The organism is Pseudomonas sp. E141, from assembly GCF_052659885.1.
Genome location: NZ_CP084024.1, coordinates 3089853 through 3147523, shown reverse-complemented (window position 1 = coordinate 3147523; position 57671 = coordinate 3089853). Strand labels below are relative to the sequence as shown.

Below are 57671 nucleotides of genomic sequence, written 5' to 3'. Positions count from 1 at the left end.
CCCTCCAGTTCATAGCGCTCGACCCATTTGTAGCCAGTCTTTCGGCTGATCTGATAGTCCTGGCACAGCTGGCTAAAGCTGTGCTTTTCAGACAGATACTCAGCGATGAACATCACTTTGAGGTCCATAGGTTTCAGCTCTCTCCAGGGCATGGTCAGATCCTCGCGAAATCGACCCTGCCAGTTAAAAACTGTTACCTATGTGCGTGAACTGATTTGTAACCCATGTGGGTGAGTCATACCGGCAAAAGCGTTTTGCTTACTTTTGCGCTTCTCAAAAGTGAGCCGCCGTAAGGGCGGAACCCTAAGTAGCCGTTACCGCAGCAATGGATATGTACTCGTGAACAAGGCCAGCTGTAAGGCCGCTATCGCGAGCAAGCTCGCGATAGCGGTGCTCCGGCCCAGCCTCACTTGGAATCAACTCGCCTGACACGCTTCATCACCACCACGAAAAACACCGGCACGAACACCACCGCCAGCGTGGCGGTGATCATCCCGCCGATCACCCCCGTGCCGATGGCCTGCTGGCTCGCCGAGCTGGCACCGCTGGCAATCGCCAACGGCACTACCCCAAGGATGAAGGCCAGCGAGGTCATGATGATCGGCCGCAGGCGCAGGCGTGCGGCCTCAAGCGTGGCGTCGATCAGGTCGTGGCCGTCGTCGTACAGGCTCTTGGCGAACTCGATGATGAGGATCGCGTTCTTTGCCGAGAGACCGATGATGGTGATCAGCCCGATCTTGAAGAACACATCGTTGGGCATGCCGCGCAACGACACGGCCAGTACCGCACCGAGCACACCCAGCGGCACCACCAGCAGCACCGAGGTCGGGATCGACCAGCTCTCGTACAGCGCCGCCAGGCACAGGAACACCACCAGCAGCGACAGGCCCAACAGGATCGGCGCCTGGCTGCCGGACAAACGTTCCTGCAAGGACAGCCCGGTCCATTCCTGGCCCAGGCCTGTCGGTCCCTGGGCCACCAGCCGTTCGATTTCGGCCATGGCTTGCCCGGTGCTGTAGCCCGGTGCCGGTTCGCCGGAAATGCTCACCGCTGGATAACCGTTATAGCGGGTCAGTTGTGCCGGTCCCTGGGTCCAGCGAGCCTGGACGAATGCGGATAACGGGACCATCTTCCCGCTGTTGTTGCGCACGTGGATCTTCAGCAAATCCTCGACCTGGCTGCGCTGATCACCCTCGGCCTGGACCACCACCCGTTGCATGCGGCCCTGGTTGGGGAAGTCGTTGATGTAGGCCGATCCCACCGCCGTGGACAACACGCTGCCGACATCGGCAAAGGAAATGCCCAGGGCATTGGCTTGCTTGCGGTCGACCTCCAATTGCACTTGCGGCGCTTCGGCCAGGGCGCTTTCGCGCACATTCATCAGCATCGGGCTTTTCTCGGCGGCGGCGAGCAATTCGCTGCGGGCCTGCATCAAGGTGGCATGGCCGAGGCCACCCCGGTCCTGCAAACGGAACTCGAAACCGCTGGAAGTGCCCAGGCCATCCACGGGCGGTGGCAGCACCGAGAAGGCCATGGCGTCCTTGATTTGACCCAGCGCCAGGTTGGCACGGTCGGCAATCGACGCTGCCGAATCCTCGGCACCGCGTTGCGACCAGTCCTTGAGGGTGGTGAAGGCCAGCGCCGCGTTCTGGCCACTGCCGGAGAAGCTGAAACCGAGGATGATCGTGCTGTCGCCGACCCCCGGCTCGCCGGCGTTATGGGCTTCGATCTGCTCCACCACCTGCACCGTACGGTGTTTGCTGGCACCCGGCGGCAGCTGGATGTCGGTGATGGTGTAGCCCTGGTCTTCCACCGGCAGGAACGAGGAGGGCAGGCGACTGAACAGCAGGCCCATGCCCACCAGCAGCACGCCGTAGATCAGCAGATAACGGCCGCTGCGTTTCAGCGCATAGGCCACCCAGCCTTGATAGCGGTCGCCGAATCGCTCGAAGCCACGGTTGAACCAGCCGAAGAAACCGCTTTTGGCGTGGTGATCACCTTTGGCGACTGGTTTGAGCAAGGTCGCGCAAAGCGCCGGGGTCAAGGTCAGGGCGAGAAAGGCCGAGAACAGGATCGACGTCGCCATCGACAGCGAGAACTGCTGGTAAATCACCCCCACCGAGCCCTGCATGAACGCCATCGGAATGAACACCGCCACCAGCACCAGGGTAATGCCGATGATGGCGCCGGTGATTTGCCCCATGGCCTTGCGCGTGGCCTCCTTGGGCGACAAGCCTTCCTGGGCCATGATCCGCTCGACGTTTTCCACCACTACGATGGCGTCGTCCACCAGGATGCCGATGGCCAGCACCATGCCGAACATGGTCAGCACGTTGATCGAGAACCCCAGCGCGAGCATCGTCGCGAAGGTGCCCATCAACGCCACCGGCACCACCAGGGTCGGGATCAGGGTGTAGCGGATGTTCTGCAGGAACAGGAACATCACCGCGAACACCAGCAGCATCGCCTCGCCGAGGGTGTAGATCACCTTGGTGATCGAGACTTTGACGAACGGCGAGGTGTCGTAGGGAATCTTGTATTCCACCCCGGCCGGGAAGTAGCGCGACAGCTCGTCCATCTTGTTGCGCACCAGGGTCGCGGTGTTCAAGGCATTGGCCCCCGGTGACAGTTGTACGGCCACGGCGGTGGACGGCTTGCCGTTCAGGCGCGTGGAGAACTGGTATTCCTGGCTGCCGATTTCCACCCGGGCCACATCGGCGATGCGCACCGTCGAGCCATCGGGGTTGGCCTTGAGCACAATGTCGGCAAACTCCTGGGGCGTGTTGAGCTGGCCTTTGACGACGATAGTCGCGGTGATTTCCTGAGTGCTGCGGCTCGGTAATTCTCCCAGGCTGCCCGCCGACACCTGGGCGTTCTGCGCCACGATGGCGGCATTGACGTCGGCCGGGGTCAGGTTGAAGCCGACGAGTTTCTGCGGATCGATCCAGATCCGCATAGCTCGCTCGGCCCCATACAGCTGGGCCTTGCCGACACCGTCCAGGCGCTTGATCTCGTTCATCACGTTACGCGCCAGGTAATCGCTGAGGGCCACGTCATCGAGCTTGCCGTCGCTGGAGGTGAGGGTGATCAGCAGCAGGAAGCCAGCGGAGACTTTGTCCACTTGCAAGCCCTGCTGCGTGACCGCTTGCGGCAGGCGCGATTCCACTGCCTTGAGGCGGTTCTGCACGTCGACCTGGGCCAGTTCCGGGTTGGTGCCGGGTTGGAAGGTTGCCGTGATAGTGGCGCTGCCCAGGCTGCTTTGGGATTCGAAATACAGCAGGTTGTCGGCGCCGTTGAGTTCTTCCTCGATCAGGCTGACCACGCTTTCATCCACGGTTTGCGCCGAAGCGCCCGGGTAGACGGTGTAGATCTCGATTTGTGGCGGGGCCACGACCGGGTACTGCGCCACCGGCAACTGTGGAATGGCCAGGACGCCGGACAACAGGATGAACAAGGCGACGACCCAGGCGAACACCGGACGGTCGATGAAGAATTGCGGCATGGCTTAGTGTCCTGCCTGTGGCCCGGGAACCTGGGCGAGGGGGAGTGGGGAATCGTCGATCCGGACGTGCTCGCCGGGGTGGGCGTGTTGCAGACCTTCAATGACGATGCGGTCGCCGGGTTTCAAACCCTGCGTGACGACCCAGCGATCGTTTTGCGCGGCGCCCAGTTGCACCGGTTGCAGGCTGACTTTCTGCTCGGCGTCCAGCAGCAACACCTGGGCGACTCCGGCGCTGTCTCGCTGAATGGCCCGTTGCGGCACGGTGATGCCTTGGTTGTTGATCGCCTGTTCGAGGCGCACACGGATGAAACTGCCCGGCAGCAGGTCCAGGTCCGGGTTGGGGAACTCGCTGCGCAGGGTGATCTGGCCGGTGCTCGGGTCGACGCTGAGGTCGGTGAACAGCAACTTGCCGGGCAGCGGATAAGGGCTGCCGTCGTCCTGGATCAAGGTAGCCTTGGCCTGGTCCTGGCCGACCGCTTGCAAAAAACCTGCGCGAAAGGCGCGGCGCAGGTCGTTGAGTTCGCGGGTCGATTGCGTGAGGTCGGCGTGGATCGGGTCCAGTTGCTGGATCAACGCCAACGGCGTGCTTTCGTTTTGCCCGACCAAGGCGCCCTCCGTCACCAGGGCGCGCCCGATGCGCCCGGAAATCGGCGCGGTCACCGTGGCATAGCCCAGGTTCAGTTTCGCCCGTTCCACCGCAGCCTTGCTGGCAGTGACGTCAGCGGCGGTCTGGCGCACGCTGGCCCGGGCGTTGTCGTAGTCCTGGCCACTGATCGCCTTGTCATCGATCAACTGGGCGTAACGCTGGGCTTGCAAGCGGGCCTGGAACGCATTGGCCTCGGCCTTGCGCAACGCCGCCTCGGCACTGTCCAGGTCAGCCTTGAACGGCGCCGGATCGATGCGAAACAGCACATCGCCCTGCTTGACGTCGCGGCCCTCATGAAACACCCGTTGCAAGACCACGCCGGCCACCCGCGCCCGGACTTCGGCAACCCGTGGCGCGACGATCCGGCCGCTCAGCTCGTTACTGATCGACAGGGGCCGTGCCTGGACGGTTTCGACACGCACACTGGGCAGCGGGGCGGCGGCTTGCGGGGTCGAGGCGCTATCACAGCCACTGAGCAGCAGTGCCCCGACCAACAGGCCCAGTGTGACGAAAGGAATCTTGGACATGGTACTTCCCCACTATTGAGCCGCCCATGGTAGGGATCCAGGCTCATGGCAGGGGTGAAGCTTTGTAGGCGCTCTGTGAAATTGTGTAATCACTTAAATACGAAAGTGCCCCACCAACTGCTGTTGATGGTTGGCCATGGCATGCAACGAGTGGCTGGCCTGTGAGGCTTCCTCCATCCGGCTACTCAAGGTCTCGCTGATCCCGCGAATGTCACTGACGCGATGGCTGATGTCTTCCACGACAGTGCTTTGCTCCAGGGCCGCGCTGGCGATCTGTTGGTTCATGTGTTCGATCACTTCCACGGCGTCGGTGATGCGCTGCAGCGCCACATGGGTCTTTTCGACTTGAGTGACGCTGTCCCTGGCCTGTTCTCGGCTCAGTTGGGTGCTGTGCACGACCTCCTGGCTCAATTGTTGTAGCGCTTCGATCACCGTGCGTATCTGCTCGACCGAGTTCTGGGTGTTGCTGGCCAAATGGCGAACTTCGTCGGCCACCACGGCGAAGCCGCGTCCCTGTTCACCCGCCCTGGCCGCTTCGATGGCGGCATTCAAGGCCAGCAGGTTTGTTTGTTGGGCAATGGCGCAGATCACGTCCAGCACTTGGCCGATGTGTTGGCTGTTGCCGGCCAGCGCCTGCACTTGTTCGAGGGTGGTTTCCAGGCGTCGGTCGAGGCTGTCGATGCTGTTGACCGCGTTGGCGAACAATTCCCGTCCCGATCGACTTGCGTTTTCGGCGACGGCGGCGGCATCAGCGGCCTGGTGGGAATGACGGGCTACTTCCTGGGCGCTGGTGCTCATTTCATGCAGGGCGGTCGCTGCCAGTTCGACTTCCCGGTACTGCGTATGCATCCCCGCACTGACTGCCCGGGCCACCTGCGCCGACGTATCGGCGGTGTTGCGGGTGTCCAGGGAGGCTTGCTGGATATCGCGGATAATGGGCTGCAACTTGTCGAGAAAGCGGTTGAAGCCCTGTGCCAGATGGCCCAATTCATCGTGACGGTCGTTGGGCAAGCGCTGGGTAAGGTCACCGTCGCCTTCGACAATCGCATCAAGCATATGCGCCACCCTCAGCAGCGGCCGGGTCACGCCGTAAGCGGTGAGCCAGATGAGCAACAGTCCCAAGCCGGCAGCCAGCAATCCCAGGCTGAGGTTGAACCAGTTGGCCTGGCGATGCTTGTCGTCCAACTGGGCCTGCATGTGCAGGGCTGGCGCTTGTACAAGCGTTTCAGGCACGCGTATCTGCAATTGCCAGGGCGCATTGGCGGGAACGGTTTGCACGGCTTGCCGAACGTCGACCGAGGTGCCGTCAACCGCGCCGCTGTGGCCGGCAATTTGCCCGGATGGGGAAAGAATGCTGATTTCGCTGTGACCGGGGTACAAGTCGTTTGCAAGGCTGGCGGCGAGTTGCTGAAGGGTATCGAGGCTGATGTCCATGCCGACGATACCGATGACTTTGCCCTGGTCCAGCAGCGGTATGGAGATGCTGCTCATCAACGTCTTCTGGCCTTCGACCTCAATTGCGTAGGGCTCTGTCACGCAGGTTCGCCCCTGGGTCTGCGGGCAGACGTACCAGGCGTTGGCCGGCTCGCTGCCCGGTGGTGCGGTGTTGGCGCTGATCTGGGCTTCGCTGAGCACCTCTTGCACCAGGTGGCCGGGTTGGCTTTGCGACCAGTACAGGGCAAAGCGACCTTTTTCATTGCCGGCCAGATCGCGTTGGCTAATGAAACCGGCATCTTCACCGACCAGCGCGTCAGGAAGCAGCACCACGTAGAGGCCGAGGACCTTTTCACGGTTCTGGAGGGCCTGGCGGGTCGTGGCGATCAGGTCCCGGCGCAACTGCGCTGGCGTCAGTCGCCCGTTCCACGCCTGGGCGCGCAGTTGCAGGACCTGTTGGGCGAAACCTTCCCCATAGATCGCTGTTTCGCTGAAAAAGCGCTCCACCCGCTGACCATGGGCCAGAGCCTGTGCCTGCAGGCCTTCCAGGGCCGAGCGCCCTAGTAGTTGACTGCTTTGCTGCTTGAGCAGCGTGGCGCCTTGCTGGTTCTGATACAGGGAGGCACCGGTCAATGCCCCGACGACGGCCAGTAGGCACAGCCCACTCAGGAGCGTGATCCGCCATTGGATAGAGAGACGAGCGAAGAACATGCTGAAGTTTTCCTGCGCGTGGGGGCTTTTATTGTTTTGGGCCCAGCGCTGTCTGAACGGTGGGCGAGGTTATCTTGCGGCAGGAAGCGCTTGCCGGTTATCCCGAATCGGCAGCCGTTTGGGCTAATGCGGATCACTCCAGAAAACGCAGAACCCGTGGCGAGGGAGCTTGCTCCCGCTGGACTGCGCAGCAGGCCCAGAAAACAGGGGCCGCTTCGCAGCCCAGCGGGAGCAAGCTCCCTCGCCACGGGAATGTCCTCGGCCTTAATGGGGCTGACCTGTTTTAGGGCGCGGCTTCGGATGCTGCCGTTTTGGGATAGCGAAGGGTTTTGGCAAGGGCCTAGCATCGAATCCAGCGTGCAACCAAAACAATAAGCATCTGGACAGCGGTGAAGCTGGCCGCGCCCCGATCCTACAGCGACTGCCTCATACAATAAGGTCAAGAGAAATGAGTGTGTCTTTCCCGATCAGCAGCTCGACGGAGCTGAAGCGAGGCGCCCTGGGCGTTGGCTTCATTATTTTCTTTGTGATTTCGGCAGCGAGCCCCTTGAGCGTCATCGCCGGCGGTTTCCCCATTGGCATCATGCTAGGCAATGGCGCCGGCACACCGGCTTTGCTGATCCTGGCGCTACTGGTGTTACTGGCCTTCTCGGTGGGCTACACCGCCATGTCCCGTCACATGACCAACGCCGGTGGATTCTATGCGTTCACCGCTCGCGGTTTGGGTGGCTTGGCCGGTGGTGCGGCGGGGGTGCTGGCGATGTTTGCCTACAACATTCTCCAGGTCGGCCTGTACGGCATGTTCGGCGGCGTGGTCAGCGGCACGATGGCCAGCGTCTTTGGCCTGGATTTGCCGTGGTGGACGTATTCGCTCCTGGCGATGGCGAGCATTGCGATTCTGGGTTATCGCAAGATCGACCTGTCGGCCCGGGTGCTGTCGGTAGTGGTCATTGCCGAGTACCTGGCGATCCTGACCCTGGATTTCGCCATTCTGAAAACCGGTGGTGACAGCGGTATCAATCTCGATTCCTTCGACCGCAGCCATGTGTTCAGCGGCACGCCGTCCATCGGCTTGCTGTTCTGCTTTGCAGCGTTTATCGGCTTCGAGGCCACGACTATCTATGGCGAAGAGGCCAAGAATCCGCACCGTACGATACCCATCGCAACCTACAGCTCGGTGCTGCTGATCGGTGCTTTCTATGCCCTGTCGGTCTGGGCGATGGTGATTGGCGTAGGGGCCGACAAAATCGTGCCGACCTTGCAGGCACTGCAGGATCCGACCACGTTCATCTATGGCATGTCCGATCATTTTGTCGGCCCGCACCTGACCCAGATCATCCGCGTGCTGTTCATGGTCAGCATCTACGCCGGGCTGTTGGCGTTCCACAACGCCGCGGCGCGTTACTTCTATGCCATCGGGCGTGACGGTTTGCTGCACAGCCGGTTGGGCACCACCCATCGCGTGCACCAGAGTCCGCACATGGGCTCAGTCCTGCAAAGCCTGATCGCGGCGGTGGTGGTGCTGATCTTCGCCGCGCTGGATGCCGATCCGATCCTTCAGTTGTTCGCTTGGTTTTCCAATCTGGCGACGCTGTGTGTGATCTTGCTCATGGCCCTTACCTCTGCAGCGGTATTTGTCTATTTCCGCGCGCACCCGGAACTGAAGCTGGGACTCTGGCGCGGTCGGATTCTGCCGGGTTTTTCGTGCCTGGCATTGCTGGCGGTCCTGGTCCTTGCAGTGATTCATTTCGACGTGCTGACCGGCGCCAGCCAGCTCTTGTCCTACGGTCTTTGCGCGATCATTCCCGCCGCACTGATCGTCGGCGTGTTCCTCGCCGCCCGATTGCGCAAGGCCTCGCCCGAGCGGTTCATGGCGCTGGGCAGCCACAAGCTCTAGGGCGTCCGCGACATCGTCAAACCCCACAAAAAACAACTGCGCTGTCGTTCGGGACGGTCCGACAGCGCGTGAAAGGAAGGTGTCATGCACGATTATCAAATGCTCATCAATGGGGCCGGGGTCGACGGCGATAACGGTCACTTCGATGTGGTCAATCCGGCGACCGGTACGGTGTTCGCCCGGTGCTCGGCAGGTTCCCTGGCCCAGCTGGACCTTGCCGTCGAAGCGGCGCAGTCGGCCTTTGTCGAGTGGCGCCACAGCACCCACGAAGACCGCCGCCAGCGCCTGCTGAGCATCGCGGCGCAGATCGAGCAGGACGCCGAGTCGCTGGCCCGACTGATTGTTCTGGAGCAGGGCAAGCCGCTGGAACTGGCGCTCTTTGAAGTGATGGGCGCGGTGGCCTGGACGCGCTACACCGCCGAGCAGCAGATCCCCGTGGAGCTGGTGGAAGAAACCCTGAGCCAGCGCATTGAACTGCACCGCAAGCCGTTGGGTGTCGTCGCGTCGATCACGCCCTGGAACTGGCCGTTCATGATTGCCGTCTGGCACATCATGCCGGCGCTGCGTGCCGGCAACTGCGTGATCAGCAAGCCGTCCAGCCTGACCCCGTTGAGCACCCTGCGCCTGGTGGAGATCATCGCGCGCCATGTGCCTCGGGGCGTGATCAATAGCGTGACCGGTGAGCAAGGGTTCGGCAGTGCGATCACCGCGCACGCCGGTATCCAGAAGATTGTCTTCACCGGCTCGACCGCCACCGGCCAAAGCGTGATGCGCGGCGCCGCCAGCAACCTCAAGCGTCTGACCCTGGAGCTGGGCGGTAACGATGCCGCCATCGTGCTGCCCGGCACGCCGGTCGAGGAGGTCGCCGATGACATTTTCCAGGCGGCCTTCCTGAACATGGGGCAGACCTGCGCCGCCCTCAAGCGTTTGTACATCCACCAATCCCAGTACGAGGCCTTTGCCGAGGCCCTGGCCCTGATCGCTCGGCGTCAGGTGGTAGGGGATGGTTTGGCGCCTGGGGTCACGTTTGGACCGGTGCAGAACCTCGAACAGCTAGCGCTGGTGGAGGAACTGGTGGCGGATGCCCGTGCCCATGGGGCGCGGGTGTTGTGCGGCGGTGCCCGCCTGGACCGACCGGGCTTTTTCTATCCGCCGACCCTGGTCGCTGACGTGACCGACGGACACCGGCTGGTGGACGAAGAACAGTTCGGTCCGGTGCTGCCCCTGATTGCCTACCAGGATGTCGAGGACGTCCTGCGCCGCGCCAATGCCAGCGACATGGGGTTGGGCGGGTCGGTCTGGGGCCCCGATGTCGAGCAGGCACAGGCATTGGCCAGTCGTCTTGAAAGCGGCGTGGCCTGGGTGAATTGCCATGCACAAATTCAGCCCAATACGCCATTTGGCGGCAGCAAGATGTCCGGATTCGGTGTCGAGTTCGGCCTTGAAGGGTTGCTGGAATTTACTGGCCAGCAACTGCTGTACGTACGCAAGCGTGAAACAGAATGAGGACTGCAACCATGTACGAGCAATACAAGACAGCACAGAAGAAGTTCTGGCACCCGATGAGCTCTGCGGCGCCAGCCAATCGCTCCAAAACGTTGATCATCGCCCGTGGCGACGGTAACTACATCACCGATATCGAGGGCCATCGCATGCTCGATGGAGTCGGCGGCCTGTGGAACGTGAACGTGGGCCATAACCGGGCTTCAGTGAAAGCGGCCATCGCTGCGCAACTGGACGAGCTGGCTTATTACCAGACCTTCGACGGCATTGCCCATCCCCGGGTGTTCGATCTGGCCGAGCGACTGACGTCGATGTTCTCCCAGGAGAACATGGCGCGGGTGTTGTTCAGTTCCGGCGGTTCCGATGCGGTCGAGACGGCACTGAAAATGGCCCGCCAATACTGGATTGCCAGCGGCGAGCCAGGGCGCACGCGCTTTCTGTCGTTGCGCAATGGCTACCATGGCGTGCACGTGGGCGGTACATCGGTGGGCGGCAATGGGGTCTATCACTACAACCACGGGCCGCTATTGGCCGGCTGTCATCTGCTCGATACGCCCTGGCTGTACCGCAACCCCTGGGACTGTCGCGATCCGCAAGAGTTGACCGCTCATTGCATTCGCCAGTTGGAAGACCAGATCGCGTTGCTTGGCCCACAGACCATTGCCGCGCTGATTGCCGAACCGGTACAAGGCGCCGGCGGCGTGATCGTGCCGCCTGCACACTACTGGAAGCAGCTGCGCGAAGTCTGCGATCGCCACGGCATCCTGTTGATCGCCGATGAAGTGGTGACCGGCTTCGGCCGCACCGGCTGCATGCTCGGCAGTCGTGGCTGGGGTGTCGCGCCCGACGTACTGTGCCTGGCCAAGGGCATCACTGCCGGCTACATCCCCATGGGCGCCACGGTCTTCAACCAGCGCATGGTCGATGCCATCGAGAATGGCCCGGGCTTCAGCAGTGTGATCATGCACGGCTACACCTACAGCGGTCATCCAACCGCGTGTGCCGCGGCCCTGGCGGTACTGGATATTGTCGAAGCCGAGGACCTGCCGGGCAATGCCGGAAAAGTCGGTGCCCAGTTGCTGGAGCAACTACAACCGCTGACCGAGCGTTATGCGGTGGTGGGCGAAGTGCGGGGCAAGGGCTTGATGATTGCCGTGGACCTGGTGGCGGACAAGGTTACGCGCGAGCCGCTTGACCCGGCCAACGGCCTGGCCTCGCGCATTGCCGAGCAGGCGCGCCGGGCCGGCGTACTGGTGCGCCCGATCGGCAACAAAATCGTGATGTCGCCACCGCTGACCCTCACCAGCGACGAGGCCGCCCTTATGGTCGGCGCGTTGGACAGCGCGCTCGCCGACTGCCGCTAGCCTGTTCGCCGGCGCAGTGTCTTGCGCCGGCTCCTGAATACAAAGACAGCCTTCAAAGGCGCACCACAAGGAGCTCCAGCCATGCGGTCTCTATCGCGTATGGATTTTTTCGGCAGTGGCCTTGCCTGTACGCTGGCGCTTTGTGCCACGAGTCAGGTCCAAGCCTATGAGTTGTATGCCGATGAAGACACTCATCTCAACGCCGACATGCTGGCGGTGTTCGGTCATTTCAACAGTCGCAAGAACTACGACGGCAGGTCCGGTGGTTCAACCTGGCGCGAAGGCTTCATCAAGTATGGCGTCAGCGGCGACCAGGGCCTGGCCGGCCGGGGCATCGCCTACGGTGCGTTCAGCCTGGTCAGTTCCGCTACTTGGGGCGATGGCGACCCTTCCGGGAATACGCTTGGGAGCGAGCGCACGACGAAGATTGAAGACGCTTACCTGGGCTGGCGTTCCGCGGATCTTTTTCCCGTGTTGGGACAGGACGGTGTCGATATCTCTGGCGGACGCCAGGTGGTCAAGGTGGGGCGAGGTTTCCTGATCAACGATGACGGGCCAAACCTGGGCAAGGGGCCTGCCGATGGCCGCTTGAATCGAGGGGGCGCCTATTACCTGGCGGCTCGGCACGCGTTCGATCAAACCGCCGTTCTGCGTCTGGGAGGGCAGGACGGCATGCATGGCAGCGTGGCGTGGCTCAAGTCCGATAACCGCGCCCAGGCCGAAACCGAACTCACCGCCGCTACGCTGGATTACACCGCCAAGGCCGGTACGTTGGGCCTGACGTGGATACACGGCATCGACGTTAATGACCGCTGGGCCAGCGATTTCCAGAAGCAGCGCAAGGGTATGGATGTCTACAGCATTCGCGGTGAAGGCGATGCGGGTATCGAAAATGTCAGCCTGGCATTTGAATACGCCTGGCAAGACAAGGACGCCGGACCTGAGAAGGCCTGGTACGCCGAGGCCGGATATACCTTTGCAAGCGTTGCCTGGGCGCCGAAGCTGACCTATCGCTACACCCGCTATTCGCAGAAGTGGGACTCATTGTTCACCGGGCAAAGTACCGGCTATGGCACCTGGTTCCAGGGCGAAGTCGCGGGTAACTATGCCGGGCCCTTCAACAGCAATACGGGGATCCACCATGTCGGTCTGAAGGTCACACCATTGGAAACCCTGACCCTCGGTGCGTTGTACTTCGACTACAACACAGTGCGTAAAAGCAATGCCCTCAACCTCGACGCCCGTGAGCTGGATGTTTATGCCGAGTGGGTCGTCAATGAGCACTTGATCGTCACCCCGCTGATAGGTCTCTACAAACCGGATCGGGACGCCACGACGGGGGGCAATCAAGTGACAGGCAATGGCACTAACGTGTACAGCCAGGTGAGTGTGGCCGTGCCGTTCTGAAACAGGGGTTGTTCGGTAAACCCTGTGGCGAGGGGATTTATCCCCGCTAGGCTGCGCAGCAGCCCCCCATACAGCCAACTCAATCTATCTGACACACCGAGTTGTTTGGCTTTTAGGACTGCTGCGCAGCCCAGCGGGGATAAATCCCCTCGCCACAGAGGCATCGTTTCCCTTTAGTGAGCCGCGCCTGGCTTTTAGCCGACTGCAGGCGGATGTTGCATCCGCTCGGCAATCCTCCGGGTGGTGTCCATCACCATTTCAACCACGGTTTCCTGGCGCAGTAGCTTGAAACTGTCGGTGCTGCCCACGGCCGAAAGGCTGCCCACCACTTCGTCGAGCTCCGGGTTGAAGATCGGCGCTGCGATACCGGTGAGCCCCAGGTTGAGTTCGTCGTGGGTCATGCAATAGCCGTCTTTGCGGATCTTTTTCGCGGCCTTGGAGAAGCTTGTCCAGTCATGGCCGCTGTCGGGGTCGTGGGCCAGGTGTTCTTCGAACAGGCGTTGCAGGCGCCGACCCTTCTGGAAGGCGATCAACACCTTGGATTGCGCACCGCGAAAAAACGGCAGCGGTTGGCCGCGGCCGAATGAAAACTGATAGGTGTCACTGGGTTCGGCGATGTAGGTGTTGATGATGCGCCCGTCGTAGAAAACGCTGGCGAACACCGCCAGGCCGGTGGCTTCGGACAGCTCGTGCATCATCTCGCGGCCTGCCACCAGGATCGGGTCGTACTGGCGCATCATCCAGTCCAGCTCAATGATGCGTGGCCCCAGGCCGTAGCTGCCGGCATCCACCCGCACCAGCAGGCCGGCATCGCACAAGTCCTTGACGTAGCGGTACACGGTCGCCCGTGACAGGCCCATGCGCTCGGCGATGGTATCGGGGTCGATCTTCAGTGTGGCCGGGCCGAACAGGTCCAGGACACTCAGCATTTTGCTCAGACTGCTCATTTCGCTCCTAAAGGGGGAATGGCGCGTAGGGGGCGTTGGGTGAGCACTATAGGTAGCCGCGGCGGTGATGAAAAGCCCGCGTGCTCGCTCAGGAGCGCCTTGTCACGGTAATCCATTGCTTGAGAAATATGAATGGATTTTCAATATTTTGATCTGATAAAAACTGCATTAATATCAATATATGATTTTAATGCAGAAAAACAGCTTGTTTTGTCGATCTTTATGTGTGATAAATCTCAGCCACTGCAAACGCTCGAGCGAGAGGGCTGGAAATGAATGGTGCGCAACTGATAGTGAAGGCGGCGGTGGCGAGCGGTATCGAATACTGCTTCGCCAATCCCGGAACGACCGAAATCCCCTTGGTGGCCGCCATGGCCAGCGCACCTGCCCTCAAGCCGGTGTTGTCCTTGTTCGAGGGGGTATGCACCGGTGCTGCGGACGGCTACGGCCGGATTGCCGGCAAGCCGGCGATGACCCTGACCCACCTGGGGCCTGGCTTTGCCAATGGTATTGCCAACCTGCACAACGCCCGTCGCGCCAATACCCCGATCGTTAATGTCATCGGCGATCACGCGTCATGGCACGTCAATTACGATCCGCCGCTGGCCAGTGATATCCAGGCGCTGGCCGGGAGTGTTTCCGGGTGGGTGCGCACATCGCGCACCGCGTCAGGTGTGGGGGAAGATTTCCAGGAAGCCGTGCGTGCGGCCTGGCAAGCCAAGGGGCAGATTTCCAGCCTGATCCTGCCGATGGACTTGCAAGCCAACGAGGTGGAGCGCGAGCGCGCCTTCACCGCGTTGCAGGCCCCGGTTCGTCGTTTTGCCGGTGACCGGATCGAAGCCGTGGCCCAGGCACTGCGCAATGGCCAGCGCCTGGTGTTTATCGTGGGTGATCAGGGCTTGTCCGTCGCTGGCCTCGAAGCGGCGGGGCGTTTGGCCCAACTGCCGGGTGTGCGGATGTTCGCCGAAACCTTTCCGCGCCTGAGCTATCGCGGTGGTGGTTTGCCTGATCTGGATCGCTTGCCGTATTTCCCCGAGGTTGCCATTGAGATCCTTGACCAATACGACGCCGTGGTTTGCGCCGGGGTCCCGGATCCGATCAGTTACTTCGGTTACGAAGGCATTCCTTCGCGCCTGGCGGAACGTGATCGCCTGCTTTACCTGGCAGAAGTAGGGGACGACGTTGCGGGTGCGCTCACTGCGCTGGCCGATGCGCTTGAGGCTCCGGCTTATGTGCCCACGTCGCGGGCTATCGAGCTACCAGCGGGCAGTGCCGAGCTGACGCCGCAGTCGATCGGGCAGGTGTTGGCCGCCTCGCTGCCGGACGATTGCATCGTCTCCGTGGAGGGTGGCACCTGCGGTTATCCGTTCTTCACCGCTTCGGCCCATGCCGCACGGCATCGGGTGTTGACCAACACCGGTGGGGCCATCGGCCAAGGCATCCCGGTGGGATTTGGCGCCGCCCTGGCGGAGCGCGGCAATACGGTGTTCTGCCTGCAATCGGACGGCAGTGCCCAGTACACCATCCAGACTTTGTGGAGTATTGCCCGGGAGCAACTGCCGGTGGTGATTCTGATTGCCGCCAACCATCGCTACGCGATCCTGCAGAACGAGTTGCGCCGCTTTGGTATGACCGAGCTGGGCCCTGAGGCCCTGAGCCTGACGGTGCTGGACCGTCCTCGCATCGATTGGAAAGCCCTGGCCAAAGGCTACGGCCTGCCGGCCAGCACCGTACACACCAATGCTGAATTGCAGCGCGCCCTGGCCAACGCCCAGGCCGACGGCGGTCCGTGCCTGATTGAAATGGCGCTGTAAAGGAGGAGCTATGAGTCAGATCCAATTGTTACCTGCCGTCGAACAATTCCTGTCACAACCTGGGCGCCTGTTTATCGGCGGCACCTGGCAGGACGCCGCCAATGGTCGCCGGTTTGCCGTGGAGAACCCGGCCACTGAACACACCCTCGCTGAAGTTGCCGAAGGCGGCGAACGCGATGTGGATGCCGCCGTCGCTGCCGCCCGCGCGGCCTTTACGGGGACTTGGGCGCAGCAGTCGCCGGCCCAGCGCGGCCTGCTGTTGTTTCGTCTGGCTGAACTGCTCGACCAGCACCGCGAGGAGCTGGCGCAACTGATCACCCTGGAAAACGGCAAGCCGATCGCCGCGGCCCGGGGTGAAGCGGCCAGCGCGGCCAACATCATCCGTTACTTCGCTGGCTGGCCGACCAAGATCGAAGGCAGCACGCTCCCGGTATCGCCCTCCAGTGGCGCGCCGATGCTCAATTACACCTTGCGTGAGCCGGTGGGTGTCTGCGCGTTGATCGTGCCGTGGAACTTCCCGTTGACCATGTGCGTGTGGAAGCTCGGTCCGGTGTTGGCGACCGGCTGTGTCGCGGTACTCAAGCCCGCCGAACAGACGCCTCTGGTTGCGATTCGCCTGGTGCAACTGATCGAAGCCGCTGGTTTTCCGGCCGGGGTGGTCAACCTGATCACCGGCCTGGGCGTGCATACCGGCGGACCGCTGGCCCAGCACCCGGACGTGGACAAGATCGCCTTCACCGGCTCGACCCAGGTGGGGCGGCTGATTGCCCAGGCGGCCACCGGCAACATGAAGAAAGTGTCCCTGGAGCTGGGGGGCAAGTCGCCCAACATCATCTTGCCGGACGCCGATATCGTCCGTGCGGCCAAAGGCGCCGCCGATGGCATTTTCTACAACCAGGGCCAGGTCTGCACCGCCGGCTCGCGCCTGTATGTGCACGCCAGTGTTCTTGACCAGGTACTTGAAGAACTCCAGCGACATGCCGCCGCCCATGTGCTGGGGCCAGGGCTGGATCCGGCCAGCAGCATGGGCCCGCTGGTCTCGGCCCGGCAGTTGGGCACGGTGCGTGGCTACCTGCAACGGGGCCAGGAAGAAGGTGCCGAACTGATTTGCGGCGGCGACCGGCCGGCCCATCTGGAGCGCGGCCACTTCATCCGCCCCAGCGTGTTTCTCGACCGCGCCGAGCGCGCCTGTGTCGCCCGGGAAGAAATCTTCGGCCCTGTGCTGACCGTCATGAGCTGGACCGAAATCGATGAACTGGTGCTGCGCGCCAACGACTCGCCCTACGGCCTGGCTGCCGGTCTGTGGACCCGCGACTTGCGTTCAGCCCATCGCGTGGCGGCACAACTGAAGGCCGGATCGGTGTGGATCAATTGCTGGAACGTCGTAGACCCAGCCTCGCCGTTTGGTGGTTACAAACAATCCGGATGGGGCCGGGAAATGGGTAAGAACGTGATCGATGCCTACACCGAAACCAAAAGTGTCTTCGTCGATCTCGCCTGAGCCGAACAATCACAAGAGGAACTGCTATGGATCTGGAATTGCAAGGCCGCGTGGCGATCGTCACGGGCGGTGGTATGGGCATCGGCAAGGAAGTCGCGCGTTTTCTGTCCCAGGAGGGATGCAAGGTGGTGATCTGTGCGCGGCGCATGGAGTATCTCCAGCAGGCCGCCGAAGAAATCAGCGCACAGACCGGCAACGAAGTGCTGCCGCTGTTCTGTGACACCAACCAGATGTCGGCCGTGTCCGACATGGTGGAGGCCGCCCACAAGCACTTTGGCCGCATCGACATCCTGGTCAACGGCGCCGCCGCACCGTCCGGCGTGGTGCGCAATGACATTGAACATGCGGGCGACGATGAACTGCTCTCCGACCTCAACACCAAGGTGATCGGGTATTTCCGGTGTGCCAAGGCGGTGACCCCGCACATGAAGGCCGGGGGCTTTGGTCGCATCATCAACATCGGTGGCTTGACCGGGCGCGGCAGCAAGGTCCTTTCGGGCATGCGCAACCTGGCCATCGCCCACATGACCAAAACGCTCTCCGATCAACTGGGCCCTTCGGGCATCACCGTCAACCTGATTCACCCCGGTGTGGTGGATACCCCGCACATCCAGGAGCTGTACGAGCGCGAAGGCGTCAAGCAGGGCAAGACGCCGGAACAGGTGGAGCAGGGCTACATCGACGCAACGCCGATCCGGCGCACGTTGGCGCCCATCGAAATGGGCTGGCTGATCGGTTTCCTGGCGTCGCCCAAGGCGGGCGCCGTGACGGGAGAGTCCATCGGTATCGATGGCGGCCTGACCCGTGGCATCTTCATTTGAGGAGCAACAGTGATGAGTAACGGAACCCTTTTGGTCGCCACTGTGGGACAAGCGGTGATCCGCAGCGCCGACGATGGTCATACCTGGCATCGCCTGGGTCTGGGACAGGATCTGGAGTTTGATGCAATCACTCGATCCCTGAGCGTTCATCCCGATGCGCCTGAAGTGATCTATGCCGGGACCGACGCCGGCCTGTGTGTCAGTCATGACACCGGAGGCCATTGGCAGCGAGTGGATTCGCCATTCAACGGGCAGACCGTGTGGAAGGTTGCAGTGGATCCACAGGATGCGCAGCGCATCTTCGTCGGTACTGGTGCACCTTCGCGCGCCGTGCTGTGGCGCACCCTCGACGCCGGCCTGAGCTGGGAGCGCGCGCCGGTGGATATTCCGGAGTTCTGCGAAGGTGTCAGTCGGCCGCGCTTGCTGGCTTTCGCTTATGACCCGACTGATCGCAACCAGCTCTGGTTCGGCCTGGAGGAGGGCGGGTTGTTCCACAGCCGTGATGGCGGTGATTCCTGGACCCGTGTCGATGATCGGCTGCTGTGGGACTTCAACTCGGACGTCCACAACATCCTGGTCCTGCCCAACCATGGCCAGAAGGTCATCGTGGTGGTGTGCGTCAACGCCGTTTACCGCAGCCTCGATGAAGGGCAAACCTGGACTGGCATCATTGCCCGGGAAACGTTCGGCCTGTACTACGTGCGCGCCATGAACGCACCGCTGGGCAGTGAAAGCACCCTCTACCTGAGTATTTCCGACGGTACGCCTGGCACGACCAGCAAGGTACTCATCTCTCGGGATGCGGCCCTCAGCTGGGAGGTGCTGCCGCTGTCACAACAACCCAACTCGTGTGTCTGGGCCATTGCCTTCAACCCTGGCAACCCTCGTCAGATCGTTGCCGGGACCAAATACGGACACCTGTTCACCTCCGAGAACGGTGGGGACGGCTGGCAGAAGCAGTGGCGTGAGTTCAGTGAAATTGCTGATGTGCTCTGGACGCCCGCCGTGGCGCAGATCAAGTCCGGGCATCAATCCATCGTTAAACAGAACTGAGGTATCGCACGATGAAAATCGAGGTCGTTCGAACTCACCTGTCGCTGTTTGTCAGCGACCCTGAAACCTCGGCACGTTGGTACGCTGATGTTCTGGGTATGCACGAAAGCGCCCGGGGTGACAGCTGGGTCATGATGGCGTTTGGTGCCAAGCATCACGATATCGCTTTGATCCGCGCAGAGCCGGGGGCCCATCAGGGCGGCCTGGGCTTGCAGCACTACGGGCTGGAAATCGCCGGCGACATGACCACCCTGCGCCAGCTCTACGGCATGTTGCTTGCCAAAGGGGTTGAGGTGGTGAAGATCACCGATCACGAAATCGGTAACGGCGTGTACTTCAACGACCCCGATGGCAATCGCATGGAATTTTTTCTCGAGACCGAACATGACGACGCGCGAGGCAAGGCCCGTTTCAAGGCTGCCGGAGCGCCCAGCCGAAATTTTGATCTCGACCCACTTTGAAAGAGACCTGTCCGATGAAAACCGCAAATTTCGCCAGTTACCACATCCGCAAATGGTATAGCTTCGTCGAGGAAACCCTGGCCAACGAAAGTGGCCAGTTGGCCGATGGTGAACCGTTGTTCAAATACGCCATTGGCGCCGTGATCGCCAATCCCTATGCCGGGCGCTACAGCGAAAGCCTGGCCGAGCTGGTCGAGCCATCACCTTTGTTGGGGCAGGAGTTTGGTCGTCGCATCCAGGCACTGGCTGGCCAGCGTGAGATTGTCAGTTATGGCAAGGCGTGTCTGGTGGGCAGCCAGGGCGAGTACGAACATGGCAATGCACTGCTCACCAATCCAGCAGCGGATCCGATTCGGGTGGCATTGGGCGGTGGCAAATCCTGGGTGCCTTCCACGGGCAAGCGTGGCGGGCCTGGCGTGACCATCGATGTCCCGCTGGCCCATAAGGATGCGCTGTATGTCCGCTCTCACTACGACAGCATTTCGCTTTCGTTCTGTGATGGCCCCTCGGCGGACGAGTTGATCATCATCTGGGCCTTCGCCACTCGCGGGCGTTTGCATGCGCGCCTGGGTGGTCTCCAGGCTGCCGACATCAAGGGCAATGATGGCCTGCATTGAGGTGGGTTGACCGTGGAGACCAAACGAATGTCTGCAAACAGCCACTTCTTCACCAATCGCTCGCAGATGCGCCTGCACTATCTGTCGTGGGGCAACCCGTCGGGCATCGCGGTGGTGTTGTTGCACGGGCTGCGCTCCTATGCCCAGACCTGGGATGGCCTGGCTAATGCGCTGGGGGAGCAGTACTGTTGCTATGCCCTTGACCAGCGCGGTCGCGGTTACAGTGACTGGGCGGATCCCTCCAGTTACCGAACCGAAGCTTATGTCAGTGATCTTGAAGATCTGGTGGCGCACTTGGGACTGCAGCGTTTTGTCCTGGTGGGGCATTCCCTCGGCGGAACCAATGCACTGGAGTATGCGCGACTCAATCCGGGCCGACTGCAAGCCTTGGTGATCGAGGACATCGGTCCGGGCTCGTCGGTCAGTGGTGATGGTGCCGAGCGCATTCGGCGCGAGATGAGCCAGACACCGCTGGTGTTTGCTGACTGGGAGAGTGCCGCGCAATTCTGGCGCCAGGCTCGACCTGGCCTGTCGCTGGAGGGGCTGGCCTCCAGGCTGATGTACTCCATGAAGGAAACACTGGCCGGAATCGAATGGCGTCACGACCAACAGGGCATTGCCCAGGCGCGCCTGAGTATTGCTCCGACTGACCTTTGGCCTGCGGTACGGGCACTGGATTGCCCGACGCTGTTCATTCGAGGAGCGCGTTCCGATTTCCTGCCCTTGGCGACCCTTGAGGCGATCAAACAGACCAGTCCATGGGTGCGGGCAGAGGAAATCGCCGACGCCAGTCATTACGTCCATGATGACCAGAGCGAAATGTTCAACCTTGTCGTCATGGATTATTTGTACGACCAACGCCTACAACCACAACAACAAAGCGGTGAATAGCGATGAAGCAGGAGAAAACCCAGGTTGTCATCGTGGGTGGCGGCCCGAACGGGATCACGGCTGCCCATTACATGGGGCTGTACGGAGTCGACTGCGTCGTCCTTGAATTGGCTGACGGCGTCCTGCCGTATCCGCGCGCGGTGGGCATGGATGACGAGGCGTTACGTGTGTTGCAGGGCATCGGCATCGCCGAGCTGGCCGCGCGCGACATGATCTGCAACGTGCCCTTGCGTTACTACAATGCGCGAGGCGTCTGTTTTGCCGAGGTCAAGCCGAGCACGGCAAACTATGGCTGGCCGATGCGCAATATCTTCATGCAACAGTTGCTTGAAACGACGTTGCGCGAACAATTGGGCAAACACGCCAGTGTCGAGTTGCGCCAGGGCCATGAAATGCTCGACCTGGAGCAGGATGCCGAGGGCGTGACCTTGCAGGTGCGCGATGCCGGGGGCGAGCTCTATCAATTGCAGGCGCAGTACGTGATCGGCGCCGATGGCGGACGTTCCAGCGTGCGCAAGAAGCTCGGTATCGAATTGCTGGGGCTGACTCATCCACGCAAATGGGTGGTGATCGACACGGCCAACGACACCCTGGATGCACCTTATACGGCCCTGCATGCCGACCCTCAGCGGCCCTTTGTCTGCATCTACCTGCCATATCAGCAACGGCGCTGGGAGTTCATGCTCCTGGAGGGCGAAGACGAGACCAGGATGTGCGAGGAGGCAACGATCCGGGACTTGATCCGTGGGCATATCGGCGATGCGGTCGATCAACTGGAAATCATCCGGATCCGCGCCTACACCCATAACTCCCGGGTCGCGGCGCGCTTTGTCCAGGGCCGGGTGGCACTGGTGGGGGATGCGGCGCATATTTCCCCGCCATGGGCCGGGCAGGGGCTCAATTCGGGCTTGCGAGATGTCGCCAACGTCACTTGGAAGCTTGCGGCGATTCTCCAAGGGCGAGCGTCGCCGGCGATTCTTGCCAGTTACGATCAGGAACGCCGTGGGCATGCGACCGATCTCATCGCGTTGGCCGACAACATGGGCGCCGTCCTGGGGCTGACCAACCCGCTGATGGCCGGTGTCCGGGACTGGTTGTTCCAGGCCGTCAACAGCGTCGACAACCTGCGTTCGCACTTGTTGGAGTTCAAGTTCAAACCGAAGGCGACCATCACCAAAGGCCTGGTGTATCACGAGCGCGCCGAGCTGCATGAGGATGATCTGGTCGGGCAGTTGTTCATCCAACCCTCTATCGAAGATGCCCAGGGCCAGCGCCGGCGTCTGGACGAGGTGTTGGGGCATTCCTATGCGGTGCTGGGGTATCGGGTCAATCCGAGCGAACCGCTCAGCGAGCAAACCGCTGCCTATTGGGCGCGCTGGGACACGCGCTTCATCCAGATCAATCGTTCGCGCAGTGGCGTGGGGCGCAACCAACCCTTGTCTGCCAATGGTGCCCTTTGCGTCGAGGACGTTGATAACCGCCTGGGCGAGTGGTTTGCCAAGGTGCGTGACTGCATCGTGGTAGTGCGGCCGGATCGTTTTGTCGCCGCGATCACCACACCCGAGCGGCTCGAAGGCGTGTTGCGCAAACTGGCGGAGCAACTCTCATGAGACGCGAAGATGATCTGCTGGTCCGGCTTCATGATGCCGCACAGGCCGTACACGCCTTGCCTTCGTTGGAGCTTCAGGCCTTCGACCTGTCGGCGGGCTACACTTTGCAGCGCGAGGCATTGCGCCGACGCCAGGTCGCTGGTGAGCAGTTGACCGGATGGAAGGTGGCCTTCGCTGGCCGCGCCGCCCAGGACCGTTTCGGTATTGATGAACCGGTATTGGGCGGGCTGACCGATGCCATGGCGGTGGAGCCCGGCAGTACGGTGCCGCTTGCACGGCTGATCCAGCCCAAGCTGGAAATCGAGTTGGCATTTGTCCTGGGGCGTACCCTGGAGTCAGGTTTCTACAGCGACGAGGACATTCTGGCCGCCGTGTCTGAGGTCGCGCCGGCGTTCGAGATTGCCGATTGTCGCTGGCAGGGCTGGCGTTTCGGTGTCGGGGCGTTTCTTGCCGACAATGCCGCCGCGGGGCTTTATTGCCTTGGCTCGCGGATCAGGTTTCATCCTGAGCTATTGGCCCACGTGACCTATCGCCTGGAATGCGACGGGGCGCCCTGCGGCGAAGGCGATGCCCTGGCGCGCGAGGACACGCCCCAGACAAACCTGTGCTGGCTAATCCGGCGCCTGCTGGCCGACGGGCAATGTGTTGAAGCGGGTCAGGTCGTGCTGTCCGGAGCGTTGTTGCCACCCATGGCTATCCAGGCGGGCGAGTACCGGTTGCATATGCTTGGCACGGAACTGGCTTTGGCTTTCCAGGCATAAACCCCAGCCATCGTCAGGGAGGATCGAGCCACTTAAGACAGGCCGACAATAAGAACAGCGCCTCTGAGGAACGATGACCATGCTCGCCGAAGTCCGTACCTTCAATGATCCCCAGCAACACGCCGGTTCCATCCTGGGCTGGCAACAGGTCTATGACCAGCTTGGTCGTGGATGTCTTTCCAGTGAGCTGCGACAGATTTGCGCCGACCGTTTTCAGATTTTCCAGGAAGTGTTGGATAAACGTGTGGTGCAGCGAGGTTGCGCACCAAAAGGGCGATTGTGCATTGCCATGTCGCTGGGCAGCGCGCCGGTGGTCCAAGGGCATCAGGTGGGCGCCCACAGTGTGGTGCTGCTGCGAGATGGAGAGGACTTTGTCTTGCATGCCCCGGAAGGTACGCACTTCTTTGCGGTCAACGTCGACACTGTTCGTTTCGCCAAACTGGCGGCTCACGAATTGTCGGGCGAACAGCTCAAGCGTTTGAAAAGCGAATCGCAGATCAGCGTGGATGAAGCGGTGTTGCTGAGCGTGCAGCAAAGGATCCATCCGTTATTCCGTCACCTTCTGGAACAAGCGGACGCCATCACTCCAGCCTCGGAAAAAATGTTGGAGGAGGTCCTGCTTAACGCATTCCTCGATCTGTTCAGTCACGCCTCTGACGAGGTTCGTGGCCGTCGCGGCAACGTCGCTGTCAGTGCCTATCTGGTCAAACGTTGCCAGGAACTGGTCGTAGACAGTGGTGACACATCGCTGAGCATTCTTGATCTGTGCGAGCAATTACGGGTGAGTCGCCGGACCCTGCAGAACAGTTTCCAGGCGGTAACCGGGATGCGTCCGGTCGAGTACCTGCGTAACTTGAGGCTCAATGCCGTACGGCGGCGCTTGATCACGACCCGTGCGACCACGCTGAATGTCGGTGAGATCGCCGTTGCCATGGGCTTCTTCCATCTGAGCCACTTCGCCGCTCATTACCGAGCGCTGTTTGGTGAGTCACCTTCGGACACTCCCAGGGCTGGATGATTGAGTGTTACCTGGCTACCACTGTGCACACTAATGGGCGTCGCTTGAGCCATTTGGTAGCACGTCTACCCAATTGACTCCGGGCCCATGCATGCCCCATAGCAAGACCCTTTCCTTCAAATCAATCACTTGCACATCGATCCATTCAGTTGGCACGCATTCTGCTTTTTTGAATTTATGGATAATTGGATACAAAAATTCAAAAGGTGCTGCCATGCAATTCGCTCCGAGTTACGTTGGGCGCCCGCCGATGACGGCCGAGGAGGAGGCTTACAACTTCCTGCTGGACGCCATTTGCGGGGGACGATTGCGCAAGGGTGACCGGCTGATCGCTGAAGACATCGCCAGCGAGATCGGTATGAGCCGGATGCCGGTGCGCGAGGCGTTCCGTCGATTGGACGCCCAGGGCCTGGTGACCCTTAGGCCCAATCGCGGGGCCGTTGTCAGTGGCCTGGATATCGATGAGCTGCACGAAGTCTTCGAGATGCGCAGCGTCCTCGAAGGCCTGGCGATCCGTGTCGCGGTAGCCAGGATAGGCGAGCGTCAATTGGCAGCCTTGGAGCGTCTGCTGGACGAGATGGACGATTACCGCGAGGAAAGCGCCGAGTGGGTCAGCCGGCATCGCGCCTTTCATGAATACCTGTGCAGCCTCAGCGGGCGTCCCCGGTTGCTGAAGCAGATCAGTGCGCTCTATTCCCTGATCGAGGCGCCCATGCGTCTATGGCTTGAGCACGTGGAAAAACCGCTGAGTGCGCGCCAGGAACACGCGGTGATTCTCGAGGCGATTCGTACTGGCGACGCCGATAAGGCCGAGGCAGTGGTGCGCGCGCACATCGAAGGCACCGTTCCTGAGTTGATCCAATTTCTGCAATCGAAAAAATAACCAGAGCGGGCCCCGAGCCTGCCGTTGTTTTGACTTTGAGTACTGCCCGTTACTAACTGAACTGGAGTGTCTGGTCATGCATAAGCCTCGCCTGTTGGTTGCCGCCCTATCCTTGGGATTCTGTGCTCAGTGGGCGGTTGCCGCGCCCGTTGTTCCGGAGCGCTTGCTCAAGGTCGACAAACTCGTCTATTGCTCAGGCATGGATTCGCCGCCCCTGGTGTCCTTCGATGAAGCGCAGAAACCCAGGGGCTTGACCGTTGACCTGGGCCTGGAAATCGCCAAGCGGCTGGGCGACAAGAAAGTCGAGTGGCGGGTGATTCCCTTTTCCGGGCTGCTCCCGGCTTTGCTCGCCAAGCAGTGCGACATGATCGTCGACCAGTTGTTTGACAAGCCCGAGCGCCGTGAGGTGATCGATATCGTCAACTACATGTACTCCAGCCAGGCGGTGGTCGTGCCCAAGGGTAATCCGAAGGCAATCAAGACGCTGTCGGACCTGTCCGGGCATAAAGTTGCGGTGCTCAATGGCTCCACCATCAAGACGCTGCTCGACGCCGAGAATGAAGCGCTGACCAAGGCTGGCAAGCCTGGAATGAAACTGGTGGTCTACAACACCGACACCGATGCATTCCAGGCCTTGCGCATCAGCCAGGTCGATGCCTACGGCACCACGGTGGAAACCGCCGGTTATTACGCCACCATGGCCCCCGATTTGTTTGAGGAAGGGGTGCCCGCCTTCAGCCGGATTCTTACCGGACTGGGTATTCGCAAGGACGACACGCAACTGAGCGCCGCAGTGCAGCAGGTGATCAACGACATGCGCAGTGATGGCAGCTACAGCCAACTGCTCAGCAAATGGCATGTCGCCAGTGACACTCTTGATTGAGGTGAGCGTTGATGAACTTCAATTGGGATGTGTTTTGGCAGTACCTGTTGCAGCCCAGTGATGTTTATCTCACCGGGCTCTGGCTGACCTGCGTGATCAGTGTGTTGGCGATGCTGCTGGGCTGCTTCCTGGGACTGGCCGCGGCGTTGCTACGGTTGTCGAGCAATCCGTTGCTGCATTTACCGGTGCGTTTTTATGTGTGGCTGATGCGCGGCACGCCGTTGCTGGTGCAGATTGTCTTTCTCTATACAGCACTGGCGGCAGGGGGGATTTTCCGCTTCGAAGACATCGATCTGTTCGGCCTGGTGATTCCCGGCAATATCCAGGCGGCGATCATTGCCCTGGGGCTCAACGAAGGTGCCTATATGGCCGAGATCATCCGGGCCGGCATCGGCGCGGTGGACAAGGGCCAGTACGAAGCCGGGCGTTCCCTGGGCATGACGTTCGCCAAGCTGATGCGCCGCATTGTCTTGCCCCAGGCGTTCCGGGTCATCGTCCCGCCACTGGGCAACGAGTTCAACGTGATGCTCAAGAACACCACGTTGGTCAGTGTGATCGGCGTACAGGAGCTGTTGCTCAGTACCCAGATGGTCACGTCGGCGACGTTCCGGGTGTTCGAGTTGTACCTGGTGGTGGCGATCTATTTCCTCTTGTTGACCACTCTCTGGGGCTTTTTCCAGCGCTGGCTGGAAGCCCGTTTCGGCCAATCGGACCGACCCTCGTCACCACCGCCGGCGTCGACGCGGATGTTCGGTCGCAGCACCCTGAACCTGTTGAGGGCACGTTAGCCATGGCGCACAAAAGTGAAGAGCTGATCATCGAGGCGCTGGATGTGCACAAGTCCTTTGGCGAGCTGCAGATCCTCAAGGGCATATCCCTGCAAGTACGGCGCGGCGAAGTGGTGGTGCTGATCGGTGCCTCCGGCTCGGGCAAGACCACCTTTATCCGCTGCATCAATCTGCTGGAAGACATCCAGGGTGGGCGCATCCGCGTCAATGGCCGGGCCATGGGCTATCGCGAGCGGGCTGACGGCAGCCTGGTGCGTGAGTCGGAGCGCAACATCGCCCGCCAGCGCCGGGACATCGGCATGGTGTTTCAGCGCTTCAACCTGTTCCCCCACATGACGGCCCTGGAGAACATCATCGAGGCGCCGATCCAGGTGCTCGGGATACCGCGCACCGCAGCGCTGGAAGAGGCGCGCAAGCTGCTGGAACGGGTCGGTCTGGCGGACAAGGCCAACCACTACCCGTCGATGCTCTCCGGCGGCCAGCAGCAACGGGTGGCGATTGCCCGGGCGCTGGCGATGAAACCCCAGGCCATGCTGTTCGATGAACCCACCAGCGCCCTCGACCCGGAAACCGTTGGCGAGGTGCTGCAAGTCATGAAAGCGCTGGCAGAGGAGGGCATGACCATGGTCGTGGTCACCCATGAAATGGGCTTTGCCCGCGAAGTGGCAGACCGTGTGGTGGTGCTGGACCAAGGTGAACTCATCGAGCAAGGCCCGCCGGAGCAGATCTTCAGCCATCCCACGCACCCGCGAACCCGGGCTTTCCTCAGTCGCGTGTTATGACCGTTCCGGGGTGTTCGCCCTGAGTCCCGCCAATGAATCCTTGTGTTGAAGAGTCTTTGCCATGCTGAAATTTTCTGCTCACGAGTACCCTTATCCGTCGCAACGCCAGAGCGTTTTTGCCCGCCGGGGCATGGTCGCCGCGTCCCAGCCTCTGGCTGCCCAAGCGGGCATCGAGATCATGCAAAAGGGCGGCAACGCCATTGATGCGGCCATCGCCACGGCGGCGGCGCTGACGGTGGTCGAGCCCACGGGTTGTGGCATCGGTGGCGATGCTTTTGCCTTGGTCTGGTGCAAGGGTCAGTTACATGGCCTCAACGGCAACGGCCATGCACCGGCGGCCCTGAGTATCGAGGCGGTCAAGGCGGCCGGTCATGAACAGATGCCGCTCTATGGCTGGACACCGGTAACCGTCCCGGGTTGCCCATCGGCCTGGGCCGAGTTGTCGCAACGCTTTGGCAAGCTGCCCTTTGCCGTGTTGCTGCAGCCGGCGATCAGCCTGGCGCGGGACGGTTTTGCGCTGTCGCCGGTGGTTGCCCATCAATGGCAGATCGCTTTGAACGAATTCACGCCTCATCGTGATCAGGTCCTGGATGCCTGGTTCCAGACTTTTCTGATTGACGGTCGCGCGCCACGGGCCGGGGAGATTTTCCGCAACCCGGCTCAGGCCCGTACCCTTGAAGAATTGGCTGCCACCCGCTGCGAGAGCCTGTATCGCGGCGCCTTGGCCGAACGCCTGGATGCCCACTCCCGGGCCAGCGGCGGCTACCTTCGTGCCACGGACCTGCAGGATTATCGCGCCCAATGGGTGGCACCGATCCACGTCAACTATCGAGGCGTCGATGTCTGGGAAATCCCGCCGAGCGGACAGGGGCTGGTGGCCTTGATGGCGCTGAAAATACTGGAGGGCTTCAGCTTCGATCACCGCGACAGCCAGCAGACCTGGCATCGCCAACTGGAGGCCATGAAGTTGGCCTACAGCGACGGCCTGCACTACATCACCGACCCTCTGCACATGCGTGTGGCGGTGACTGACCTGTTGAGCGAGGAGTACAGCGCCTGCCGTCGCGCCCAGATCAGTGAACAGGCCCAGGCACCCAAACCCGGCGATCCCCACGCCAGCGGCACGGTGTACCTGGCGACCGCTGACGGGGAAGGCAACATGGTCTCGTTCATCCAGAGCAACTACCACGGATTTGGCTCTGGCGTGGTGCTGCCTGAAAGCGGGATTGCCTTGCAGAATCGCGGACAGGAATTCAGCCTGGATCCGAGCCACGCCAATTGCCTGGTCCCGGGCAAGAAGACTTTTCACACCATCATCCCTGGTTTCCTCACCCAGAATGGCCAGGCCCTTGGCCCTTTCGGCGTGATGGGCGGTTACATGCAGCCCCAAGGCCATGTGCAGATGGTGATGAACCTGGTGGACTTCGGCCTGAACCCGCAAGCGGCGCTGGACGCTCCGCGCTGGCAGTGGCTTGGTGAGATGAAAGTTGGCATCGAGCAGGGTGCCTCCGGCGACTTGGCCAATGCCTTGGCGCGGCGCGGTCATGAAGTGCAGATCGCCAGTGACCGGACTGATTACGGACGAGGCCAGATCATTCTCCGCGACCCGGTCAGCGGTGTCCTGTGCGGCGGCACCGAGCCCAGGGCGGATTCTCATATTGCTGTGTGGTAGGCACGATGAACCGGCCGTGCTTGCAGGGACTCCCGGGGCGTATGGTTGAGAACCCGGGAGGACGAGCGCCGCCGCAGGCAACACTCCATGACCGATGAAACACTCATTGCGTCGTGATAGCACTCAAGTGAATAAAAACGATTGAAAAAACCCTCTGGACGCTATACACCGAAGGCTCACTGGCATATTGCCTGGCAATCAGTCATTCAATCTCGCCACTGTGGCGCAGGGAGCGCTGATGAGTTTTCGCCCATTGAGCGATCCCCCGCAGCCATCGAACCATTACGGTGTGGCAATTCACCTGCAAGAAAACCCGGATGCGGCCGGCATGGCATACGTTGGCAAGGAAGACGCGATCGAACAATTGCTGGAATCAGCGCGCACCTGGGCCCACACCACCCAGTGGGTGGTTTATCGCGCCGGTGAACAACTGCATCTGCTGGGGCAGGGCGACCCAGGGCAACAGTGGCCGGCCAGCGTTGCGAACGCCGAGTTCGAGACCTTCTGCCGGACCAGACGGTTGTGCCGCTGGCCGACCGGTCGGGGCGAAAGTGTGCTGGGTTGGCTACTGGCGCCAGTCACCGATACCGAGGAGCCGGCCCTCGCCGAGTTTGCCCGATGCCTGGGCATCCAGGTACAGACCAATACCCTGGCCCGGGCCCAGATTACTCAGCGTGTGCTGTATGAAATTACCTACCTGGCCAGTTCCACCCGCGACCGCTCCGTGTTCCTGGTGGGGGTTCATCGGCTGCTCGCCAGCCTGATCGATGCCGAGAACTTTTATCTCGCGCTGTATGACCCCCACAGCGGAAAAATCGACTACCCGTACTACGTCGACATCATCGACGTCGATGCCGTGGAGTCCCAACACTACGAATACCTTGACCCTTCGCGTCTGTCGTTGACCGGCCAGGTGCTGACCTCGGGCCAGCCGTTGCTGATCGATGCCGCCGGCATTTGCGCCGCTCAGGCCGAGGGTCGTTTCTATTGCGTAGGTGATCGTCCCGAATTCTGGATGGGCGCTCCGCTGAAAAATGCCGCCGATGAAGTGTTTGGCATGCTTGCCATGCAGGTCTACGACGTTGCACGCACCTACAGCGCCGAAGACCGCGCGCTGTTTCTGGTAGTGGCCCGGCACGTGGCCATGGCGCTGGACCGGATTCTGCACCGTGAGGGCATGGAAGAGACGGTGATGCGTCGCACGCTGGAACTGTCGGCAGTCAATGACGCGCTGAGGCAGGAAGTGGCAGATCGAGAGCGCGCCGAACACCTGCAGAGTGCGCTATTCCAGATTGCAGAACTGTCGAGCCAGCCTGGCGACATGGCGGAGCTGTTCCAAACCTTGCATGGCATTGTCGGGGATCTGCTGTTCGCGGAGAACTTCTACATCGCGCTGTTCGACGACGCGATCGGTGAAGTGACCTTTCCGTATTATGTCGATGAGCGCAAAACCACCCTGCCTGAGGCACGCCGTGGGTGCCGGGGCCTGACCGAGTACGTTATCCGCCAGCGTCGTCCTTGCCTGATTGATCCTTTCGACGCGGATCGGTTGTCTGCACAGGGTGAACTCGAAGTGGCCTACGAGTCGGTCCGCTTCCATTCCTGGCTGGGCATTCCGTTGTTCGATGGCGATGTGGTACGGGGTGTGCTGGCGGTGCAAAGCTATACCTCCCAGGTGCGCTACACCTTGCGCGACCAGGAACTGCTGACGTTCGTGTCACGGCACATTGATACGGCATTGTCGCGCCGCACGGCCGCCGAAGCGATCCATGCCGCCAACCTCAAGCTCGAAGCCAGGGTGCAGGACCGCACCCGCGAACTGGATCACGCCAACGCCAAGCTGCAACACGAAAACGCCCATGATGCGCTGACCGGGCTGCCGAATCGCTCCTACCTGCAGCAGCGCCTCAATCTGGCCTGGGCGCGGTTCGAGAGCGAAGGCGGGCAACTGTCGGTGATGTTCATCGACCTCGACCGTTTCAAGATGGTCAACGACAGCTTCGGCCACCATTTTGGCGATTTGCTGTTGATGCAGGCCGCCCACCGCTTGCGCAGTTGCCTGCGTGACACCGACATGCTGGCCCGCCTGGGGGGCGATGAGTTTTCAGTGCTGGCGCCCGAGGCGACACTGGAGGTGGTGATCGAAATCGCCGAGCGGATTCTGTCGGTGTTCGACCTGCCGTTTCTCATCAATGGCCACGAAGTGTTTTCGTCGTGCAGTATCGGTATTGTCAGCGCCGACAGTCAGTTTCACCACGAACCCGCGGACTTGCTGCGCGATGCCGATGCGGCGATGTACCGGGTCAAGAATGCCGGGCGCGACAGTTACGCGGTGTTCAACCAGGAAGTGCGTCGTGAAGTCTCGGACCAGGTTGAGCGTGAAGGGCACCTGCGCAATGCGCTCAAGCGTACCGACGAACTGCTGCCGTATTTCCAGCCGATTGTCAGCGTCGAAAGCGGCGAGCTGGTGGCCCTTGAAGCGCTGATCCGCTGGCATCAACCGGGTGGCCGGATCATCGCGCCGGGCGAGTTTCTGCCCGATGTCGAGGGGTTGCGTCTGATCGGTCGACTGGATCTGTACATGCTCACCAGCATCGTGGCGATCCTCGCACTACCGCAACACGCCAATTGGCCACCGGTGCATGTCAATTGCTCCAGCTACAGCATGACGCGCCCGGATTTTGCCGATGATGTGCTGGCACTGTTGGCCCGTTACAACGTCGCGCCGTCGCGGATCTGCCTGGAGTTGACCGAAGGTGCGCTGGTGGCCGAGCCCGCCATTGCCCGATTGACCATGCAGCAATTGGCCGACAACGGCATGTCGGTGGTGCTCGATGACTTTGGCGCAGGATTTTCATCCCTGAGCTATGTGCATCAATACCGTTTCAGCGGTTTGAAGATCGACAAGTCGTTCATTTTCGAACTGACCACCAGCCCCCGCAGTCGCGCGATCGTCCGGGCGATCGTGCGTATGGCCGAATCACTGGACCTTAGCGTGGTGGCCGAAGGTGTCGAAGATGAAGCGACGTTGCTCTTGCTGCGGGAGATGGGGGCAGGGCAGGCCCAAGGTTATTATTTCGCCAAGCCGATGGGGCTGGAGGCATTGCTGGCGACTTCGCTGGTTGGTGGCTAGGTGCGTGGAACGGGCGGTTATTTCTGCCTGAGGGCGGCGATGGACAGTCCTGACACGATGAAGGTCAATCCCGCCCCGAGGTTCAGTCCGTTGGTAAGGCGTGGGCGTTGACAGATGTATTGCGACAGGCGCGTGGCGAAGATCCCCATCAACGAGAACCCCACGGCCGTCAGCAGGGCGAACCAGAACCCGTAGACCAGCATCTGTACGGTGACCGAGCCGAGCGCGGGGTTGATGAATTGAGGGATGAACGCCAGGACGAACAACCCGGGTTTGGGGTTTAGCGCCGCCGAAAGAAAGCCTGTAAGCAAAATGCTTCGCAGTGGCTGTCGTGCGGCGGGCGCGAAGGTTATCAGGCTTCTGGAGCGCAGCACCTTGATCCCGAGCCAGACCAGATAGGCCGCCCCTACCAATTTGACGACCCAGAAGGCAACCGTCGAGGTCTGGATCAACAGCGTCAGCCCCAACGAGGCGGTGGTGACGTGAAACAAAATGCCCAGCCCAGACGACAGGCCGGACACGATGGCGGCCAGGCGACCCTGGCTCAGCCCCCGTCCTATGGCCAGCAGATTGTCAGGACCGGGTGACAAGACCAGCAGCACGCAGGCTGCGGTGTAGGTGAACCAGATATCCATCGGAAACACGGTGAAGCTCCCTGTGAGGTATGAATGGGGTCAACGGATGATGCCCGCGAGGCTGTCCTGGATTGTGGCGCTGGCAGAGACAAGGCCAAGGTCTTTCATTTCTAGCAGCGGTGAACCGGTTCGGCAACTCAATAACGGGCCCCGAACTCCTCGGCAGCGGGGCTGATGGGGGGAGTAACGCTGGGATCAACGACCGTTTCATGAGGATTCGCTTCACCCACTTGAACGTCTGCTACCACGCGGCCTCTGACGTAATGCAGGGCGAACATACGCCGCTCATTCCGACTTGGAGGATAGGTTTACATGAACATTCTAATGGTCCTGACGTCCCACGATCAGTTGGGTGACACCGGCAAGAAAACGGGGTTTTGGCTGGAAGAGTTCGCCGCGCCCTATTACGTGTTTGTCGACGCCAAAGTGACGGTTACGCTCGCCTCACCAAAGGGAGGGCAACCGCCGCTGGACCCCAAGAGCGACGAGGAACAGGCCCAGACGGACGCCACTCGCCGCTTCAGCGCCGATACCCGGGCCCAGGCAGCGTTGGCCGACACGGTGCCGCTGGGCGAAATTGATCCCTACGACTTCGATGCCGTGTTCTATCCCGGAGGTCATGGGCCGCTGTGGGATCTGGCCGAGGACACTGATTCCAAGACCCTCCTCGAAGCCTTTTACGCCGCGAATAAACCCATCGCGGCCGTCTGTCACGCGCCTGGGGTGCTCAAGAACGTCAACGCGCCGGATGGCCATCCAGTGGTCAAGGGCAAGAAAGTGACCGGGTTCACCAACTCTGAAGAAGAGGCCGTGGGATTGACCCAGGTGGTGCCATTTCTGGTGGAGGACATGCTCAAAGCCAGAGGTGGCAAGTATTCAAAGGCGGCAGACTGGGCGAGTTACGTGGTCGAGGATGGCCATCTGATCACCGGCCAGAACCCGGCTTCTTCCGAAGCCGCCGCCAACGCGCTGCTCAAGCGCTTGCAGCAAGAGCAGAAGGCTTGAGTCAGCTCAAACAAGGGCCGGATCGCAACCGACGCGTCGGCCTTGAGGCCGTCGCGCGTTCACCTCGCAAGGGCGCATGCCGTTATGTTCGAATGCACAGTCGCGGACAATCAATGAGACTCGCGCAAGACCTCGATGAAGGCCTGCAAGCCTGATGGGATATAGCGGTGCCCCGGATAATACAGAAACAGCCCAGGAATCCTGGGGCACCAATCCGCGAGGACCTCGACCAGACGAGCGTCTGCCAAAGGTTGCGATACCGTCTGCTCTGGCACGTAAGCGATGCCGAGCCCGGATATGGCTGCATCGACCATGATTTCGGCATTATCGAGGGTTAGCTGTCCTTTGGGCTCGATGACCAAGGATTGTCCGTTCCTGGAGAATTCCCATCTATAAGGTTTACCACTGGGCATCCGGATGCAGATGCATTGATGTCCTGGCAGATCATCCGGCGTAAGGGGGACAGGATGAGTCTTCAGGTATTGGGGGGACGCCACGGTAATAAATCGCGTATCCGTTCCTATCGGCACGGCGATCATGTCTTGGGGGATCGCTTCACCTAAACGGATACCGGCGTCGAAGCCCTCGGCCACGATATCGATCAGACGGCCCTCGGTCACGAGGTCAACCGACATCTGGGGGAAGCGTTCCAGGAATATCGGAAGGGCAGCTTTCATCAAAACGCGCGCGGCCTGTTCGCTGGCATTGATCCGTAAAGTGCCGCTGGGAAGATCCCGGTATTCATTGACTTCCTCAATCGCCAGCTCGAATTCGCGCAACACAGGCGCCAGTCGTCTTAGCAGACGCTCTCCCGCTGCCGTCGGTGAAACGCTGCGCGTGGTGCGGTGCAGCAAACGCACCCCAAGACCGGCCTCCAGCGTTTTCATCATATGACTCAGGGTAGAGGCTGACAGGCCCAACTCATCGGCCGCTTTACGAAAGCTGCGATGAGCAACGATGCGGGTCAGCGCGCGTAAATCGGCAAGCGAAAGGGGCAATTGATTCATGGCTATATTTCATTAGCTCATCCGAACTCTGCCCCATAGTAGCAGCAGTCCGGCTGACGTAGTTTGGTCTCACATCGATGGCAACTCACCCTTCATTCGGAGATCAAGCACATGAGCAAAACTTGGTTAGTGACTGGAAGTTCGTCCGGCATTGGTCTGGCGGTGGTCGAACAATTGCTGGAACGGGGGGACCGTGTGGCGGCTACTTTGCGTAAGCCTCAGGCCTTGAGTCACTTGAAGACACGCTACGGCGAGCAACTGTGGACAGCGTTGCTCGATGTAAACGACGCATTGGCCATCCGCGCTGTGGTTCATCAGGCGTTCACCGAGCTAGGACGTATTGATGTTGTGGTGAGCAGTGCGGGCTACGCGTTGTTTGGTGCGGCGGAGGAAGCCAGCGATGAACAGATCGACCAGCAGTTGCAAACGAATCTGCTCGGTTCTATTCAACTCATCCGTGCCTGCCTACCGTTTCTGCGCAAACAGGGGGGCGGTCGAATTCTTCAAGTGTCCTCGGAGGGCGGGCAGCTCGCTTACCCGAACTTCAGCCTTTACCACGCAAGCAAATGGGCCATTGAGGGATTCGTTGAGTCGGTCGCTCTGGAGGTTGCGCCTTTTGGGATCGAGTTCACCCTGGTAGAGCCGGGCCCGACACGAACTAATTTCGGCGCCGCGCTGGTTCGTCCGCCCGCGATGGCTGAGTACGAGCAAACGCCTGCCGGTGAAGTGCGTAAAGCAATCGCCGAGGGTACTTTCCCGCTTACCGGAGACCCGCAGAAAATGGCCAGGATCATGCTCGAGATTGTCGACGTCGATCCCGCACCCAGGCGTCTACTGCTAGGCAGCGGGGCTTACGAGCGTGTTCGCAATGCCCTGGTCCAACGGCTGGCTGAGCTGGAGCAATATCAAGCGCTTGCAATGAGCACGGAGGTTGACTGAGATCGGCCCGTTTCTCATCCAGTCCTGATCATGGACCCCGAAAAATCAGTGTTCCCATTGCTCGAGCAATATCGAGACAAATTTTTCCGCTGCCGGGGAGAGCGATGCGCCCCTTCGATAGACCAGGCCCAGCGATCGGTTTACCACCGGGTCAATCAACGGCACGCTGACCAATGTCGGGTGATCCTCGGCTGGCATTGCGAGGCTGGGCATGGCCGACACCCCGAGGCCGGCCTCGACCAACCCCAACGATGTAGACAAGTGCTGCACTTCGTAGAACCACTGCGGACGCCAGCTCAAACCCGATAAAGCATGGTCAAGCAGCATTCGGTTGCCGCTGAGACGACCGACACCGATCAGTCGGTAATCGCTGAGCTCAGACCAGCTTACCGAGCTGCGTCTGGCCAGTTCATGGTCGCGTCGACAAGCTAAAACGAAAGGTTCGTTGACCAATGGCACGAACTCGATATCCGGGTGCTGGCCACTCATCATATTGATACCGAAATCGGCTTCGCCACGCAGTACCGCCTCGAGCCCTTCGTTTGCGCTGAGGTCGAGCAGGCGGATGCGGATTTTGGGGTAGCGCTCGTTATAGAGGCGGATCACCGAAGGCAGGAAATAGAAGGCCGCGGTGGGGATGCAGGCCAAGGTCACCCGACCGATCTGGCGCTCCGCCAGTTCGCGAATATTGAGAATCGAGTCGTCGAAATCATCCAGCAAGCGCCGCGCCTTGGGCAGGAAATCGCGCCCGACGCTCGTCAGGCTGACCTTGCGGGTGGTGCGATCGAGCAAGGCAGTCCCCAGGCCTTCCTCGAGTTTTTTCATGCGCCGGCTCAGGGCCGGTTGAGAGAGATGCAACGCATCGGCGGCTTCATGAAAACTGCCTAGTTCAGCGATTTTCACGAAAGATCGTATGTCCTGAAGCTCGTATTCCATGTTCTTTCTCACCGGGCAAGAGCGCTGCGCTGGGAAATCATCGTAAATTAATTCATTCGTGAAACGCAATAATTGCTCTGATCTTTGCATTGGAAACACTTTTAGAACCCTGCCACTCTTGTGTCCAGAACATCAATTATCCAGATTGATCAACAAGAGTTAGTGTTCATGCAGCGAATTCCTTGTGTGCTGATGCGCGGTGGTACTTCCAAAGGGCCCGTATTTCTTGCCTGGGACCTGCCCAGTGCCATCGCCGAACGTGATGAGCTGCTGCTCAACCTGATGGGGTCCGGCCATGAGCTGGAAATCGACGGCATCGGTGGCGGCAGCCCGCAAACCAGCAAAGTGGCAATCGTCAGCCCATCGTTGCACCCGGACGCGGATGTCGACTATCTGTTCGTCCAGGTCATGGTTTCCCAGCGCCGGGTCGATACCGCGCCCAACTGCGGCAATATGCTGTGCGCCGTCGGCCCGTTCGCCATCGAGCAGGGGCTGGTCAAGCCTTCTGGCGATCTGACCCGCGTGCGGATCCGCAACCTCAATACCGGGACCTTCGTAAATTCAGAGGTGCAAACCCCTGAGGGCAAGGTCAGCTATGAAGGGGACACCGCCATCGACGGCGTGCCTGGCACGGCGGCTCCGGTGCAACTGACCTTTCTGGATGCGGCTGGCAGCAAGACCGGCAAGCTCTTCCCGACGGGGCAATCGCTGGACCTGATCGATGGTATTCCGGTGACCTGTATCGACATGGCGATGCCGATGCTGATCGTCGAGGCCAGTCAGCTTGGCAAGCGCGGCGATGAAAGCCCCGCTGAACTGGACGCCGATAAGGCGTTCCTGCAACGCCTGGAGTCCCTGCGACTCAAAGCCGGTCTGGCCATGGGCCTGGGTGATGTCAGTGACAAGGTCATCCCCAAGCCGGTGCTGGTGTCTCCTGCCAAGTCGGGCGGGACGGTCCAGGTGCGCTATTTCATGCCGCACAACTGTCATCGCGCCTTGGCGATCACCGGCTCCATCGGTCTGGCCACCGCTTGCGTGACTGAAGGCAGCGTAGTGGCGCAGTTGCTCGGCGGCATCAGCGAGCCGCGTCTGCAGCAGGTTCGTATTGAGCACCCAAGCGGTGGTATCGACGTCGTACTGTCCTACACCGGCGAAAAGGGTGAGACCATTCGTGCCTCGGTGGTGCGTACCGCCCGCCGGCTTTTCTCAGGTTTCGTCTACGCCACCGCTTCACACCGGCTGGCCGGATAGTCCAGGCAGTCATTGTCGTTTGCATCAGAACAATTCTAAAAATGGGTGATGCCATGAAAGTTGTTAAATCGCTCTACTTCCAGATCATCTGCGCCGTGCTGCTGGGCGTGCTGGTCGGGCACTTCTGGTCGCAACAGGCGATTGCCTTGAAGCCGCTGGGTGATGCTTTCATCAAGTTGATCAAGATGATGATCGCACCGGTGGTGTTCTGCACGATTGTCACCGGCATCGCCGGCATGAGTGACAAGCGCTCGCTGGGGCGCTTGTTGAGCAAGACCATGCTGCTGTTCCTGGCGCTGACGGTGATCAGCCTGATCATTGGCCTTGTGTCGGTCTACCTGTTCAAGCCCGGTGCAGGCATGAACATAGACCCGACCCAGTTGAGCACCCAGGGCCTGTCGCAATACACCGACTCCGCTGCGAAGCTGAGTGTGGTGGACTTCTTCATGCACATCATTCCCGACACCTTTATTGGCGCTTTCAATAAAGGCGAGGTGCTGCCGGTGCTGTTTATCGCAGTGCTCTGCGGCTTTGCCCTGTCGTCCTTGGGCGAGCGCGGCAAGCCGGTGCTGGATGTGCTGGAATCAGCTTCGCACATGGTGTTCAAGATATTCTCCTACCTGATGCGTTTTGCTCCGATCGGCGCTTTCGGAGCCTTGGCCTTCACGGTCGGGCAGTACGGCATCACGTCGCTGGGCTCGCTGGCCAAGCTGATCATGACCCTGTACGTCGCTTGCGCCTTCTTCGTCTTCGTTGTGTTGGGCAGCATTTGCCGTGCACACGGCTTCAGTTTGTGGAAGCTGTTGCGTTATCTGCGCGAGGAATTCCTGGTGGTGCTGGGCACTTCTTCGACTGAACCGGTGATGCCGCGGATGTTGGAAAAGCTCCAGGCCCTGGGTTGCAAGAAGGGCGTCGTGGGGCTGGTGCTGCCAACCGGTTACTCGTTCAACCTCGATGGCACGGCGATCTACCTGTCGCTGGCGGCCATCTTCATTGCACAGGCCTGCAACATCGACCTGACGCTGACCCAGGTCATCACCATGCTGGCGATCATGTTGCTGTCTTCCAAGGGCGCCGCAGGTGTTACCGGCAGCGGCTTTGTCGCGTTGGCCTCGACCCTGACCGTCATCCACGATATTCCTCTGGCCGGTTTGGCCCTGTTGATCGGGATCGACCGGTTCATGTCCGAGGCGCGGGCGCTGACCAGCCTGGCGAGCAACGCAGTGGCGACCGTGGTGATCTCCATCTCGGAGAATGCCTGCGACCGCGATGTGCTGTTGCAGACCCTGGATGGCAAACCCTCCCCGAGGCACATCCAGGCAACGGAGCACGCCTGGGACGACACAAAGGTCGCGAATCACATCTAACCGGTCACGGCTGACCCGACATCACCGCGTTATCTTCCTGAATACCTGCGCCAGGCAATCATTCGAGTGTCGCCTGGCGAGTGGGATGGCGTGCGCCTGAATGTCGGCCAAGCTACTCATAACAACAAGAGATCTGACTTATGCTCGCTTTACTTGGCTTGGCCATGGTGGTGGTCTTCACCTTCCTGATAATGACCAAACGTTTGTCACCGATCGTCGCCCTGACGGTGGTGCCAATAGTCTTCGCGGTGATCGGCGGGTTTGGCGGTACCACCGGCAAGATGATGCTGGACGGCTTGAAGATGGTCGCGCCGTCGGCGGCGCTGCTGTTGTTCGCAATTCTGTTTTTCGGCCTGATGATCGATGCCGGTCTGTTCGACCCGCTGATCCGCAAGATCCTCAAGCGAGTTAACGGTGATCCGATGAAAATCGCCGTGGGCACTGCGCTGCTGTCGCTGTTGGTGGCGCTGGACGGTGACGGCACGACCACGTACATGATCACCTGTGCAGCAATGTTGCCGCTGTACAAGCGCATCGGCATGAACCCGATGATCCTGGCGACCATTTCCATGCTCTCGTTGAGCATCATGAGCGGCATGACGCCCTGGGGAGGCCCGGCGACCCGTGCGATCGCAGCGCTGGGCCTGGATGCCGGCGAGTATTTCGTACCCTTGCTGCCGACCATGATCGGCGGTGCAGTGTGGGTGGTGTTCACGGCGTTCCTGCTGGGGCGTGCCGAACGCAAGCGCATCGGCAACACCCATCTGCAAAGCGGTGGGGGTAATTGCTACATCAAGGCGATTATTGAAGACACGCCGCACAAGCGCCCGAAACTGGCCTACGTCAACCTGCTGCTGGTGACGGCGGTGATGGTTGCGCTGGTCATGGGCCTCATGCACTCGGCGATCCTGTTCCTGATCGGTTTTGTCCTGGCGTTGATGATCAACTATCCGCAACTGGATATTCAGAAAGAACGAATTCTCGCTCATTCGGGCAACGCCATGACCGTGGTTCTGCTGGTGTTTGCCGCGGGTATCTTTGCCGGGATCTTCTCCGGGACGAAAATGGTCGATGCGCTGGCGCAAACCCTGGTCGACTGGATCCCGCCATCCTGGGGCCATCTGTTCCCGCTGGTGGTTGCCATTACCAGCATGCCGCTGACCTTCGTGTTGTCCAACGATGCCTACTACTTCGGTGTCGTGCCGATCCTGGCCAACGCCGCAGCGGCCTATGGCATTGATCCGGTCGAGATTGCACGGGCCTCCATTCTCGGCCAGCCGGTGCACCTGATGAGTCCGTTGGTGGCCTCGACCCTGCTGCTGGTCGGCATGGTCGACCGTGATCTGGGCGACTTCCAGAAAGCCACCGTCAAATGGGCGGTGCTCACTTCCCTGGTCGTGACTGCGTTGGCCTTGCTGACTGGGGCAATCAGTCTGTTCTCCTGATTCTCCAAACCTCTTTGACACCTGACGCCCCATGCCAGTGGGGCGGACGGTCAGCTGCATTCCAAATAACAACAATGAGTAGTTTGATATGACCTCTGTTTATAACCGTGGAGCTTTATTGACTCTCCTGGCTTTGTTGCCGCTGGCCAATGCCAATGCGCAAGGCTTTATCGACGACAGCAAACTCAAGCTGCAATTGCGCAATGTTTACATCAATGAAAATTTCCGCGATGAACATGGGATGAGTGCGCGAGCGGCAAATACCGCCAAGAGCGAGCGCACCGAATGGGGCCAAGGCTTTTTGCTTGATTATCAGTCGGGATTCACGACCGGCAGCCTCGGTTTAGGGATTGATGCGTTGGGCCTGCTGGGCATCAAGCTCGACTCGGGCCGCGGTCGTAGCGGCACCGGCCTGCTGCCTTTGCATGATGACGGCCGTGCCGCCGATGAATTTGCGAGCTTCGGGATGACCGCCAAGGCTCGATTTGCCAAGACCACCGTCAAATACGGTACGTTGCTTCCTAAAACGCCGGTGCTCATTTACAACGATTCCCGACTGTTGCCTCAGACCTACGAGGGCGGCCAGTTCACTAGCACCGACATTGACAACCTTAACCTGACGGGCGGCTATCTTGATCGTTTCAAGTTGCGAGATTCGAGCGACAGTATGCCCATCGTGCCGGACGGCTATCGTGGCGATAAATCAGGAGATTTCAGTTACGTCGGTGCCGATTACAAGTTGGGCAAGACGATTCGCCTCAGCTACTTCTATGGCGAACTGGAGAACTTCTATCGGCAGAACTTTGCGGGTGTCCAACATGATCTGCCGCTCGGCCCAGGCGTGCTGACCAGTGATCTGCGTTACTTCCGCAGCGTTGATAGCGGTTCTGCCTATGGCGGTAAAATCGACAACCATATGCTCAGTGGCCAGCTGACTTACGCTGTCGCAGGCCATACCGTAGGCGGCGGCTATCAAACACTGAAGGGCGACGCCGGGCTGCCCTACATCAGCGGCGCGTCCGTTTATTCTTTCAGCAACGCCGGCATAGGCAAGTTCGTAGAGGAAGACGAGAAGACATGGATGCTCAACTACGGCTACAACTTCGCCGCCCTGGGTGTCCCCGGCCTGACGTTCTCCACGCGTTACCTTAGCGGCGACGATGGGGAGTCCAACACCACCATCAAAGAGTGGGAGCGCGATGCTGAACTGGCTTATGTGGTGCAGCAAGGCTCCTTCAAAGGGTTGGGCGTGAAGCTGCGCAATTACGTCTACCGCTCTGAATTCTCGAGGGGACGGGACAGTAACCGGCTCTACCTTACCTACGATATCGCCCTTTGGTGATCGTTCGTCGCCCGCCTGATGGCGGAGGGGTGGGCGGTCATCGTCGATTTTCCAGGGCCGGGCAGGGTGGCCCAGCAAGGGCCACCAAGCCTGCAACGGTCTACTCCTGAACGCTCACCGCGTGTTGCTGTAGCCAGAAAAATGGCAAACAGCAGCACGAGGTTGATCCAGATCAAACGGCATTCGTTGATCGGCGCCATTCTTTTGATAAGCATGGGGCAGAGATACGGTCATGACAAACAACAGACCCATCAGCGGGGCGCAGGTGGTTCAGGACCGGAGCAAATCCGCATTGCCCGGGTTTTTGCATCTTCGGGGCACACGCTCGAGAAAACGTCAGGCAGCCATTTTGCTGTCGGTTCTGGCGGTGCTGACCTCGGGATATTTCACGGTGTCGTATTTCGCCACCCATGCGATGCAGGATCTGGCAGACACCTGTACCGAGCGTTATGAGCTTGAGCTGGAGAATGCCGATATAGGCCCGCTGCCAGAGGCGCTGCCGCGCTCCTTGTGTGAATGTCTGGCAAGTTCGCTTCTCGACAAAAACGGAATCATGCGTCTGGCATTGGTCGACAGGGGCCTGCTTGAACCGCTGGCCCTTGAACCTGTGACGCAGAAGGACGCTTCGGCCTGCATTGATGCCCTGTGGGTGCCGAATGTCGAACTGGCCACGGGCTTGCCCCATGAATGAAGTTCAACAGGACTAAAAAGCCGCTCTATGCGGCACCTGTCCACCCAAGCAGGAATGCGCAGGGACGCCATTTTTATCATCGGATGCCGAGGTGTGAAATGACTCATCCATTGCGTTTACTGTTTCTTGCCCCCCCTCAGGCAGCTCACTCTCCCGGATTGGAGTATGCCGGCGATCTGGCACGCGCCCTGGGCGTGCCACTGCACGTGGCGATGTTCACTGAGCCCCACGGTGTAGAGCCGCCCGGCCATGCAGTCACCGAGAGGCCCGACATCGTGCGCGATAACTTAATGTCGTCGCGTCGCAAATGGCTGGAAAGTGAAAGTGCGCACCTGCAGGAAAAAGGCGTGGATGTCCATCCAGAGCTGGTATGCGCCAGTTCCTCGGCAGTCGAATGCGTTGCCTATGCGCAGCGTGTTGAAGCGGACTTGATCATCAAGGACATCCAGGAACGCCCAGGCCTGGCGCAGCGCGGTTTGTCAGCACTGGACTGGGAACTCTTGAGCGTCAGCCCGATTGCCGTGCTTTATGTGTTGCCGGGCCCGATTCAGACACCCAGCAAGTTTCTGGTAGCGGTTGACATGGAGTCACAGGCGAAAGGAAACCGCGACAATCATTCGCTCATCGAGGCGGCCAGGCACCTGGCAAACGCCTGCGGTGCCTCATTGCACGTGATCAGCGTTTACGACTGTGCCGCTGCCAGCCACGGTGACCTGTCCCTCTATGAGGCCCAGGTACAGGCGTTCGATGCCTTGGCCAGCCAGCATGGTATTGCCAGCCAGCATCGGCACTTCATTCCCGGCGCTCCGGCGAATGCAATTCATGCTTATCTGCAGCGCAGTGCTTACAACCTGTTGGTCATCGGTGCGGCCGATCATCATACGCAGGCCTCTGATATCGGCTTGACCGCTGAAGGAATACTCGAAGACCCCATGTGCAGCGTCCTGATGATCAAGTTGCCAGCCGACGCAGCGCCGCAGCAGGCCAAACGATACGGTTAGACCGCTGCCTCTATGCCGCTGAGGCCTGCCGGCGGCGTGAAGAACGGCAGCCTTGCTCCGGTTGATATTTATCAACGTCAGGCACCTTCCGACGGCGCAGTCTGAAATGACGCTGGTGCCCGATCCGGCGCAGATGTCACGGCTGAATGTGTAGCTGGCAGTGGCGGAGGTTGAGTTTCACCTGTCTGGAGGCAGATCATGGGCCGGTATCAACAGCTGTTACTCATCACCCACCTGGCCCTGCGCCATTCTCCGGTGATCGACCATGCCGCAGCGCTTGCCAAGGCCAGCGCTGCACGCTTGCATATAGCGGCGTTGATTCCTGCCTTGAACCTGTTGTCGCTGCTTGAAGAGGGTGACCGTGAAAAGACACGCGAGCGTTACCTGCAGGACCACCGCGACTGGTTGGGGGAACAGGCGAAAAAGCTACATGCCAGAGGGGTCGATGTGACCACCGAGCTGGCGTGGGCTGATGACATGGAAAAGGACATCCTGGACCACTTCAGCGAATTGCAGCCTGACCTGTTGATCAAGGAAATCCAACATGAGTCGGTGCTCAAGCGTGCTTTTTTCACCCCGTTGGACTGGCACCTGCTGCGTTACTCACCGGTACCGGTGTATCTGGTGGGCGGGGTTCGACCTGCCTTGCCGCGCAAGGTCGTGGCGGCGGTAGAGGCGTCGCTGGCCGAGCCTGGACAAAATGAACTCAATGATCGCGTTATTCGCCAGGCCTGCAGTCTCGCCGAACAGTGTGATGCTGAACTGCACTTGCTGTATGCCTACGACATATCCCAAGACTACCAAGCGTCAGACACAGGCTTAACGCTGTCGGAGCTGACCCGATGGCAACGCAAAGCGTTGGAACAATCGTTTCTGAAACTGGCCAGTCGATACAACGTTCCGCCTGGCCGCAGGCATTTCGTTCTGGGACACCCGGTTGCGGCGCTGAGTGAGTTTGCCAACACACATCACATGGACGTCATCGTGATGGGCAGAGTCCAGGACCCTGGCGGGGAGAAACTGCTTGGCAGCACCACCGAGCATATCTTGTATCAGGTGCCTTGCAGTGTTTTGGCGGTCTAGCGCAACTGCATCGGGCTCACCCCGAGCCGTTGCTTGAACGTGGTTGCCATGTGCGCCTGGGAATTGAACCCGCAGGCGAGGGCGATTTCCGACAGCCTGGCGGTGGAATCACGCATCAGTGCCCGGGCCTTGGCCAGACGCCGGTCGATCAGGTAGCTGTGCGGGCTTTTGCCCGTGGCGAGCTTGAAGGCCCGCATGAAATATCCTTCGGACAACCCCAGCAAACCTGCCATCGCTGACACGCCCAGCGGCCCTTCAAGATTTGCTTCGATAAACTCATCAAGCAGGCGCATGCGCCGGGGAGTGATAGCGCCTTGGTCCGGTGTCGACAACGCGCTATCACCGGTTGCCCGTTGCGCCAGCGCCAAGGCCCAGGTTTCCCAGTCATCTTCCACGCAGGCACGTAACAGCGCGCCGCGCATTCGCAGCGCGAGGTCAATGGCCTGTTGATCGATGTGATTGTTGAATGGGTGATCCCCGCTCAGGGGGATACCGTCGGTCCGCGTTACGCGCAGGTATTCACCGCCCATGAGCGACTCGGAGAACACGTCGCAGCCGGCGGGAACGAATGCCAGGCCGTTGGGCATGGCCTCGAAAGGATGCACCCGGTCGCTGCCCAAGGCGTGCAGGCCGCGCTGGCTGTCGAAGGCAAACCCGATGGAGGCCTGGGCCGCCACATAGCGGGTCGAGTAAGCGGCGCTGGGCAACAATTCGATCGCCCAGGACCCAGTCTCGACACGGCGGACCGGTTCAGACAAGGGCGATGGCTGTAGGCGGTTTTGATGGTTCATGAGCGCCATAGTAGTGAAGAAGCGGCGCAAAAGTCAGGTCGGTTTTTTGAAAGCCGACCCACGGCGGCGATGCCTAGACTGGCTAACCACTCAGGGAGATAACTTCATGCACCGACTGACTCGTGACGATATTGAACAGGCGGCTCGCCATGTGTACCAGGTGATGCCCGCCACCGCCCAGTATGCCTGGCCCTTGCTGGCTCAGCGGCTGGGCTGCACGGTGTGGGTCAAGCACGAGAACCACACTCCCACCGGCGCTTTCAAGATACGCGGCGGCATCACCTTCATGCATTGGCTCAAACGTGAACATCCCGGTGCGAAGGGCATCGTCACCGCCACCCGCGGCAATCATGGCCAGAGCCTGGCGCTGGCGGCGAGCGCGCTGGGTTTGAAGGCGTTGATTGTCGTGCCGCAGGGCAACTCGGTGGAAAAGAACAATGCCATGCGCGGCTTTGGCGGCGAAGTCATTGAGTGTGGGCGGGATTTTGATGAGGCCCGTGAAGAGGCCGCCCGTTTGGCGCAAGCGCATGACCTGTTCCTGGTGCCACCGTTTCACACGGAACTGGTCAAAGGCGTGGCCACTTACGCCCTGGAACTGTTCACTGCCGCGCCGCATCTCGATACCGTCTACGTGCCGATTGGCTGCGGATCGGGCATTTGTGGCGTGATCGCCGCCCGCGACGCACTGGGTCTGAAGACCCAGGTGGTGGGCGTGGTGTCCCGTGAAGCCGCGGCGGCAAAGTTATCTTTTGAGGCGGGCGAAATACAGGAAACCGCTTCGGCAAATACCTTCGCCGATGGCCTGGCCGTGCGCAAACCGATCCCCGCAGCTTTTGCCCTCTACGCAGCCGGGGCCGCACGGATCGTAGCGGTCAGCGAACAGGAAATTGCCGAGGCCATGCGCGTCTATTACACCGACACCCATAACCTCGCCGAAGGAGCCGGGGCCGCCGCCTTGGCGGCGCTTATTCAGGAACGTGAAGCTCGGGCGGGGGAGACAGTGGGGGTGATTCTGTCGGGTGGCAATGTCGATCGATCGGTGTATGCGGGCGTAATCGGTTAGTGACCGTCAGCCACCTTGCGCTCGATCTCCGCGATTTTTCGACTGAGCTCCTCTGCTTCCTGCTCCTTGGTTTGAGTTGAGGGGGGCGTAGCGCTGTCCTCAAGATTCTTATCGACCGGTTTGCCAGACGTATCGGTCGGCGGGGTACTCGAGGTTGCTTCTGATTCGATGCCGTTATCGCTGTTCATAATCGCGTTACCTCTGTTGATCTACACATTAGAGGCAGGGGTATGGAATGAGTTCGAGATTATTGCAGACGATAAAGCCAGGAACTGACGCCTTTCAAACAGCTTCACCTTGAGCCCCCACAACAGCACCTGTTTACCTACGCCGCTCGGATGGCCTCAGGCCTTGACCTTACTCATCGACACGTTCAACGAAGTCGAGCGGGCAATGACGCTGATGATCGTCAAGGCTGCAATCACCAAACCGGGCGAGGTGGCCAGCAGGACACCGGTGGTGCCGGCTCCGGCCGCCAGAATCTGCCCGGCCGCCAATGGCCCGGCCACCGAGCCCAAACGACCGATCGCTACCGCTGCGCCGACGCCGGTGGCGCGCACCGACGTTGGATAGGAGGGCGGGGCCAGGGCGTAAAGCACCAGTTGCGCAGCCATCACAAACAACCCCGCGGCAAAACCGGCGATGGCCATGGGGATGATGCCCACGGACAGGCCAACCCCGCCCAGCGCTGCCAGCAAGCCGGTGTACACGAACAGCACCACCTTGATGCCGTTGCAGCGATCCAGCAACACTCCGCCGAGCAGGGAGCCGAGGGCGCCGCCGATATTGAAGAGCATCTGTACCAGGCCTGCCTGGGGTTTGCTGAAACCTTGTTCCAGCAGCAACGAGGGCAGCCAGTTGAGCAACATGTACATCACGGTCAGGGTGAAGAAGTAGCTCAACCATAACGCCAGGGTAACGCTGGCGCGACCTTCACCGAACAAGGCCTGGCCGGTTGAAGTGCGCGTCGGGTTGACGCTGTTTTGTTGTTGGCGAAAGGCGTTGGATTCAGGCAGCAGCACCATCATCAGTGGCACCACCAGCAATGGGGCAAGGCCGCCGATGATGAAGGTCGTCTGCCAATGTTCGGGAAACAGCATGGCGACCACCGCCGCCAGTGCCCCACCCAATGGCACGCCGGCATACATGATGCTGATGGCCGTACCGCGACGTTGCTCTCCCACGGCTTCGGCACACAGGGCGATCAGGTTGGGCAGGGCGGCGCCCAGGCCCAGGCCAGTCATGAAACGCACCAGCAGCAGGCCGGAGAAAGAGCTGACGTAGGCGGTGCTGAGCGAGAACACGCCAAACAGCAGCACCGCTGCGATGAGGATTTTCTTGCGACCGATGCGATCGGCAATCCAGCCACCGAAGAAGGCTCCCGGCAGCAAACCGATGATGCCGGCACTGAACACCCAACCCATCATTTTCGGGTCCAGGGCAAAGGTCTGACGCAACCCTGCGGCGGCAGTGCCGGCCGCTTGCAGGTCAAAACCTTCAATCAGAGCGACGATAAAACACAGGGCAATAGTCAGCGTCGTGCGACGTGATGGAGTGTCCATGGCAAACCTCTTTATTGTTTTTGTGAGTGTGCTGACGGGCGCACGCAGGCTTGCTCGCATCCAGCAATGCCAAGCCGCAATTAAGATTAACAAAGATAACTAAAAAGTGAACGCTAACGGAAAATGTTCAAATGCATCGATATAAACCTATTTAAATCAACAGGATGTTGTGTGTTTTTTAGGTTTTATTGGAAATAGATACGAATATTAATGTTCGATTATCGGCCATTGTGGATTGACGGCACCTCCGGCTTTTCCCACTCTCTGGCCCGAGATCGCGGCTGGATGGCTGGCGATCACGTTCAAAAAAACAACAACAATAAGTGGACATAGGACATGACGAATTCACCCCGGGGCGTCCTTGCGACGACCTCAGACTTACCTCTTTGCGCACGCGGTTTCGTCCTGTTGGGCTTATGTGCGGTCACCACTCCAGCGCTGTCGGAAGGTTTCATCGACGATAGCCGCGGCACATTGACCTTACGCAATTTCTACCTGGACCGGGATTACAAGGACGAGGGGGCGAAAACCGCGGCCCGGGAGTGGGCTCAGGGTTTCATCATGAATGCGGAGTCGGGTTTTACCCCGGGCGCTGTCGGCTTCGGCCTGGACGCCCGTGCATTGATCGGGGTCAAGCTGGACTCGTCACCGGACCGCAGCGGCACCGAATTACTGCCGGTATCCAGCAGCGACAAGCGCGCGGCGGATGAATATTCGCGCCTGGCCATGACTGCCAAAATGCGCTTTGCCCAAACCACGGTGAAGACCGGCGATGTGTCGATTTTCCTGCCGTTCGCCTTTGCCAGCCCGTCGCGGTTGTTGCCGCAGACTTTTCGCGGCACCACGCTCAGTTCCAAGGACATCGACGGACTGACGCTCAATACCGGCTATATCGATCGCATCAACAGGCGTGACTCCACTAACTACCAGCCGATGAGCATCGCTTCGCCGAACGGGCGTTTCAACGGTGCGGCCACCTCATCGCACATGGCTTATGTCGGTGGCGATTATCAGGTAAACAAAGACCTCAGCCTGCGCGCCTACCACGCCGAAGTGGCCGACCTGTACCAGCAGAACACCCTGGCCTTGCTGCATAACATGCAGGTAGGCGAGGGCACGCTGACCACTGATCTGCGCAGTTTTTTCAGCGACGAAGATGGCAGTGCCAAGGCTGGCAAGGTTGATAACCGCAACCTGTCGGCGCTGTTCGGCTATCGCCTTGGCGGGCATCACCTGAGCCTGGGTTACATGCACGCCAGCGGCGACACAGCGACGCCTTATGTGTCAGGCACTGAGTTGATGGGCATGAGTGAATTGACTATGAGCTCGGACTTTCTCAATGCCAAGGAACGGACCTGGCAGGCAATCTACGACTATGACTTCGCCGCCGCCGGGGTGCCCGGCCTGAAGAGCCGGCTGCGTTACGTGCGCGGTGACAATATCGCGCTGGCGGCGCTCAATGCCGACGACCGCAAGGAGCGGGAGTTCCAGATGGAGCTGGGGTATGTGATCCAGGGTGGTCCACTGAAGAATGTCGGGTTGATGGTGCGCAAGTCGATCTATCGCAACGACTTCCCGAGCGGCGCGGCATTCCGTGATGAAAACCAAACCCGCTTCCTGGTGCTCTACACGGTGCCGATCTGGTAAGCCGTGGGGCGAGTGGATACCAGCAGTGCGCAAGCGTGGGCTGAGCAGTGCTCAGCCCACTCATGAATTGAGTCGGCCCCGCAGGGCTGCTCGCGACGTAGAGTTACTTTACCCGCTCCCAGATGATGTGAACCTTCGTGCCATCGGGGCGCTGGAAGTTTTCCACCATCCGGTTGCCGTCGACTTTCAGTTGCAGGTCATCTTGAGTACGTGTCGCGCCCACCCAATTCGGGAACGTAGATCCTTCGACGGTATTGCCGGTGAACTCGCCGTTCTGGTCGACGGTATATCGTCCGAAAAAACCGATGCTCCCAGCCATCGCTGCCCGGTTTTCCTCATCGGTTCCTTCGCCCCGAGCGTTGGATCGAAACGCGGGCACTCGCGGATCGGTGAGCACCTCGACGAACGTCAATTCTTCAGTGAACACCAGCCATCCATGTGGGTTGGGGCCGTACGCATCCGATCGGCTGCCCTGGCGCTCAATGGTTGCGCTGACCATTTCCCATGTCCCGACCAGCGGGCTTTTCATGGCGGAAAACGCTGCCGTGCAAACCGAAAGGGCCATGATCGCACCTACCGTCAGTACCGATATTTTCAGGGTCATTGGAATCACCGTTGTTGGTTATCTGAATACTGTTGTAGAGAGTTAAAAACATCACGCATTCATCAGGGCAACCAGGGCAGGCACAGACAGCACGGCTGTGTAATACCCCATGAACTGCACACCGATGTTGAAACCCAAAAAGCGTGAGAGGAAACCGCCCAGCAGGCCGATGGTGACGATCACCAGCAACCCCAGCAGGCCACCTTCCCAGATGCCGATCACCAGGATCAGGCCAACAAAGGTCGAGATCACCGCTTCGTGACTGATCTTGCGCGACACGTAGGAGGCGGCTCTGTGGGCGTAATTCATGGTGAAGGGGTAAGCGATCAGGATGGCCACGACCACCGCCAACACGCCGTAGCCAAAAAACTCCCAGGTGCTGAGCAATGAATGCAGGTTGTTCACCTGGCCTGTCGTCGCGTCGACGCTAAAGCGCGGCGGGGCGTTGAACAATGGCGCTGCCGGGCCTGCTGCGACAGGGCTCAGGGGCAGGCCGAAGGCGATCAGCGGGATCAATGCTTCGGCCAGGTAGGTTGACTCCGTAACGCCGTTTCGAGCGGTGATGACAGTGGTCAGGCGATGGTAGACATGCTTGACCCTCGAACCGACGAGCTCGCCCATGATCACGGTCATGGCCACTGGGCTGAACACAAAGGTCGCGCTGGAGATCACCGCCGTAATGGCCGTCCACATGCTCTGCTTGCTGTCCAGCACCTTGAGCGGATTAGGAAAGAATCCACCCCAGCTTTTTACGTCGGGCGACAGGGAAAACGTGCGCACTTGCTGGCGTCGCATGGTGTCCCGTTCGGCGGGTGCGAGCAGCGAGAACAGCGCGGCGATCAACGGGCCAATTGCGATGCCCAGAAAGTAACTGACACTGAGCTTGACGCCGAACTGCGCGGTCATGGTTTGCAGGCCAACAATGATCATGACGAACGGGATCAGCGTCAGCACGGCCGCCAGACGGCCTTTGGAGAACCACGCGATCGCCACCGCCGCAAGCAGGAACACCCAAGGCGCAGCCTGCTTGATCATGTCACCGAACGGCGCGAGCATCAGCGCGAACAATACGGCCATTGGCACCGCGATCAACGCAGCAATGACCGCCCCGGAAATCATCTTGCGCAGGGCAATGTGGGGTACGCCCAGATTGCGCAGAAAGTTGGCCTCGCGCATCAGTGGCGTCGCCATGGTGTCGCCAGGAATACCCAGTAGCGCCGTCGGTACGGCGTGGGTCATATGTTTGGCGACGGCGCCGGCCAGAAAGAATGTCAGCACGCCGGGGGCAGGTACGCCCAGCAGGACGACCAGCAAGGTCAAGGGGGCGAGGGTAGTGGTTTCATCGCTCCCTGAGATCAGCCCGATCCCGGCAAAAATCACCGCCCCCAGGATCCCCATGCCCAGTGCCATCAGGACCTGATCCATCAGTGGAACGATCATGATTGACCTCCATTGCCACTGACTGCACCGACGCCAACAGTGGGTGTTGCAGCCGGGCTCTTCTCGGGAGCGACAAGGCTTTTCTCGTAATCGGCGAACAGCTCATAAAGGTCCATTTCCCGCAGTTCCGCGATCGTGGCCGGCGGCAGATCAGCCAGACTGCCCAGTGGGCCGTACTCGTTCTGCAACTCAATCAGGATTTTTGCGCGCCAGGCCGGATCAGCCAGATGTTCGATGACATTGCGCTTGGGTTTGAAAAGCAGCGCACTGATGGCGCCACCTGCCAGGCAGCCGACAATACCTACCAGCATCGCGTAGGCGCGGGCCATTTGCACGGAATCCACCCAGCCGACAAACAAGTGCTGGGCGATAAAAAAAGCGCCGAGGCTGACGGCTGCACCGATGCCTATGGAGTAGAGCAGGTGGCGACCATCAACCGTGTCGCCCCATACTTCGAACAGTTCGGGTTTCATAAGGATTCTCCCACCTCCCCTGAGGGGTTTTATTGTTATGAGCGTGAAGAGATGTGGTTGAGTTCGTGACTACGAGCCCGACTCCTGCGCGCGTTTTTGCTCAAGCAGCTCAGCGGCTTTGTCCGAGCGCACGTCCCGGGCTTCGACCATCTGCGCGACCAGCCAATTGACCTCATCGCCCCTGGCCCCCGCCGAAAGCGCAATGTTGCGTGCATGCAAAGCCATGTGCCCGCGTTGTATCCCCTCGGTCGACAGCGCCCGCAATGCGCCCAGGTTTTGCGCGAGGCCGACCGCTACCGCTATCTCGGCAAGTTCCTGAGCGCTCTTCACTCTCAGGATGCGTAACGACAGTTGCGCCAGCGGATGAGTCTTGGTCGCGCCGCCGACCAGGCCGACGGGCATGGGCATTTCCAGCGTTCCCACCAGATGGCCCTTGCAATCTTTTTCCCAGGTCGTCAGTGAACCGTAATGCCCGTTGCGACAGGCATAGGCGTGTGCCCCGGCTTCCACCGCGCGCCAGTCGTTGCCGGTGGCGACGATCAAAGGATCGATGCCGTTCATGATGCCCTTGTTGTGAGTGGCTGCACGATAGGGATCGACGACCGCAAAGTTGTAAGCATCGAGGATGCCTTCAATGACGTCCTCGCCCTTGTAGGCCTTGGTGGTGAGATGTTCTGGTGCAATGCGGATCTGGGCCCGGGCAAGTCGCAGGTCGGCGAGGTTCGACAGAATGCGCAGCCGTACCTTGCCGCCGGTAATCTGCTCCATCAGCGGGGCCACTGCTTCAGCCATTGTGTTTACGGTATTGGCTCCCATTGCATCGCGCACATCCACGATAAGGTGTGCAACCAGCATGGGGCCGCGCGGGCTCTGGGCGAAGGTATGCACTTCGATGTCGCGGCAACCTCCACCTAGCTGGCTCAGCAGTTGATCCTTGCGGTTGGCCAGTTCGATGATTTCGTCCTTGCGGCGCAACAGACTCAAACGGGCATTGAAGGGATCGTCGATTTCCACGATCTGCACTTGCGCGCGCATCAGCGGCAGCGAGCTGGAGGTCTGAAAACCACCGGCTTCGCGTGCCAGTTTGGCCATGAACGAGGCGGCGGCGACCACCGAAGGCTCCTCGACGACCAACGGCACGATGACGTCGCGTCCGTTGATCTGGAAGTTACTCGCGACAGCGTAGGGCAACTCAAATTTTCCGATGACGTTCTCAATCATGCCATCGGCTATTTCCAGGGGCAGGGCGCCTGCGTCGCGGAGTAGGGCAACGTCATCTTCTGCAAGCTCAAGCAGTTGTTGCAAGTGGCTCAGGCGTTCGGCGGGCGACAGGCTGCGGAACATCGGGAGGCGGGAGTCGATACTCATGGTAGCAATCCAGTTGCAGTTATTGTTTTCGAATGCCTGCCACCCTATGCGTATGTGTCCTGGCAAAAAAGGTACAGTTTGGACAGACAGTACCTAAGCTGTACCCTCTGCGAATAATTCATCCAGGACTTCGTACAATGGCGCGACTGACGCTTGCCCAAGAGCTGACGGCCTCCTTGGTGACGCAGATCGGCAACGGTACCTACCGAGTGGGCGACCGTTTACCGTCCCTGCGCGAGTGCATGCGCTTGTTTGGTCATTCGAAAAACACAGTGATCAACGCTTATGAATCGCTGGCCTCCCAAGGACTGGTGGAGGCGCATCACGGGCAGGGTTTTTTCGTGACACGAGGCGCCCCGAGTAGCAGCGAACCGGAAGAACCACTGCCCTTTACCCGGGCGATGGACACCATCTGGCTCATGCGCCAGCAATTTGTCCGTGAGCCGGGTCACTCGCCGCTTGGGGAAGGTTTTCCGCCCGTAGAGTGGCTGATGGATCTGCGATTGGACAAGTTCACCCGTCAGATCATGCGCATGGGGGTGACCACGCTTTTTCGCTACGGCAACCGGCTGGGCAATGCTGCACTTCGTCAACACCTGGTGCAAAAACTGGCGAGCTATTCGATTACCGCCAGTGCTCGGCAAATCGTCACGACCCATGGGGCCAATCACGCACTGGATCTGATCATCCGCCGCTTCATTGCCCCGGGCGATCAAGTTTTTGTCGAAGACCCGGGTTATTACCCGCTGTTCGGCAAGCTGCAACTGCAAGGGGCGCGAATGTTATCCGTACCCCGATTGCCGGACGGGCCGGACCTGCAAGTGCTGGAGCAGCATCTTCTGTTGCACAAGCCGAAATTGTTCTTCCTCCAGTCGGTTGGGCACAATCCGACGGGCTCCGATATTTCCCCCGGCAAGGCTCATCGACTGGTGCAGTTGGCCCATGAGCACAACTTCATTCTGGTGGACGACGACGCTTTGGCAGATTTCAAGCCCGCGTCGGCCATCAAGGTGTCTGCGCTGGATCAGTTGAACCGTTCACTGTACGTGGGCAGTTTTTCCAAATCGGTTTCCGCGGCATTGAGGGTGGGGTTTATCGCCGGGAGCAAGGACGTCATCGATGAACTGGGTGATCTGAAAATGCTCCTGCATACCAGCACCTCGGAGCTGTGTGAGCGAACCATTGATGTCATCCTGACCGAGGGGCATTTTCTGCGACATCAGATCCGCCTCCAGGAGCGGCTCAAGAGTGCCACTGCGGCAGGTTTGCAAATGCTCGATGAGATAGGCGCCGAGGTGTTCTTCCGACCAGAGCAGAGTCTGTATTTGTGGGCCAGGTTCGCCCACATTGACGACGCCAGGGAGCTGACCCGGCAACTACTGCCGAAGGGATTCATGATTGCTCCCGGCCATATTTTTTCACCGGAGCAGTCGCGTATAAATCCCTGGACCAGATTGAATGTCGCGTACCTGAATGACCCGTTGCTTAAAGCCGAGTTGAGTGGCTGAGGGCGCACCGCTCATGCTGCTAAGGCTGGGTTTGCGTTCCGGTCGAGACCACACTTTCGTTCCGATCTACGCCCCGCGCCTCGGCAGGCACCCATAGGCGTTCGCTGCGACATTTGAATTTCACACCTTTGCGCGGCGCCATCGTCCTGGCTGAGTCCATGCACACAGCCCTGGACGCATAAGTCGGCCCCGGCTGTCGCTCTTCTACACAACCTTCAACGCCGCTGCAGATAGCCATAACCACAAAATAAACAGTCATCATCCTGAATGCTCCTATAGAGCGATGCGATCAATACATCTGCGTCAGGCCTGAAAATGCTGGCTGTGACAGACGGATGATGAGCCTGCATTCAAATCCCCAGCAATGGCTTGCACGGGCCAATCGTCGGAAAAATGTCGTTAGTTCAGGTTTATTCAGATTTGGATTTTTCGACGCCAATTCGTTGGCGTTTTTTGCCGCTTCAGTGGGTATTCCCTATGGGAAAAGCTGCGTGGCAAAGGAGCGTGGGCGGTAGCGCGGCTCACTCGAAAAGATTGTAATGGGAGCAGCCCGCGTTTAAGGTGCGCGCGTGATTTTTGAGCGGTCACGCGCTCCAAGGCGAATACAAGACGGGACCGTGGGCAACGGTATTGAACAGGAGCAGCCGTTGAACGAGCAGACATTGTCCCAGCGCCTGGAGCGTGTGGCCGCGCATATACCCGCAGGTGCGCGCCTGGCCGATATCGGCTCGGATCACGGCTACCTGCCGGTGGCATTGATGCGCCGTGGTGTGATTGCGACAGCGGTGGCTGGCGAGGTGGCGTTGACGCCGTTTCGTTCGGCTGAACGCACCGTGCGCGAGAACGGTTTTACCCAGCAGGTCATTGTCCGCCTGGCCGACGGCCTGGCGGCGATCGAGCCAGGAGACGGGATCACGGCAGTCAGCCTGTGCGGCATGGGCGGCGAGACGATCCGCGACATTCTCGCTGGCGGCCAGGCGCACCTGAGCGGTGAGGAACGGCTGATCCTGCAGCCCAACGGCGGCGAGCAGCCACTGCGTCAATGGCTGATGGAAAATGGTTATCGCATCTGCTTCGAAGAAGTGCTGCGGGAAAACCGCTTCTACTACGAAATCATCGTCGCCGAGCGCGCCGGCCCGGTGACGTACACCGCGCAGGAGCTGTACTTCGGGCCATTGCAGATGCGCGCCCGCAGCCCGGCGTTCCTGGCCAAGTGGCAGCGCATGCTGCGCCTCAAACAGCGGACCCTGACTCACTTCGCCCGGGCGCGACAAGCCGTGCCCGAGCAGAAGGTGCAGGACATCGCTTTGCAAACCCGCTGGATCACCGAGCTGCTGGCCTGAGTCCGGTACTCGGAAAATAACGAAGCAATCATCCCTCGTCGACCTCGTCACCGCCCCCGGAAAACTTCGATATGAGCGTTAAGCGGTCGCAAGGGCTTGCCCCTGTCATGTGAACCTTCCGCCCATGCAGCGCTCACTTGTTAAGTCGCCGCGTTGAGTGATCGCGCTGTCTCATTGCCGATAAGGAATTCGCATGCACCCAACTTCGCCAACCATCACCCTGGATTACCCTGTCGAACGTGAGCTGAGCCTGCGAGCGGTCAGTACGGGAATCGTGATTGGTATCCTGTTGACGCCTTCCAATGTGTACGCGGGCCTCAAGATTGGCTGGTCGTTCAACATGTCGATCATTGCCTTGCTGATCGGCTATGGCATCTGGCAAGGCCTGGCCAAGCGTTCGGCCGTTCAACTGCCCTGGACGCTGCACGAAAGCAACATCAACCAGACCGTGGCCTCGGCCGCAGCGTCAATCATTTCCGGTGGGCTGGTTGCGCCCATCCCGGCCTACACCTTATTGACCGGTCAACAGTTGGACGTCATCCCG

General features: G+C 60.2%; 48 protein-coding genes and 2 pseudogenes (2 of these 50 cut by a window edge). 34 read left to right on the top strand and 16 right to left on the bottom strand.

Going from position 1 to position 57671, the window contains the following annotated elements; genetic code table 11:
* The 5 genes and pseudogenes from GKKCFE_RS14020 to GKKCFE_RS14000 form a co-directional block, all read right to left on the bottom strand.
* Positions 1-152 carry the 5' portion of an integrase core domain-containing protein gene (locus GKKCFE_RS14020; protein WP_139051192.1) on the bottom strand. The gene continues 1024 nt to the left of window position 1, outside the view, so the window shows 152 of its 1176 coding nt (coding positions 1-152); the start codon lies at positions 150-152; the stop codon falls past the left edge of the window.
* 254 nt (positions 153-406) lie between these two features.
* A complete protein-coding gene (locus GKKCFE_RS14015) occupies positions 407-3502 on the bottom strand; it encodes a multidrug efflux RND transporter permease subunit (protein WP_445576661.1) in 3096 nt (1031 codons plus the stop codon).
* Between the two features lie 3 nt (positions 3503-3505).
* Positions 3506-4675 (bottom strand): efflux RND transporter periplasmic adaptor subunit, encoded by a 1170-nt coding sequence (locus tag GKKCFE_RS14010; protein ID WP_445576660.1) that lies wholly within the window; start codon positions 4673-4675, stop codon positions 3506-3508.
* Positions 4676-4768: 93 nt separating this feature from the next.
* Positions 4769-5365: pseudogene (locus tag GKKCFE_RS14005) on the bottom strand (methyl-accepting chemotaxis protein); the annotation flags it as partial.
* 309 nt (positions 5366-5674) lie between these two features.
* Positions 5675-6820, bottom strand: a pseudogene (locus tag GKKCFE_RS14000) (PDC sensor domain-containing protein); the annotation flags it as partial.
* Between the two features lie 448 nt (positions 6821-7268).
* Here GKKCFE_RS14000 and GKKCFE_RS13995 point away from each other — a divergent pair.
* The 4 genes from GKKCFE_RS13995 to GKKCFE_RS13980 all read left to right on the top strand — a co-directional run bounded on the left by GKKCFE_RS13995 (position 7269) and on the right by GKKCFE_RS13980 (position 12991).
* Positions 7269-8717, top strand: a complete 1449-nt coding sequence (locus tag GKKCFE_RS13995; RefSeq protein WP_339488558.1) for an APC family permease — start codon at positions 7269-7271, stop codon at positions 8715-8717.
* An 84-nt stretch (positions 8718-8801) separates the two neighbouring features.
* Positions 8802-10223 carry an aldehyde dehydrogenase family protein gene (locus GKKCFE_RS13990; RefSeq protein ID WP_139049796.1) on the top strand — a complete coding sequence of 474 codons (1422 nt, stop codon included), beginning with the start codon at positions 8802-8804 and terminating at the stop codon, positions 10221-10223.
* Between the two features lie 11 nt (positions 10224-10234).
* Positions 10235-11584 (top strand): aminotransferase class III-fold pyridoxal phosphate-dependent enzyme, encoded by a 1350-nt coding sequence (locus tag GKKCFE_RS13985; protein WP_139049797.1) that lies wholly within the window; start codon positions 10235-10237, stop codon positions 11582-11584.
* A gap of 81 nt (positions 11585-11665) precedes the next feature.
* On the top strand, positions 11666-12991 hold the full coding sequence (locus GKKCFE_RS13980; protein ID WP_445576659.1) for a hypothetical protein: 1326 nt from the start codon (positions 11666-11668) through the stop codon (positions 12989-12991).
* A gap of 194 nt (positions 12992-13185) precedes the next feature.
* Here GKKCFE_RS13980 and GKKCFE_RS13975 read toward each other — a convergent pair whose 3' ends face one another.
* Positions 13186-13938 carry an IclR family transcriptional regulator gene (locus GKKCFE_RS13975; protein ID WP_445576658.1) on the bottom strand — a complete coding sequence of 251 codons (753 nt, stop codon included), beginning with the start codon at positions 13936-13938 and terminating at the stop codon, positions 13186-13188.
* 272 nt (positions 13939-14210) lie between these two features.
* Between GKKCFE_RS13975 and GKKCFE_RS13970 the strand changes: the two genes are divergently transcribed.
* The 16 genes from GKKCFE_RS13970 to GKKCFE_RS13895 all read left to right on the top strand — a co-directional run bounded on the left by GKKCFE_RS13970 (position 14211) and on the right by GKKCFE_RS13895 (position 32626).
* Positions 14211-15752: an acetolactate synthase large subunit gene (locus tag GKKCFE_RS13970; protein ID WP_445576657.1), complete on the top strand. Its 1542-nt coding sequence runs from the start codon at positions 14211-14213 to the stop codon at positions 15750-15752.
* 10 nt (positions 15753-15762) lie between these two features.
* Positions 15763-17253: an aldehyde dehydrogenase family protein gene (locus tag GKKCFE_RS13965; RefSeq protein ID WP_139049802.1), complete on the top strand. Its 1491-nt coding sequence runs from the start codon at positions 15763-15765 to the stop codon at positions 17251-17253.
* Positions 17254-17279: 26 nt separating this feature from the next.
* Positions 17280-18074 (top strand): SDR family NAD(P)-dependent oxidoreductase, encoded by a 795-nt coding sequence (locus tag GKKCFE_RS13960; RefSeq protein ID WP_139049803.1) that lies wholly within the window; start codon positions 17280-17282, stop codon positions 18072-18074.
* 12 nt (positions 18075-18086) lie between these two features.
* Positions 18087-19127 carry a VPS10 domain-containing protein gene (locus GKKCFE_RS13955; protein ID WP_445576656.1) on the top strand — a complete coding sequence of 347 codons (1041 nt, stop codon included), beginning with the start codon at positions 18087-18089 and terminating at the stop codon, positions 19125-19127.
* Between the two features lie 11 nt (positions 19128-19138).
* Positions 19139-19588, top strand: a complete 450-nt coding sequence (locus GKKCFE_RS13950) for a VOC family protein (RefSeq protein WP_139049805.1) — start codon at positions 19139-19141, stop codon at positions 19586-19588.
* Between the two features lie 14 nt (positions 19589-19602).
* Positions 19603-20205 carry an amino acid synthesis family protein gene (locus tag GKKCFE_RS13945; protein WP_445576655.1) on the top strand — a complete coding sequence of 201 codons (603 nt, stop codon included), beginning with the start codon at positions 19603-19605 and terminating at the stop codon, positions 20203-20205.
* 27 nt (positions 20206-20232) lie between these two features.
* On the top strand, positions 20233-21096 hold the full coding sequence (locus tag GKKCFE_RS13940; RefSeq protein WP_139049807.1) for an alpha/beta fold hydrolase: 864 nt from the start codon (positions 20233-20235) through the stop codon (positions 21094-21096).
* Between the two features lie 2 nt (positions 21097-21098).
* Positions 21099-22706 carry a bifunctional 3-(3-hydroxy-phenyl)propionate/3-hydroxycinnamic acid hydroxylase gene (locus GKKCFE_RS13935; protein ID WP_160892074.1) on the top strand — a complete coding sequence of 536 codons (1608 nt, stop codon included), beginning with the start codon at positions 21099-21101 and terminating at the stop codon, positions 22704-22706.
* Positions 22703-23467, top strand: a complete 765-nt coding sequence (locus GKKCFE_RS13930; RefSeq protein WP_160892076.1) for a 2-keto-4-pentenoate hydratase — start codon at positions 22703-22705, stop codon at positions 23465-23467. Before GKKCFE_RS13935 ends, GKKCFE_RS13930 begins: the two co-directional genes overlap by 4 nt.
* A 79-nt stretch (positions 23468-23546) precedes the next feature.
* Positions 23547-24485, top strand: a complete 939-nt coding sequence (locus GKKCFE_RS13925; protein ID WP_310662715.1) for a helix-turn-helix domain-containing protein — start codon at positions 23547-23549, stop codon at positions 24483-24485.
* Positions 24486-24699: 214 nt separating this feature from the next.
* Positions 24700-25368 carry a GntR family transcriptional regulator gene (locus GKKCFE_RS13920; protein WP_139049812.1) on the top strand — a complete coding sequence of 223 codons (669 nt, stop codon included), beginning with the start codon at positions 24700-24702 and terminating at the stop codon, positions 25366-25368.
* 76 nt (positions 25369-25444) lie between these two features.
* A complete protein-coding gene (locus GKKCFE_RS13915; RefSeq protein ID WP_445576654.1) occupies positions 25445-26251 on the top strand; it encodes an ABC transporter substrate-binding protein in 807 nt (268 codons plus the stop codon).
* Positions 26252-26262: 11 nt separating this feature from the next.
* Positions 26263-27039 (top strand): amino acid ABC transporter permease, encoded by a 777-nt coding sequence (locus tag GKKCFE_RS13910; protein WP_047225541.1) that lies wholly within the window; start codon positions 26263-26265, stop codon positions 27037-27039.
* A gap of 2 nt (positions 27040-27041) precedes the next feature.
* Complete coding sequence (locus tag GKKCFE_RS13905; RefSeq protein WP_445576653.1) at positions 27042-27821, top strand: amino acid ABC transporter ATP-binding protein; 780 nt, start codon at positions 27042-27044, stop codon at positions 27819-27821.
* Positions 27822-27882: 61 nt separating this feature from the next.
* Positions 27883-29493: a gamma-glutamyltransferase family protein gene (locus GKKCFE_RS13900; RefSeq protein ID WP_445576652.1), complete on the top strand. Its 1611-nt coding sequence runs from the start codon at positions 27883-27885 to the stop codon at positions 29491-29493.
* Between the two features lie 238 nt (positions 29494-29731).
* Complete coding sequence (locus GKKCFE_RS13895; RefSeq protein WP_445576651.1) at positions 29732-32626, top strand: sensor domain-containing phosphodiesterase; 2895 nt, start codon at positions 29732-29734, stop codon at positions 32624-32626.
* A 17-nt stretch (positions 32627-32643) separates the two neighbouring features.
* Here the strand turns inward: GKKCFE_RS13895 and GKKCFE_RS13890 are convergent, their stop codons facing one another.
* The gene (locus GKKCFE_RS13890; RefSeq protein ID WP_047225545.1) at positions 32644-33270 is read right to left on the bottom strand and encodes a LysE family translocator; all 627 of its coding nucleotides are present in this window, start codon (positions 33268-33270) and stop codon (positions 32644-32646) included.
* A 303-nt stretch (positions 33271-33573) separates the two neighbouring features.
* On the opposite strand from GKKCFE_RS13890, the gene GKKCFE_RS13885 reads away from it, so the two are divergent.
* Entirely contained in the window at positions 33574-34266 is a 693-nt protein-coding gene (locus GKKCFE_RS13885) for a type 1 glutamine amidotransferase domain-containing protein (protein ID WP_445576650.1), read from the top strand.
* A gap of 110 nt (positions 34267-34376) precedes the next feature.
* Here GKKCFE_RS13885 and GKKCFE_RS13880 read toward each other — a convergent pair whose 3' ends face one another.
* Positions 34377-35273, bottom strand: coding sequence for a LysR family transcriptional regulator (locus tag GKKCFE_RS13880; RefSeq protein WP_047225547.1), 897 nt, complete (start codon positions 35271-35273; stop codon positions 34377-34379).
* Between the two features lie 111 nt (positions 35274-35384).
* On the opposite strand from GKKCFE_RS13880, the gene GKKCFE_RS13875 reads away from it, so the two are divergent.
* On the top strand, positions 35385-36212 hold the full coding sequence (locus tag GKKCFE_RS13875) for an SDR family oxidoreductase (RefSeq protein ID WP_076384163.1): 828 nt from the start codon (positions 35385-35387) through the stop codon (positions 36210-36212).
* Between the two features lie 45 nt (positions 36213-36257).
* On the opposite strand, the gene GKKCFE_RS13870 is transcribed toward GKKCFE_RS13875, so the two are convergent.
* Entirely contained in the window at positions 36258-37148 is an 891-nt protein-coding gene (locus tag GKKCFE_RS13870) for a LysR family transcriptional regulator (RefSeq protein ID WP_047225549.1), read from the bottom strand.
* 168 nt (positions 37149-37316) lie between these two features.
* Between GKKCFE_RS13870 and GKKCFE_RS13865 the strand changes: the two genes are divergently transcribed.
* From GKKCFE_RS13865 to GKKCFE_RS13835, 7 genes are all read left to right on the top strand, one after another.
* On the top strand, positions 37317-38399 hold the full coding sequence (locus GKKCFE_RS13865; protein ID WP_047225550.1) for a 4-oxalomesaconate tautomerase: 1083 nt from the start codon (positions 37317-37319) through the stop codon (positions 38397-38399).
* Between the two features lie 41 nt (positions 38400-38440).
* Positions 38441-39766: a dicarboxylate/amino acid:cation symporter gene (locus GKKCFE_RS13860; RefSeq protein WP_047225551.1), complete on the top strand. Its 1326-nt coding sequence runs from the start codon at positions 38441-38443 to the stop codon at positions 39764-39766.
* A gap of 140 nt (positions 39767-39906) precedes the next feature.
* On the top strand, positions 39907-41211 hold the full coding sequence (locus GKKCFE_RS13855; RefSeq protein WP_107322843.1) for a CitMHS family transporter: 1305 nt from the start codon (positions 39907-39909) through the stop codon (positions 41209-41211).
* An 88-nt stretch (positions 41212-41299) separates the two neighbouring features.
* On the top strand, positions 41300-42553 hold the full coding sequence (locus GKKCFE_RS13850; RefSeq protein WP_445576649.1) for an OprD family porin: 1254 nt from the start codon (positions 41300-41302) through the stop codon (positions 42551-42553).
* 232 nt (positions 42554-42785) lie between these two features.
* The gene (locus tag GKKCFE_RS13845; protein WP_445576648.1) at positions 42786-43244 is read left to right on the top strand and encodes a hypothetical protein; all 459 of its coding nucleotides are present in this window, start codon (positions 42786-42788) and stop codon (positions 43242-43244) included.
* Complete coding sequence (locus GKKCFE_RS13840; RefSeq protein WP_080962844.1) at positions 43241-44245, top strand: universal stress protein; 1005 nt, start codon at positions 43241-43243, stop codon at positions 44243-44245. The genes GKKCFE_RS13845 and GKKCFE_RS13840 overlap by 4 nt, the downstream gene beginning before the upstream one ends.
* A 198-nt stretch (positions 44246-44443) precedes the next feature.
* Positions 44444-45328, top strand: coding sequence for a universal stress protein (locus GKKCFE_RS13835; protein WP_160892096.1), 885 nt, complete (start codon positions 44444-44446; stop codon positions 45326-45328).
* Here GKKCFE_RS13835 and GKKCFE_RS13830 read toward each other — a convergent pair.
* Positions 45325-46128 carry a helix-turn-helix domain-containing protein gene (locus tag GKKCFE_RS13830; protein ID WP_223194323.1) on the bottom strand — a complete coding sequence of 268 codons (804 nt, stop codon included), beginning with the start codon at positions 46126-46128 and terminating at the stop codon, positions 45325-45327. The two genes, GKKCFE_RS13835 and GKKCFE_RS13830, sit on opposite strands and share 4 nt — an antisense overlap.
* Before the next feature lie 97 nt (positions 46129-46225).
* Between GKKCFE_RS13830 and GKKCFE_RS13825 the strand changes: the two genes are divergently transcribed.
* Positions 46226-47182 (top strand): threonine dehydratase, encoded by a 957-nt coding sequence (locus GKKCFE_RS13825; RefSeq protein ID WP_107322840.1) that lies wholly within the window; start codon positions 46226-46228, stop codon positions 47180-47182.
* Here the strand turns inward: GKKCFE_RS13825 and GKKCFE_RS13820 are convergent.
* On the bottom strand, positions 47179-47370 hold the full coding sequence (locus GKKCFE_RS13820; RefSeq protein WP_047225559.1) for a hypothetical protein: 192 nt from the start codon (positions 47368-47370) through the stop codon (positions 47179-47181). The two genes, GKKCFE_RS13825 and GKKCFE_RS13820, sit on opposite strands and share 4 nt — an antisense overlap.
* Before the next feature lie 156 nt (positions 47371-47526).
* Positions 47527-48744, bottom strand: coding sequence for a 3-(3-hydroxy-phenyl)propionate transporter MhpT (gene mhpT / locus GKKCFE_RS13815; protein WP_240539566.1), 1218 nt, complete (start codon positions 48742-48744; stop codon positions 47527-47529).
* Positions 48745-49080: 336 nt separating this feature from the next.
* On the opposite strand from mhpT, the gene GKKCFE_RS13810 reads away from it, so the two are divergent.
* Positions 49081-50391, top strand: a complete 1311-nt coding sequence (locus GKKCFE_RS13810) for an OprD family porin (protein WP_445576647.1) — start codon at positions 49081-49083, stop codon at positions 50389-50391.
* 103 nt (positions 50392-50494) lie between these two features.
* Here GKKCFE_RS13810 and GKKCFE_RS13805 read toward each other — a convergent pair whose 3' ends face one another.
* The 4 genes from GKKCFE_RS13805 to GKKCFE_RS13790 all read right to left on the bottom strand — a co-directional run bounded on the left by GKKCFE_RS13805 (position 50495) and on the right by GKKCFE_RS13790 (position 54276).
* On the bottom strand, positions 50495-50995 hold the full coding sequence (locus tag GKKCFE_RS13805; RefSeq protein WP_445576646.1) for a lipocalin-like domain-containing protein: 501 nt from the start codon (positions 50993-50995) through the stop codon (positions 50495-50497).
* Positions 50996-51046: 51 nt separating this feature from the next.
* Positions 51047-52435, bottom strand: coding sequence for a tripartite tricarboxylate transporter permease (locus tag GKKCFE_RS13800; RefSeq protein WP_080962847.1), 1389 nt, complete (start codon positions 52433-52435; stop codon positions 51047-51049).
* Positions 52432-52908 (bottom strand): hypothetical protein, encoded by a 477-nt coding sequence (locus tag GKKCFE_RS13795; protein WP_107322835.1) that lies wholly within the window; start codon positions 52906-52908, stop codon positions 52432-52434. Before GKKCFE_RS13795 ends, GKKCFE_RS13800 begins: the two co-directional genes overlap by 4 nt.
* A 69-nt stretch (positions 52909-52977) precedes the next feature.
* Entirely contained in the window at positions 52978-54276 is a 1299-nt protein-coding gene (locus GKKCFE_RS13790; protein ID WP_445576645.1) for a hydroxymethylglutaryl-CoA reductase, degradative, read from the bottom strand.
* A gap of 137 nt (positions 54277-54413) precedes the next feature.
* On the opposite strand from GKKCFE_RS13790, the gene GKKCFE_RS13785 reads away from it, so the two are divergent.
* From GKKCFE_RS13785 to GKKCFE_RS13775, 3 genes are all read left to right on the top strand, one after another.
* Positions 54414-55784 (top strand): aminotransferase-like domain-containing protein, encoded by a 1371-nt coding sequence (locus tag GKKCFE_RS13785; RefSeq protein ID WP_445576644.1) that lies wholly within the window; start codon positions 54414-54416, stop codon positions 55782-55784.
* 647 nt (positions 55785-56431) lie between these two features.
* On the top strand, positions 56432-57127 hold the full coding sequence (locus GKKCFE_RS13780) for a tRNA (adenine(22)-N(1))-methyltransferase (RefSeq protein ID WP_445578042.1): 696 nt from the start codon (positions 56432-56434) through the stop codon (positions 57125-57127).
* Between the two features lie 193 nt (positions 57128-57320).
* On the top strand, positions 57321-57671 hold the 5' end (the start) of the coding sequence (locus GKKCFE_RS13775) for an OPT family oligopeptide transporter (RefSeq protein WP_445576643.1). Its footprint extends 1395 nt past the window's final position; the window shows 351 of its 1746 coding nt (coding positions 1-351); it begins with the start codon at positions 57321-57323; its stop codon lies off the right edge, out of view.

What these genes read in the sequence shown, in the direction of transcription:
- GKKCFE_RS13915 (WP_445576654.1), top strand. Translation starts at nt 25,445, where the DNA reads ATGCATAAGCCTCGCCTGTTGGTTGCCGCCCTATCCTTGGGATTCTGT.
- GKKCFE_RS13875 (WP_076384163.1), top strand. Translation starts at nt 35,385, where the DNA reads ATGAGCAAAACTTGGTTAGTGACTGGAAGTTCGTCCGGCATTGGTCTG.
- GKKCFE_RS14010 (WP_445576660.1), bottom strand. Translation starts at nt 4,675, where the DNA reads ATGTCCAAGATTCCTTTCGTCACACTGGGCCTGTTGGTCGGGGCACTG.
- GKKCFE_RS13975 (WP_445576658.1), bottom strand. Translation starts at nt 13,938, where the DNA reads ATGAGCAGTCTGAGCAAAATGCTGAGTGTCCTGGACCTGTTCGGCCCG.
- mhpT (WP_240539566.1), bottom strand. Translation starts at nt 48,744, where the DNA reads ATGGACACTCCATCACGTCGCACGACGCTGACTATTGCCCTGTGTTTT.
- GKKCFE_RS13820 (WP_047225559.1), bottom strand. Translation starts at nt 47,370, where the DNA reads ATGAACAGCGATAACGGCATCGAATCAGAAGCAACCTCGAGTACCCCG.
- GKKCFE_RS13905 (WP_445576653.1), top strand. Translation starts at nt 27,042, where the DNA reads ATGGCGCACAAAAGTGAAGAGCTGATCATCGAGGCGCTGGATGTGCAC.
- GKKCFE_RS13795 (WP_107322835.1), bottom strand. Translation starts at nt 52,908, where the DNA reads ATGAAACCCGAACTGTTCGAAGTATGGGGCGACACGGTTGATGGTCGC.
- GKKCFE_RS13990 (WP_139049796.1), top strand. Translation starts at nt 8,802, where the DNA reads ATGCACGATTATCAAATGCTCATCAATGGGGCCGGGGTCGACGGCGAT.
- GKKCFE_RS13800 (WP_080962847.1), bottom strand. Translation starts at nt 52,435, where the DNA reads ATGATCGTTCCACTGATGGATCAGGTCCTGATGGCACTGGGCATGGGG.
- GKKCFE_RS13950 (WP_139049805.1), top strand. Translation starts at nt 19,139, where the DNA reads ATGAAAATCGAGGTCGTTCGAACTCACCTGTCGCTGTTTGTCAGCGAC.
- GKKCFE_RS13900 (WP_445576652.1), top strand. Translation starts at nt 27,883, where the DNA reads ATGCTGAAATTTTCTGCTCACGAGTACCCTTATCCGTCGCAACGCCAG.
- GKKCFE_RS13945 (WP_445576655.1), top strand. Translation starts at nt 19,603, where the DNA reads ATGAAAACCGCAAATTTCGCCAGTTACCACATCCGCAAATGGTATAGC.
- GKKCFE_RS13910 (WP_047225541.1), top strand. Translation starts at nt 26,263, where the DNA reads ATGAACTTCAATTGGGATGTGTTTTGGCAGTACCTGTTGCAGCCCAGT.
- GKKCFE_RS13850 (WP_445576649.1), top strand. Translation starts at nt 41,300, where the DNA reads ATGACCTCTGTTTATAACCGTGGAGCTTTATTGACTCTCCTGGCTTTG.
- GKKCFE_RS13805 (WP_445576646.1), bottom strand. Translation starts at nt 50,995, where the DNA reads ATGACCCTGAAAATATCGGTACTGACGGTAGGTGCGATCATGGCCCTT.
- GKKCFE_RS14015 (WP_445576661.1), bottom strand. Translation starts at nt 3,502, where the DNA reads ATGCCGCAATTCTTCATCGACCGTCCGGTGTTCGCCTGGGTCGTCGCC.
- GKKCFE_RS13785 (WP_445576644.1), top strand. Translation starts at nt 54,414, where the DNA reads ATGGCGCGACTGACGCTTGCCCAAGAGCTGACGGCCTCCTTGGTGACG.
- GKKCFE_RS13925 (WP_310662715.1), top strand. Translation starts at nt 23,547, where the DNA reads ATGCTCGCCGAAGTCCGTACCTTCAATGATCCCCAGCAACACGCCGGT.
- GKKCFE_RS13920 (WP_139049812.1), top strand. Translation starts at nt 24,700, where the DNA reads ATGCAATTCGCTCCGAGTTACGTTGGGCGCCCGCCGATGACGGCCGAG.
- GKKCFE_RS13825 (WP_107322840.1), top strand. Translation starts at nt 46,226, where the DNA reads ATGCACCGACTGACTCGTGACGATATTGAACAGGCGGCTCGCCATGTG.
- GKKCFE_RS13985 (WP_139049797.1), top strand. Translation starts at nt 10,235, where the DNA reads ATGTACGAGCAATACAAGACAGCACAGAAGAAGTTCTGGCACCCGATG.
- GKKCFE_RS13830 (WP_223194323.1), bottom strand. Translation starts at nt 46,128, where the DNA reads ATGGCGCTCATGAACCATCAAAACCGCCTACAGCCATCGCCCTTGTCT.
- GKKCFE_RS13865 (WP_047225550.1), top strand. Translation starts at nt 37,317, where the DNA reads ATGCAGCGAATTCCTTGTGTGCTGATGCGCGGTGGTACTTCCAAAGGG.
- GKKCFE_RS13965 (WP_139049802.1), top strand. Translation starts at nt 15,763, where the DNA reads ATGAGTCAGATCCAATTGTTACCTGCCGTCGAACAATTCCTGTCACAA.
- GKKCFE_RS13880 (WP_047225547.1), bottom strand. Translation starts at nt 35,273, where the DNA reads ATGAATCAATTGCCCCTTTCGCTTGCCGATTTACGCGCGCTGACCCGC.
- GKKCFE_RS13930 (WP_160892076.1), top strand. Translation starts at nt 22,703, where the DNA reads ATGAGACGCGAAGATGATCTGCTGGTCCGGCTTCATGATGCCGCACAG.
- GKKCFE_RS13960 (WP_139049803.1), top strand. Translation starts at nt 17,280, where the DNA reads ATGGATCTGGAATTGCAAGGCCGCGTGGCGATCGTCACGGGCGGTGGT.
- GKKCFE_RS13885 (WP_445576650.1), top strand. Translation starts at nt 33,574, where the DNA reads ATGAACATTCTAATGGTCCTGACGTCCCACGATCAGTTGGGTGACACC.
- GKKCFE_RS13955 (WP_445576656.1), top strand. Translation starts at nt 18,087, where the DNA reads ATGAGTAACGGAACCCTTTTGGTCGCCACTGTGGGACAAGCGGTGATC.
- GKKCFE_RS13840 (WP_080962844.1), top strand. Translation starts at nt 43,241, where the DNA reads ATGAAGTTCAACAGGACTAAAAAGCCGCTCTATGCGGCACCTGTCCAC.
- GKKCFE_RS13980 (WP_445576659.1), top strand. Translation starts at nt 11,666, where the DNA reads ATGCGGTCTCTATCGCGTATGGATTTTTTCGGCAGTGGCCTTGCCTGT.
- GKKCFE_RS13970 (WP_445576657.1), top strand. Translation starts at nt 14,211, where the DNA reads ATGAATGGTGCGCAACTGATAGTGAAGGCGGCGGTGGCGAGCGGTATC.
- GKKCFE_RS13790 (WP_445576645.1), bottom strand. Translation starts at nt 54,276, where the DNA reads ATGAGTATCGACTCCCGCCTCCCGATGTTCCGCAGCCTGTCGCCCGCC.
- GKKCFE_RS13860 (WP_047225551.1), top strand. Translation starts at nt 38,441, where the DNA reads ATGGGTGATGCCATGAAAGTTGTTAAATCGCTCTACTTCCAGATCATC.
- GKKCFE_RS13845 (WP_445576648.1), top strand. Translation starts at nt 42,786, where the DNA reads ATGACAAACAACAGACCCATCAGCGGGGCGCAGGTGGTTCAGGACCGG.
- GKKCFE_RS13835 (WP_160892096.1), top strand. Translation starts at nt 44,444, where the DNA reads ATGGGCCGGTATCAACAGCTGTTACTCATCACCCACCTGGCCCTGCGC.
- GKKCFE_RS13810 (WP_445576647.1), top strand. Translation starts at nt 49,081, where the DNA reads ATGACGAATTCACCCCGGGGCGTCCTTGCGACGACCTCAGACTTACCT.
- GKKCFE_RS13855 (WP_107322843.1), top strand. Translation starts at nt 39,907, where the DNA reads ATGCTCGCTTTACTTGGCTTGGCCATGGTGGTGGTCTTCACCTTCCTG.
- GKKCFE_RS13870 (WP_047225549.1), bottom strand. Translation starts at nt 37,148, where the DNA reads ATGGAATACGAGCTTCAGGACATACGATCTTTCGTGAAAATCGCTGAA.
- GKKCFE_RS13935 (WP_160892074.1), top strand. Translation starts at nt 21,099, where the DNA reads ATGAAGCAGGAGAAAACCCAGGTTGTCATCGTGGGTGGCGGCCCGAAC.
- GKKCFE_RS13895 (WP_445576651.1), top strand. Translation starts at nt 29,732, where the DNA reads ATGAGTTTTCGCCCATTGAGCGATCCCCCGCAGCCATCGAACCATTAC.
- GKKCFE_RS13995 (WP_339488558.1), top strand. Translation starts at nt 7,269, where the DNA reads ATGAGTGTGTCTTTCCCGATCAGCAGCTCGACGGAGCTGAAGCGAGGC.
- GKKCFE_RS13940 (WP_139049807.1), top strand. Translation starts at nt 20,233, where the DNA reads ATGTCTGCAAACAGCCACTTCTTCACCAATCGCTCGCAGATGCGCCTG.